This window comes from Frateuria sp. Soil773, from assembly GCF_001428405.1.
Classification (GTDB): Bacteria; Pseudomonadota; Gammaproteobacteria; order Xanthomonadales; family Rhodanobacteraceae; genus LMSL01.
In genome coordinates, this window is record NZ_LMSL01000002.1 from 538,659 (window position 1) to 584,563 (window position 45,905).

The window sequence follows — 45,905 nt, forward strand, 5'->3', positions numbered from 1 at the left end:
TGCGGCTGAAGAAAGAGATCATCACCATGCGGCAGCCGGCGATCCGCCCCGAGGGCGGCCGCGCGCCCGCGCTGGCCCCCGCCACGCTGCGGCGCTGGCTGGACCGGGGCCGCGACGACGACGGCCGCGAGGTGGTGCTGCTGGACACCCGCAACGACTACGAGACCGACGTCGGCAAGTTCCCGCAGGCGGTGGACTACCGGCTCGCCAGCTTCACCGGCTTTCCCGCCGCCATCGCCGCCGACCTCGCGCGCTACGAGGGCAAGACCGTGGTGTCGTACTGCACCGGCGGCATCCGCTGCGAAAAGGCCGCGCTGCACATGCAGGACCTCGGCATGCAGCACGTCTACCAGCTCGAAGGCGGCGTCCTGAAATACTTCGAGGACACCGGCGGTGCGCACTGGCAGGGCGACTGCTTCGTGTTCGACGGCCGCGGTTCGGTGGATAAGCAGCTCCTGCCTTCGCTCTCCCGCCTCCATGGCGAGAGGGTCGGGGCAAGCGGCCACGCTGGCGCCGAAACGCCATCGAAGCACGAACGGCTCCCACTCGCCGGCGGGGAGATCGCCGGGGCGAGCGATCACGCTGGCGATGAAGCGCATCCGGAACATGCCGGGATGGATTCCTGCGCGAGCCCCCGCCCCTCGTCCGCCCCTCGCGGGGCACCTTCTCCCCGAGCGGGAGCAGGAATCCCGGAATGACCCTGCACATCGAGACCCACGGCCACGGCCCGCTGCCGCTGGTGCTTATCCACGGCTGGGCGATGCACGGCGGCGTGTTCGCGCCGCTGGTCGAGGCGCTGGCCACGCAATGCACGATGTACGTGGTCGACCTGCCCGGCCACGGCCATTCGCGCGGTTGCGGCCTGCCGCTGGAACCGCGCGCCTGCGCGCGGGCGATCGCCGCGGCCACGCCGCCGGCGGCGTGGCTGGGCTGGTCGCTGGGCGGACTGGTCGCGCTCACCGCCGCGCTGGAGCTGCCGGCGCAGGTGCGCGCGCTGGCGATGCTGTGCGCCACGCCGAAGTTCGTGCGCACCGCCGACTGGCCGCACGGCAGCGACGCCACCCTGGTGCACCAGCTCGCCACCGACCTGGAAACCGACTACCACGCCACGCTGGAACGCTTCCTCGCGCTGGAGGCGATGGGCAGCGCCGATCCGCGCGCCGAACTGCGCCGCCTGCGCGGCGAGGTGTTCTCGCGCGGCGAGCCGGACCTGCGCGTGCTGCAGGAAGGCATCCGCGTCCTGGAAGACAGCGACCTGCGCGGCCGCCTGCCGCAACTGGCGCCGCCGAACGCCTGGCTCGCCGGCCACCGCGACCGGCTGGTGCCGCCGGCGGCGATGCAGTGGTCGGCGGAGCAGGCGCGCGGCCGCTTCGACGCCATCGCGCATGCCGGCCATGCGCCCTTCATCGGCCACGCCGACGCGCTGGCCCGGGCGCTGCAACCCCTGCTGGCGCAATGCGCCGAAGACCTCCCCGCATGAACGCCTTCCACATCGACCGGCGCCAGGTGCGCCACAACTTCGGCCGCGCCGCGGCCAGCTACGAGCGGCACGACGCACTGCAGCGCGAGGTGCAGCAGGTGCTGCTCGGCCGCCTGGACTTCTACCTGCCATCGCCCGCGCGCGTGCTCGACGTGGGCGCCGGCACCGGCCGCGGCAGCGCGCTGCTGAAGAAGCGCTGGCCGCAGGCGCAGGTGCTCGCGCTCGACCTGGCGCTGCCGATGCTGCAGGCGGCGAAGCGCCACGCGGGCTGGCTGAAGCCGTTCCAGCGCGTCTGCGCCGAGGCGACCCGGCTGCCGCTGCCGGACCACAGCGTGGACGTGCTGCACTCCAACCTGTGCTTCCAGTGGATCGACGACCTGCCGGCGCTGTTCGGCGAATGCGCGCGCGTGCTCCGGCCCGGCGGCCTGCTGGCGTTCTCCACCTTCGGCCCGGACACGCTGAAGGAACTGCGCGCCGCCTGGGCGGCCGCCGACCGGCAGCCGCACGTGGGCCGCTTCCTCGACATGCACGACGTGGGCGACGCGCTGATCAACGCCGGCCTGCGCGACCCGGTGCTGGACGTCGACCGCTACACGCTCACCTACAGCGAGCCGCGGATGCTGCTGAAGGAATTGCAGGGCCTGGGCGCCACCAACGCGGACAGCGCGCGCGAGCGCGGCCTCACCGGCAAGTCGCACTACCGCGCGATGCTGGCCGCGTACGAGGCGATGCGCGTGGACGGCCGCATCCCGGCCACCTGGGAGGTGGTCACCGCGCACGCCTGGGGGCCGCCGCCGGGACAGTCGCGCCGCATGGCGGGCGGCGGCGAGATCGCCAGCTTCTCGCTGGACAGCCTGCGCGGCTCGCGGCGGCGTTGAGCGGCTGTCTGGGATCTATCGGTTGGTTCAGCCGCCTACTCGTCATTCCCGCAAAAGCAGGAGGCGCTTCTCAACAGCCAAGGGGCTGGTCAGCTAGTGGCTGTTTCCTCGAAAACCCAACGGCACTGGATCCTAGAAACTCAATGACGCTGGATGACTAAGCCTTCGGCTGCGGTTTTCCGTGCATCCGGCCGTGAGCACGGCGACGCACACCCGCCCGTGAACGCGGCGAGTGGCAGGCCAAGACGCGAGACCAGCAAATACGTTTCGCATCCGCGCCCAAAGCGACCATCTACGCCCGCGCTTTCTGCGCCCGCCCGCAAGCACCGCGCCCGCACCCCTCGCGCCCCGCGTCAGTTCGCCAGCGGCTCGGCCAGCGGCTTGCGCACGCTCAGCGCGGTGCCTGCCGCCGCCACGATGATCGCCACGATCGCCAGCCATTGCAGCAGGCTCAGCCGCTCGCTCAGGAACACCACGCCGGCCACCGCCGCCACCGCCGGCTCGATGCTCAGCAGGGTGCTGAAGGTGCGCGCCGGCAGGCGGGTCAGCGCGATCATCTCCAGCGAATACGGCAAGGCCGAACTGAGCACCGCCACGCCCAGCGCCAGCGGCAGCAGCGACGGCGAGAACAGCGCGCCGCCGGCGTGCACGATCCCCGCCGGGATCGCCAGCAGCGCGGCGATCGAGGTGCCCAGCGTCACCGCGTCGGCGCCGTAGGCCGCGCCCGCCTTCTGCCCCAGCACGATGTACAGCGCCCAGCCCACGCCCGCGGCCAGCGCGTACGCCACGCCCAGCGGATCGAGCTCGTGCGCCTGGCCGCGCAGCGGCAGCAGCAGGAGCAGGCCGGCCACCACCAGCGCGATCCACACGAAGTCCAGCAGCCGGCGCGAGCCGAACAGGGCCAGCGCCAGCGGCCCGGTGAACTCCAGCGCCACCGCGATGCCCAGCGGGATCGTGCGCAGCGACAGGTAGAACACCAGGTTCATCATGCCCATCGCCAGCCCGTAGCCCCACAGCACGCGCCAGTCGGCGCCGGGCCGGGAGCGCCGCCACGGCCGGCGCAGCAGCAGCAGGATCAGCGCGCCCAGGCCCAGCCGGCAGGCGGTGGCACCCTGCGCGCCGATATGCGGGAACAACTGCTTGGCCAGCGCCGCGCCGCACTGGTAGGACACCATCGCGATCAGCAGCACGCCGACCGCGAGCAGCACGGGAGCGAGGCGGGAACCTGTGGACATGGGGACGGCCGGGAAATGGACGCCTATGATGCCTGCGCGCCGGGGCGAATGCCCGTCTTTTCCGCCGCCCTGCTGACAGCGCGCGGCAGCAGCCTGCCCTTTCTCCGCGCGCTACGGCGCGGCCGCCGGCAGCGTCGCCAGCGCCGGCCGGTCCGCGCGGTCGTGCCAGCGCAGGAATGGCCGCTCCACCGCGTAGTGCAGCGCCGCGCCCGCCGCCAGCACGCCCGCGGCATGGCAGGCGAACGCCGCCGCGCCGTGCAGTCCCAGCGGCTCCACCAGCCAGGTCGCCACCGCGTGCATCGCCAGCTTGTGGCTGAGGTAGAGGCTGTAGGAGAGCCGCGCCAGCCAGCCCGCGCCCGGCACGCGCCAATGGCCCGTCCCCGCCAGCGCGGCGGCGGCCACCAGCAGCGCCAGTGCGCCCGACAGCAGCGGATAGCCGATCAGCGACGGCCACAGCCCCAGCCGGTCGCGGAACAGCACCATCGCCAGGCCTGTCGCCGCCAGCCCGGCCAGTGCCAGCACACCGCTGCGCATGCGCCAGCGCGTCCACGCCTGCGGCCGCCAGGTCTCGGCCAGCGCCAGCAGCACGCCGGCCAGCAGGCCGTCCAGCCGCGCGCCGGTGGGGTAGTAGATGCCCTGCACGAAGCACAGCCCGAAGCCGCGCGGATCCGTCTCCTGCAACGGCGCCATGGCGTGCAGCCACACGTAGCCGCGCCAGGCCAGGCCGAACACCACCACGCCCGCGCACACCGCCAGCACCGTGCGTGCCGAGGGTCGCTTCGCCAGCCCTGCCGCCAGCAGCGGGAACAGCAGGTAGAAGTGTTCTTCCACGCATAGCGACCACGCATGCGAGAAGGCCGGCGCATGCGCATAGTCGATCAGCAGGTTGAGCGTGAAGCTGATGAACTGCCATGCCGGCGACAGCCCGGGCGCCTCGCGCAGCGCCGGCCAAGCCACGTACACCGCCAGCACGGCGAGGTAGGCCGGCAGGATGCGGAACGCGCGGCGGCGGTAGAACGCCGCGAAGGCGAACCGCTCGCCGCGCGCCAGCGGCGCCAGCACCTGGCGGCCGATCAGGTAGCCGCTGAGCACGAAGAACAGGTCCACGCCCATCCAGCCGTAACCCTGCAGCAGCTCGAAGCGTTCGCCCAGGCCGCCGACGATGTAGGAGTGGAACAGCATCACCCACACGACCGCGAGCGCGCGCAGCAGGTCCAGGCCGGGCATCCGGTGCATCGTCGAGCGCTCCCCTTGGGTTGTGCAGCTTGGGCGTGTGCGGCGAAGGCCGTACACGAAAGATGCGCACTGTAGGCGGGCGGACGTGGCGAAGCGATGGCCGCGGACGGCTTTTGCGGTGACGCGTGCGCGGTGCGCGGCGATCCGCTCAGGCCGGCGGCGCGCCGGCCAGCAACGCTGCGCGCAGTGCGTCCACGTAGGTGCGGCTGGCGCGCAGCGGCGTGCCGTCATGCAGCCGCAGCAGGCTGTCGCGGTTGGACAGCGCCTGCAACTCGGCGACACGGTCCAGCCGCACGATCGCCGAGCGGTGGATGCGCGCGAACTGGGCCGGGTCCAGCCGCGCGGCGAGCCGGTGCAGCGGCTCGCGCAGCAGGTGNGCCCTGCGCCTCGATCCAGTCGATCTGCGCCGCGTCCACCAGTTGCACGCGCTGGCCCAGCCGCACTTCGAAGCGGCCGGCGTAGGCCGGCGCCGCATGCCCTGCGGCCGGGTCGAGCCGGCGCAGCGCCAGCGCCTGCCGCGCGCGGTCGAGCGCGTCGGCGAAGCGTTCGTCGTCGATCGGCTTGAGCAGGTAGTCGAGCGCGCGCAGGGCGAAGGCGCGCAGGGCGAACTGCGCGTGCGCGGTGAGCAGCACTGCCAGCGGCCGTTCCTGCGGCGGCAGGCGCTCCAGCGCGTCGAGGCCGTTCAGGCCCGGCATCTGCACGTCGATGAAGACCAGGTCGGGCCGCTGCGCGCGCATCGCCGCCAGCGCCGCCTCGCCGTCGGCGCACTCGCCCACCACCGTCACGTCCGGCTGCGCCGCCAGCCGCGCGCGCACGCCGCCGCGCGCCAGCGGCTCGTCGTCCACCACCAGCACGCGCAGGCTCATGCGGGCTGCGCCGCCGCGACGGCACGGAACGGCAGCGCGATGCTCACCTCGCAGCCGCCGTCGTCCGCCAGCGCGAACTCGAAGCGGTGCGCCGCGCCGTACAGCCGCGCCAGCCGCTCGCGCACGTTGCGCAGGCCGATCGCGGCCGGGCGCGTCTCGTCCGCCGCCGCATCCCGCGCGGCCGGCACGCCGTCGTTGCGCAGCGACAGCCGCAGCAGGCCGCCGTCGCGCTCGACCTTGAGCGCCACGCGGCCGGGCTCGGTGCGCGGCGCGATGCCGTGGCGGATCGCGTTCTCCAGCAACGGTTGCAGCAGCAGCGCCGGCACCGCCGCCCGCAGCACGTCGGGGCCGATGCGCAGGTCCAGCGCCAGCCGCTCGCCGAGGCGCACCTTCTCGATGTCCAGGTAGTGCCCGGTCAGCGCCAGTTCCTCGGCCAGCGCCACCTCGTGCGCCTCGCCGCTGTCCAGCGTGGCGCGCAGCAGGTCGCCGAGCCGGGCCAGCATGCGGTTGGCCTCCGGGTTGCGGCGCTCGGCCACCAGGGTGGAGATCGCGTTGAGCGTGTTGAACAGGAAGTGCGGCTGCAACTGGTAGCGCAGCGCGCGCAGCTCGGCATCGCGCGCCTGCGCGGCGATCGCCTGCACGCGCTCGCGCTCGGCCTGCAGCGCGGCGTAGTGGTCGACCATCGCATGCAGCGCGCAGAAGGCGATCAGCGGCAGCCAGCAGCCGTCCACGCCGAACAGGCGCTGCCAGCGGAAGTCCGGCACCAGGCCCCAGTGCAGCGCCAGCCACTGGCCCAGCGCGTTGTTCGCCATCGACATCAGGTAGGCCAGCGCCAGCAGCAGCAACGCCGCCAGCGGCCAGCGCACGCCGCGGCGGCGCAACGCGCGCTGCGCGGCGGCCAGCGGCACGATCCACACCAGGTAGGCCGCCGCGTACAGCACGCGAAACGCCACCGCGCGGCCGTGCCCCAGTTCGGGCAGGGCCATCACCGCCATGCACAGCACCAGCGGCAGGCCGGCCAGCAGCGGCAGCCGGAAGGGAACGTCGGCGCCACGGCGGGCGGCGGGGATGGCGGTGTCGGTCATGGGACGGGATGGGTTTCCGGCGGTGCCGCGGCGGGTCGCGGCCCGCTACTTTAGGGCCGTTCGCCTCCGCACGCGGCCCTGGCCTGACTTCAATGCGGCGGCGGGTTGCTGGAGTACGCCATCGCGCTGATCTTCCAGCCCTCGCCGGTGTTCACCAGTTGCCAGGTTTCGCTGCCGGTGTTGGCGGCCTTGCCGCCGGCAAGGAAGACGAAATCGAAATACACCGAGGCCACCGTGCCGTCGGTCTCGATGCGCACGTTGGAGAATTTTTCCTCGATGGGCTGGCTGCTGTTGCCGACGTAGGCGGCGAAGTCGCGGTAATCGTCCGGGTGGATGCGCTTCAGCTCGGGCCGCCTGGCTTTCAGCGTGCGGTAGGGCGCCTCGCCCAGCACCTCGAACCAGGAACCGCCGGGCAGGAACAGGCCCTCCAGGGTCGCCTTGTCCCTGGCGATGATCGCGGTGCGGAAGCGTTCCACCACCTGCCCGACCTGCGCGTGCGCGTCCGGCGCCGCCGGCGCATCGGCATGCACGCCGGCAGCCAGGACGGCACACAGCGACAGGGCGGACAGCAAGGCAGGCAGCTTCTTCATGGGTATTCCTCCGGTGGTGGCCTGCATCCATTGCACAGGCGCCGGCGCACGTCGCGCCAGCGCGCTGCGGCGAGCCGTGCCCGCCGCGCGGCGAAGCGCGCGCGGCCCCATGCTCGCGGAGCGTTCACGGACCGGCGGCCTACACTCGCCAGCCGACTCGCCAACCAGGGAGAACGGCATGCGTCTGCAGGACAAGGTGGCGCTGGTGACCGGCGCGGCGCAGGGTATCGGCCGCGCGATCGCGCTGCGGCTGGCGCGCGACGGCGCCGCGGTGCTGGTGGAAGACCGCCAGGACAACGCCAGCGCGCAGGAGACCCTCGCCCTGCTGCGACAGCAGGGCGCGCAGGCCGCCCTGCTGGTCGGCGACGTCGGCCAGGTCGCCGATTGCCGCCGCGTGGTCGCCGAGGGCGTCGCGTGCATGGGCCGCATCGACGTGCTGGTGAACAACGCCGGGGTGGAGCGCCGCGCGCCCTTCTTCGACGCGGAGGAGGCCGACTACGACCTGGTGCTCGGAGTGAACCTGAAAGGCCCGTTCTTCCTGTCCCAGGCCTTTGCGCGCCACGTGCGCGAGCGCGGCGGCGGCGGCCGCATCGTCAACGTCAGCTCGGTGCACGAGGAGCTGCCGTTCCCGCACTTCGCCAGCTACTGCGCCAGCAAGGGCGGCCTGAAGATGCTGATGCGCGACCTGGCGATCGAGCTGGCGCCGCTGGGCATCAGCGTCAACAACGTCGCCCCGGGCGCGGTGAAGACCCCGATCAACGCCAAGCTGATGGCGCAGCCGGCGTTGCTCGAGGCATTGCTCGCCGACATCCCGCTGGGCCGGCTGGGCGCGCCGGAGGACGTCGCCGCCGCAGTGGCCTTCCTCGCCGGCGCCGACGCCGGCTACGTCACCGGCACCACCCTCACCGTGGACGGCGGCCTGCTGTGGAACTACAGCGAGCAGTGATGGACGAGCAAGACATCCGCGCCAACGCCGTGAAAGCCGCCAGCGTCGCCCCCGCCGACACGCTGACCCCGGCCGACCGCTACCAGGAACTGTTCACCGCGGTGCAGTTGGGCGGCGTGTTCGACGACAGCAAGACCTTCGTCGACTGCGTGCCGCGCGGCGAGCCGGAACGCATCCTGGATGCCTACCGTGCGCGGTGCGCGCAGGAGGGCTTCGACCTCGGCCGCTTCGTGCAACGGCATTTCGTGCCGCCGGTGGTGCATCGCAGCCACTACGTGTCGGTGCCCGGGCAGCCGCTGCGCGAGCACATCGACGGCCTGTGGGACGTGCTCACCCGGCACCCGCGCGAGCATCCGCCGAACAGCTCGCTGCTGCCGCTGCCGGAACGCTACGTGGTGCCCGGCGGGCGCTTCCGCGAGCTGTACTACTGGGACTCCTACTTCACCATGCTCGGCCTGGCCGAGAGCGGCCGGCGCGGCCTGCTGCGCTCGATGGCGGACAACTTCGCCTACCTCATCGACACCTACGGCCACGTGCCCAACGGCAACCGCACCTATTACCTCAGCCGCTCGCAGCCGCCGGTGTTCGCGCTGATGGTGGAGCTGTTCGAGCAGCACGGCCTGTGCGAGGCGCTCGACTACCTGCCGCAGTTGCGCCAGGAATACGCCTGGTGGATGGAGGGCGCCGACGACCTGCGCCCCGGCGAGGCACGCCGGCATTGCGTGCGGCTGGAGGACGGCAGCCTGCTCAACCGCTACTGGGACGACCGCGACACGCCGCGCGAGGAATCGCACGGCGAGGACGTGGCCACGGCGCAGCGTTCCGCGCGGCCGCCGCACGAGGTCTACCGCGAGCTGCGCGCCGGCGCCGCCTCCGGCTGGGATTTCAGCTCGCGCTGGTGCGACGGCCCGGACGACCTGTCCAGCATCCGCACCACCGCGATCCTGCCGGTGGACCTCAACGGCCTGCTGTACAAGCTGGAGCGGCAGATCGCCCTGCTCAGCCGCGCCGGCGGCGACGACGCGCAGGCGGAGCGGTTCCGGCGGCGGGCCGAGGCCCGCCACGCCGCGATCGACCGGCGGCTGTGGGACGACGAAGCCGGCCTCTATCTCGACTTCGACTGGCAGCGCGACGCGCGGCGCGACGCGTTCACCGCGGCGGCCTCGGCGCCGCTCTACGTCGGCCTGGCCAGCCGGCGGCAGGCACGGCACACCGCCCAGGCGTTGCGCGACCGGCTGCTCCGGCCCGGCGGCCTCGGCACCAGCGAATGCACCAGCGGCGAGCAATGGGACCAGCCCAACGGCTGGGCGCCGCTGCAGTGGCTGGCGATCCGCGGCCTGCGCAACTACGGCGAAACCGCCCTGGCCGACGACATCGCGCAGCGCTGGCTGCACACGGTGGGCCGCCTGTACCAGCGCGAGAGCAAGCTGGTGGAGAAATACGCGCTGCCGCGCCGGCAGGACGACGCGGCCGGCGGCGGCGGCGGCGAATACCCGCTGCAGGACGGCTTCGGCTGGACCAATGGCGTGACCCGCCGGCTACTGCACGAGGACCCGGCGCACCAGGCCAATCGCGCGCGCGCGGCGGGCGGGTAAAGTCTCCGCATCAGAGCTTGTTCAAGGTCTCCCTATCTGACTGGAATTCCCGCACGCTCCCCGCTCGTCATTCCTGCGAAGGCAGGAGGCGCTTTTCAACAGCCGAAGGGCTGGTCATCCAGCGACTTTCCCCTTCCCCAAAACCTAAAGGCACTGGATCCCAGCTTGACCGGCCCTTCGGCCGTTGAAAGCNTGGGGGATACCTGGGAGACTGGAATTTCCCATACTCCCCGCTCGCCATTCCTACGGCTCTCAACGGCCGCTGGGACGACGCTTCGTAAGGGAATACCCGGGGGACTTTGAACAGGCTCTTAGGCTGCGCCGAGCCGGCGCGCCAGGGCCTGCGCGTCGCCCGGCGCCTTCACCTTGGCGTCGTTGTCGAAATAGCAGTACACGTCGCGCGTGGCCCGCCTTGCCGGCGGCCTATCGCCGACACGCACTGCGTCCCGCGGCTGCGCGCCGCGCGCCCAGGCGCGGATGCGCCGCGCCCAGTCGTCCAGCGCGCCGTCCGAATAGCCGCTGGCGTACAGCTCCCGGTCGCCGTGCAGGCGCAGGTACATGAAGCCGGCGGTAACGTCTTCCAGGTACGGCCACTTCCCCGCCGTATCGGCGACCACCAGCGCGACCCGGTGCCGGCGCAGCAGCGCGACGAACTGCGCGCAGGCGAAGCTGGGGTGGCGGACTTCCAGCGCGTGGCGCAACGGGCGCGGGCGATCCGGGGCGAGCAGGGCGCGCGCCTTGAGGTGCGCGTCGTGGCGCCGCGCCAGCGACGCGGCCTGGCCGGTGTCGCGCGGCAGCCGCGCGAGGAAGGCGTCGAACAGCGCCTCGTCGTAGCGCAGGCTGGGCGGGCATTGCCACAGGATCGGGCCGAGTTTCTCGCGCAGCGCGAACACGCCCGAGGCGAAGAAGTTGGCCAGCGCGGTATCGACGTCGCGCAGCCGCCTGGTGTGCGTGATGAAACGCGGCGCCTTCACCGCGAAGCGGAAGCCGCGCGGCGTTTCCGCGTACCAGCGCGCGTAGCTCGACGGCCGCTGCAGGCTGTAGAACGAGCCGTTCAGCTCGATGCTGGCGACCTGGCGCGAGGCGTAGTGCAGCTCCTCGCGCTGCGGCAGGCCCCTGGGATAGAACACGCCGCGCCACGGCGCGTAGCGCCAGCCGGAGATACCGATACGCAGCTTGCCGGTGTGCCGCTTGCCCATGTCCGCCTCGCCCGGGAACGGACCGCCATGCAAGCGCGGCCGCGGTGAGACCGGGGTGACGCGCCGGTGAACGCGCCTGCGCGCGGCTAGAACCCGGCCTCGCGCCGCGCGATCGCGCCGAGCCAGCGCACGCCGCGGCCGAGCAGGCTGCGCGACTCGCCGGCGATCGCCACGCGGCCGTCCGATTCGCGCGGCAGCGCCTGCTTGCGGTCGCAGCCGTCGAAGCGCACGCGGAAGGTCGATTCCAGCGGCGCCAGCGTGCCGTCCGGGCGCCGCAGGCTGGGGATCTCGCCGCCGTAGACGCTGGCGACGCTGGCCTCGTCGAGCGCGGCCAGGTTCAGCCGGTCGATGCCGCTGACCGTGCAATGCACGTCCTGCTGTTCCGGCAGGCTGGCGAGGAAGGTGACCCGCTGGCCCGGCTGCAGCCGCGGCAGCGCCGCCTCGCCGACGAAGGCATTGCCCTTCACGCCGTCGCCGCCGACCACGCCGAGCAGCGCCTCGCCGCCCTTCAGCCACTCGCCCGGATGCAGCGTCGGGTCGAGGTCGACCACGCGGCCGGCGAATGGCGCGCGCAGGCTCAGCCGGGCCTGCTCGGCGCGATAGCCGGCGACCGTTGCGCGCGCGGTTTCCCAGCGCTTGCGCAGGGCGGGGCCGAGCGCGCGCAGCTCGTCGTCGAACGGCTGCTGCTCGACCTGCCATTGCAGCCGCGCGGCGTCTTGCTCGGCGCGCTTGAGCTGGTAGTCCAGCTCGGGCGATTCCAGTTGCGCCAGCAGCGCGCCCGCGGCGACCTGCCCGCCCTCGCGCACCGCCAGCTCGCGCAGCCGCGCCGGGCGCGGCGTGTACACGGTCTGCGCCAGCGCCTGGCCGAGCACCGCCGGTGCACGCACCGCGCCCTGCCACGGCACCAGCAGCACCAGCGCGAGCAGGCCGGCGAGGATCGCCGTGCGCACGGTCGCGCGCTGCCAGCGCAGCTCGCCGCGGCGGCGCCACCACACCGCCAGCTCGCGCGCGATCGGCAGCACCAGGAACCAGCCGATCTCCACCGCCATCAGCAACAGGCCGAGTGCGCGGAAGAAGAAATGGAACACCAGCAGGGCGATGGCGAGGAACAGCACGAAGCGGTACAGCCAGGTCGCCAGCGCGAAGCCGATCAGGAAGCGCCGGTGCCGCTCCGGCAGCGGCTCGGGCGGCGCGTCGCCGAAGCCGAACAGCCGCTCGCGCAGCCACCAGCGGCCGAGCGCGAAGGTGCGCTCGTGCAGGTTCGGTACGTTGAGCCAGTCCGACAGCAGGTAGTAGCCGTCGAAGCGGGTGAACGGGCTGGCGTTGATCGCCAGCGTCACCAGCCAGGTGCTGGTGGCGAGCATGAACACGCCGGCGCGCAGCGGGCCGTCCGGCAGGAAGTTCCACAGCAAGGTGGCGTACGCGGCCAGCATCAGCTCGGCCAGCACGCCGGCCGCGCCGATCTGCAGCCGCGCGCGGCGCGACGGCAGCTTCCACGCCTCGTTGGTGTCGGTGTACAGCACCGGCCACAGCACCAGCAGCGCGATGCCCATGGTCGGCACGCGGCAGCCGTGGCGGTAGGCGGTGAACGCGTGGCCGAGCTCGTGCAGCACCTTGGCGAAGCTCAGCGCCACGCCCAGCCCGAGCAGGCCCTGCCAACTGGTGTAGGCGCGGAAGGTGTGCGCGAAGCTGTCCCACTGGCGCGTCACCAGGTACAGCCCCAGCGCCGCCACGCCCAGCGTGAACCACCAGAAGCCGGGCCGGTAGACGAAGCCGATCCACGGCGAGGCCCGCCGCAGGAACGGCATCGGCCGTACCAGCGGCACGCGCAGGAACAGATAGTTGTTGAGCAGCCACTTCGGCAGCGACAGCCGGCGCCGCGCCGCCGCTTCGTTGAGCCGCGCCGTGTCGGCGGGCGTAGCCGCCACGGTCAGGTGGTGCTCGGCGAGGAACTGCGCCAGCGCGACCACGTCCGCCGCCTCGACGTCGAGCGTGGTCTCCTCGTTCACCACCGCCGCGATCGCCTCCGCCTCGCCCAGCGGCCAGCGCGAGAGGATCTCGAAGGCGGCCCAGCTCAACTGGTAGAAGCGGTTGGCGGCCGGGTCGTGCAGCGTCCAGTTGGGCACGCCGTCGGGCGTCGCCGGCGCGGCGTTGAGGCTCAGCTCCTGGCGCAGCGGCGGCAGCGGATGCGCCGGGGCGGACGGCGTCGATGCGGGCGCGGGCCGGTCCGGCATGCCTCAGCCCAGCCGCTGGCGCAGCGCGGCCAGCGGCCGGCGCAGCACGTAGTAGATCAGCGGCACGCGCCCGGCATACAGCCTCGCGGTGCCCATCAGGCCCAGCCAGGGGCGCGCCTCGCCGTCGGCGAAGTGCGCCTTGACCCGGTAGGCGAGGATGCCGTCGTCGGTGGGCGCGGCCTTGTACGCCACGCTGTCGACGGTGGCGCGGTAGGCGGTGAACGGCGAGGCCTTCGGATAGAAGGTGACCTCGGCGCCCGGCTTCAGCGCGATCTGGTCGCCCACCGAGAGATAGCCGGTCAGCTCGACGCGCGAGGGGTCGGCCAGCACCAGCACCTTCTCGCCCACTCCCACCGCCTTGCCGGTCCAGTCGTTGACGTCGGCGAACACCGCCACGCCGTCGCGCTCGGCCTTCACCTCGACCCGCGCGAGCTGGTCGGCGGTGTACGCCATCTCCACCGACTTCTGCTGCAGGTCGGCCAGCCGCTGCGCCATCTCCAGCTTGCCCTTGTCGTCGGTGACCGCAAGCTGGGCGCTCTGCCGGTACTCCTCCTGCGCCGCCTCGTAGGCCTTGCGCGCGCTGGCATAGCGGCTGCGCAAGGTGGTCGCGTCCAGGTCGAACAGCAGGTCGCCGGCCTTCACCGGCTGGTTCGGCACCACCTTGAGGCGGTCGATCACGCCGTCCAGCGGCGCGCGCACCACGAATGGATCGACCGGCGTGACCTCGGCCGGCGCCAACGCCGACAGCCGCACCGGGATCGCGCAGACCACCAGCAGGGCGACGATCAGCCGCCACATCACCTTGCGCGTGCGCAGCCGCGCCCACGCCTTGCGCCACAGCCGCTCGCGCGGTCGCAGCGCGTACAGCGCGTGGCCGAGCAGCGCGCCCAGCTCGCCGGCCAGCGCCAGTTCTTCCTCGCGCCAGGGCTGCTCGCGCGCCAGCAGCAGCACGCCGTGCGGGCCGAGGCCGCCGTAGCGCATGGGCAGCGCCAGCGCATGCGCCGGCAGCCAGCCGCCCCATTCCTCGGCCAGCAGCGCCGGCAGCGCGGCCGCTTCGACCGCGCGCGGCGCCGGCACCGGCCCCAGCGCGCGGAACAGCCGCCCCAACCACTGCACGTACGGCGCGGTGGGATCGACCTGCGGCACGCCGGACAGGGCGGTGACCCGGCTCACGTTGCCATCCAGCCACAGCGCGGCCTGGCGGTAGGCCAGCACCGAGCGCGTCTCGTTGACGGCGACGAAGCCCAGCTCCTGCACGGTCGATACCGCGCGGGCGCGCTGGCCGAGCTGCAGCAGGCCGAGCAGGCCCTGGACGGAGGCGTGGCTGACGTCGCTCATCGCTGGTTCGGGAAGCTGGCCCAGCCGCTCATGCCGGGCAGCAGCTCGGCCGGCGCGCCGTCGATGCGGCCGCTGAGGTTGACGGTCTGGCTGACCGGGTCGATCCGCGCGCCGATGCGCACCACCTGCGCCGGGTAGTCGCGGTCCAGGTCGTCCACATGCACGGTGAAGCGGGCGCCAGGCTTCAGCCCGGCGAGCCAGCGCGAGGGCACGATCAGCTTCACTTCGAGCGCGCCGGTGTCGAGGATCTCCAGCAGCGGCTTGCCCGCCGCCACGTACTCGAACGGCGCCGCCTCGCGCTTCGCCACGCGGCCGGCGAACGGCGCGCGGATGCTGCACTTGCCGACCGTGGTGCGCATGTAGGCGGCGTCCGCGGCAGCCTCCTTCGCGCGCGCCTCGGCCTGGGCCGCCTCCAGCTCGCCGACCGAGCGCAGCCCGGCCAGCTTGCGGGTCACCGCCAGCTCGCGCGCGGCGGCGGCGGCGGTGGCTTCCGCCTTGCGCTGCTGCGCCTGGTACAGGCCGCAGTCGAACGCCACCAGCAGGTCGCCCTTGGCGAAGGCGTCGCCCTCCTTCAGCGGCAGACGGGCGATCTTCGCCGCCACTTCGCTGGAGATCGTCACGTCGTTCTGCGCGACCAGTTGGGTGCGGATGCGGCCCGCCGCGTCGGCGCCGTCGTCGCTGTCGCCGGCGGCGGCGGCGGCCGCCATCGACAGGCTCATCAGGGTGGTTGCGATCATCAACGGCTTCACTGCTTGGATGCCTCTGCGCTTGGCACGGCGGGATTGTCCCATTGCCGGCGGGTGTCGCGGATCGCCCGCTCCAGCGCAGGCAGGTCGTGGCCGGTCACCGTCTCGGGCACCGGGTCCAGGCCCAGCGAGGCGATCATCTGGCCGTAGGCGCCCTGGTAGGCGGCGTAGCTCTGGTACAGCTTCAGCTCCGACATCAGCGCGCTGGTGGCGGCGCGGATCTCGCTGAGCTGGCCCTGCGCGCTGGCCTGCGACGCGTTGCGGGTGTGCTCGAGGATGCGCTGCTCGACCTCGCTCAACTGGCGGGTCAGCTCGAACTGCTGCTTGCGGCTGGCGTAGTCGATCCAGGCCACGTGCACCTGGGTCAGCACCGCCATGTTGAGCGCGAGCCGCTGCTCGCGCGCGAGCTGGTACTGCGCGTTCGCCGCCGCCTTGATGCGCCGGGCGTTGAGCAGGTTGAGCAGGTTCCAGCTCACCCGCAGGCCGGCATCGCGCCAGGCGTTGTTCACCAGGAAGCTGTTGCTGTCGTAGTGCGCGCCCACTTCCAGCTCGACGCCGGGCAGCAGCCGCGCCATCGCCTTGTGCGTTTCGTTGAGGCCGATGCGCTCGGTGTATTCGGCCTCGGCCAGTTCCGGCCGGTTGAGCAGGGCGACCTCTTCCATGCGCTCCGGCGCGATCGACAGCGCGGGCAGGTCGAAGCCGTCCGGCACGGCCAACTGATAGGGCTTGCCCGGCTCCAGGTTCATGATCGAGGCGAGCTTGGGCTTGGCCTGCAGCAGCTCGTCGCGGATCGTTTCCAGCTGCAGCACCAGGTCGAGCAGCTCGCGCTGGTAGGCCAGCGCCTGCAGCGGGTCCTTCAGGCGCTCGCGCTCGATCGTGCGCGAATCGCGCAGCGCCTGCTGCGCCTGCGCCAGCAACGGGTCGAACTGCGCCTGCAGCTTCTGCGCGCCGGCCGCCTGCCAGTACGCCTGGCGCGTCTGCTGCATCAGCAACTGCACCACCTTGCGGCGACGCTCGCGCGCGGCCAGCACGCGGTCGGCCTGCTGCTTGGCCCCGTAGTAGCTCACCCCGAAGTCGAGCAGGTTCCAGGAAAAGCCCAGGTCGCCGCGCAGCGCATGGCGCTCGCTGGAGGTGGACGGCACCAGCGACTGCTGCCCGGTGGTGATGTCCTGCGAGGACGCGGCCAGCACGTTGTCGCGCACGGTGTAGCCGGCGGCGGCGGTGAGCGTGGGCAGCAGGTCGACGTTGGACAGGTCGAGCTGGCGCTGCGCCATCGCCTGTTCCATCAGCTTCACGCGGCTGTCGAGGTTGTACTTGAGCGCGCGCGCCATCGCCTCGTCGAGGGTGATCGGCCCGTCCACCGGCGCCTGCCCGGCGGCCATCGCCTGGCGGTCGGCCGGCAGCATCGCGGCGCGCTGCTCGGCCGACAGCGGTCGCGGGCGCACGACGCAGCCGGCCAGCGCGGCGGCGGCCAGCGCGGCGGCGGCGATCTTCCAGGGCGCCGCCGCGAAGCAAGGCAGGCGGCGGCACGGGGTGGAACGGGGCGGCATGGCGGCGAGCGTCGGGGCCATCCCGGCATTCGGTCGCGTCAAGGGTGCACCCCGGCCGTGGCCGGCAACTGCCGCGCGACCGCCAGCCGGCGCAGCAGCAGCGCCGGGTCCTGCCCGGCCGGCTGGCGCTGCTGGCCGAACTGCGCATGCAGCGCCGGCTTCGCCGGCGGCTCCTGCGCGGCGCGCTCCTGCACGGCATGCTCCGGCGCGCGGTGCGGCCGCTCGGCATTCGTCCCGGCGCCGTCCCGCGCATGGATGACCAGCTCCAGCGGCAGCGTGCGCTGCACGCCGCTGGCGTCGCGGACCACCAGCTCCAGCGGCAGGCGGCCGTCGAAGCCGCGCGGCGCGACGCCTTCGAGCGTGCCGGCCACCGGATCGAACAGCAGCCACGCCGGCAGGGCGCGGCCGTCGGCCATGGCGACCTGCACCACGCGGGTGCCGCCGGACAGGCCGCCCGGCAGGCGCACGCTGAACGCGCGGCCGGCCTCGATCGGCGGCGGGGGCGGCGGCACGGCATGGTCCGGTGCGGGCTTCTCGACCAGGTGGGGCACGCCGTCCGGCAGCGCGCGCAACGCCGCCAGCACGCCGGCGGTATCCGCCACCGGCGGCGCGAACGCGCGCGCCGGCGCCGCGTCGCCGAAATAGATCGTGGGCAGCCGGGCCGGCTGCAGCGCGTCCAGCGTGGCGGCGGCGCCGTCGTGGGCGAACCGTGCCGCCGCGGCCATGGCCCCGGGCGCGGCGAGGATCACCGGGGTGACACCGCCGATCTGGGTGGCCGTGCCGGTGCCGCCCAGGGCGAGCGCATTGCCGGCCCGGTCGGTGACCCGCGGATTGCCGGCGAGCAGGTCCAGCCGCAGGCTGCCGGTGCCGCCCACGCCGTCGATGAACACCGCGTAGGTATGGCTGTCCAGCCGGCTCACCGAGGCGACCCGGCCATGCGCGTTGCCGGTGCTGGCCAGGGCGAAATCGTCGAGGCCGAGGCCGTCGATGGCCTCGTCGAAACGCACGGTGTAGCGCAGACCCTGCTGCCCGCTGGTGGGGCCGTCGATGCCGCTGCCGATCTCCACCACGTACGGCGCGCGGGTGTCGATGCGCACCTGCGACTCGGCGAACGCGGCGTGCGGCCGCGCTGGCTCGAGCAGGTTGCCGGCGCCGTCGCGCAGCGACGCGCCCGCCAGGCCGGCGCCGTCGCCCAGCGCGATCCCCACCGGTTCGTTGACGCCCGGCTGCACGATGTAGCGGAAGCGCAGCGCCGTACCGCCGGCGCCATCGACGTAGTCGGCATCCACCGCGCTGCCGTCGTGCAGCAGCAGGGTCAGGTGCGGCGCGCCTTCCTGCGGATCGAACCGCACCGCCTCGCTGGTGTGCACCACGAAGTCCAGCGCGGCGCCGGCGCGGTAGTCGCCGCTGGCCGGCATCTCCACCCCGGTCACGTACGGCGCCACCGCGTCGATGCGCACGCCGCCGGCGTCGAGCTTGCCCAGTTCGAGTCCGGCTGCCTGGCCGGCGGCGTCGTGCAGCCTGGCCCCGTGCGGATCGATCCGCGCGCCGACGTCGATGCCGTCGGCGTCGAGTTCGCCTTGCTGCACCACGTGGCGGAACAGCAGCACGTCGCCGCCGGAGCCGCCGGCGTAGTCGGCGTGGACGACGCGGCCGTCGTCGAGGGTGATCGCGATGCGCGGCGTGCCGCCGCGGGTATCGACCACGGTCGGCGCGCTCATGTGCACGCCGAACTCCAGCGCCTGGCCCGCCGCGTAGGTGGCGTCGGACGGCAGGTCGACGCGGGTCACCGTGGGCGCGCGGGCGGCGCTATCGGCCGCCGCCGCGGCGGCCGTGGCATGGACGGCCGGCGCCGGCTCGGCCGCCGGATGCTCGGCGACCGGGTGCGGCGCCGGCTCGGCGTGCGGCGCCTCGGCCAGGGTGGCGGCCAGCGCGCCGTCGAACATCAGGCGCGGTTCCAGCGCCATCGCCAGCGGACGACGCGCCGGCGTTCCCGGGCGCGGGAGCCTTTCTGTCTTGCGTGTCCACCATGTCATCCGAGTCGCCCTATGGTTGCAGCGGCCCCTGGCCGCACCGCCCTGATGCGCGGGTCGCGCACGCATGGCCGCCGCGGCTTCCCGCCGGCATGGCGATCATGCGTCCTGCTGGAAAACGTCCGACCGGCGTTCCGTGCGTCGTGGTGTCCTTGGCCCCGTCCCGCGGCCCGGCCTGCCGGCCGTGCGCCGCATCGCGCGCAGAGGCGCGCTATGGTGCCATAACCGCGCCCCGGGCACCCGCCGGGAAAACCCCCGCGAGGCGGCGGCCCGATCAGGCCATCTTGCGCACCTGCGCATGGCGGAAGCAGCCGACGAGGTGGTCGTTGACCATTCCGGTCGCCTGCAGCAGCGCATAGCAGATGGTGGTGCCGACGAAGCGGAAGCCGCGCTTCTTCATCGCCTTGCTCATGCGGTCGGACAACGGCGTGCTGGCCGGCACCTCGCTGCGGTCCTTCCAGCGGTTCTGCAGCGGCCGGCTGTCGACGAATGACCACAGGTAGGCGTCCAGGCTGCCGTGCTCGGCGACGACCTCCAGCACGGCGTTCGCGTTGTCGCGCGCGGCCTCGACCTTGAGCCGGTTGCGGATGATGCCCGGGTCGAGCAGCAGCTTTTCCAGCTCGCGATCCTTCATCGCGGCCACGCGGGCGATGTCGAAGCCGTGGAACAGCCGGCGGTAGTTCTCGCGCTTGGCCAGCACGGTGCGCCACGACAGCCCGGCCTGCGCGCCCTCCAGGCAGAGGAACTCGAACAGCGCGTCGTCGTCGTGCAGCGGCGTGCCCCACTCGGTGTCGTGGTAGGCGCACATCAGCGCATCGTCGGCGGCGGCCCAGTGGCAGCGTTGCATAGAGGTTCTCCGTGGAAGCGGCCAATGTAGCGCAGCCGCGCCCGGCGCGGCTTTGCGGCATCGGCGAAAGGTACACTCGCGGTTTTCCAGCGCCGACGCCGATGCCCACGCCCTCCGCCTCCGCCCGCGGCGCCCTGCTCGCGCTGCTCGCCACGATCGGCCTGTGGGCCTATAGCTGGGTGGTGATGAAGCAGGTCCTGGCCTATGCCGGGCCGTTCGATTTCGCGGCGATACGCTACCTGCTCGGCGCCGCGGTGCTGTTCGCCGCGATGCTGCTGGCGCGGCAGTCGCTGAAGCCGCCGCCGCTCGCGCCCACGATCCTGATCGGCCTGTGCCAGACCGCCGCCTTCCAGGGGCTGGAGCAATGGGCGCTGGTCAGCGGCGGCGCCGGCCACGTGGCGCTGCTGGCCTACACCATGCCGTTCTGGGCGGTGCTGCTGGCCTGGCTGGTCCTGCGCGAGCGGCCCACCCGCCGGCACTGGCTGGGGCTGGCGCTGGCGGCGCTGGGCCTGGTCTGCATCATCGAGCCGTGGCGCGGGCTGGGCAACGCGGCGAGCACCGCGCTGGCGATCGCCGGCGGCGTGGCCTGGGCCGCGGGCACGGTGCTGAGCAAGCGGCTGTTCCGCCGTCACGCGGTCTCCGCGCTGGGCCTCACCGCCTGGCAGATGCTGGCAGGCGGCGTGGCACTGGGCGCGGTCGCGCTGGCGGTGCCGCAGCGGGACATCGAGTGGAGCGGCGCCTTCGTGGCGGGCCTGGCCTACAGCGTGCTGATGGCGTCCAGCCTGGCCTGGTGGCTGTGGTCGATCGTGCTGCGCCGGCTGCCCACCACGGTCGCCAGCGTGAGCAGCCTGGGCGTGCCCATCGTCGGCGTGCTGCTGGCATGGGCGATCCTGCACGAGCGCCCGACGGCGATGGAATGGCTGGGCATCGTCTTCGTGCTGCTCGGCCTGTGCGCGGTGAGCGGCCTGCGCCTTCGGCGGCGCTGACCGGATACGGGTTCGCTGGCGGCCTGCGGCGCGATGGCGTGGCAAGCGCCACGGGCCACTGCGCCAATCGCCTCCACGACGCGGGCATCCCGGCCCCGCCTCGCCTATTGGCTGGATCGCCGGGCCATGGCGCCAACGGCGATAGGCCACGGGATCGCTGGGGAAGCGGCGGCGCCCCGGCTCAATCGCGCCAGGGCAAGGCGTCGAGGTCGACGTTGCCGCCGGTGAGCACCACGCCCACCCGCCTGCCCGCGAAACGCCGCGACTGCTTGAGGATCGCCGCCAGCACGGTGGCGCTGGACACCTCCACCACCAGCTTCAGCTCGGACCACAGCAGGCGCATCGCGGCCACGGTTTCCTCGTCGCTCACCGTGATCACGTCCACGCGATGCGCGCGCAGCGCGTCGAGGTTGGATTCGCCCACCAGCGCGCGCAGGCCGTCGCAGACCGTCTCCGGCACCACGCCGGTGACGCGCCGGCCCGCCTCCAGCGAGCGCGCCGCGTCGTCGGCGCCGGCCGGCTCGGCGGCGAACAGCGCGAGGTCCGGCCTGAGCGCATGCGCGGCGGTCGCCACGCCCGCGGCCAGCCCGCCGCCGCCCACCGGCGTGATCAGGGCGTCCAGCGCCGGCGCCTGGTGCAGCAGCTCCAGCGCGATCGTGCCCTGCCCCGCCATCACCCGCGTATCGGCATAGGGATGGACCAGGGTCGCGCCGGTCCGCGCCTGCACCTCGGCGCACATCGCCTCGCGCGCGGCCTGGTTGGGCGCGCAGCGGTGCAGGGTGGCGCCGGCGCGCGCGATGGCGTCGAGCTTGGCCTGCACCGCGCCTTCGGGCACCACCACGTGCGCCTGGATGCCGCGGGTGGCGGCGGCCAGCGCCAGCGCATTGCCGTGGTTGCCGGAGGAATGCGTGACCACGCCGCGCGCGGCCTCCCCGTCCGCAAGCGACCACACCGCATTGCAGGCGCCGCGGAACTTGAACGCGCCGCCGCGCTGCAGGTTCTCGCACTTGAAATGCAGCTCGGCGCCAGCCAGCGCGTCCAGCGCCTCGCTGCGCAGCACCGGCGTGATGCGCGCATGCGGCGCGATGCGCGCGGCGGCATCGCGGATCTGCCCGATCGTGGGCAGCGTCGTCGTAGTCATGGCAACTCGATCTCCACTCCGCAACGGAAGCGCCGTTCGACGCCGGGTTCCAGCCGGATCGCGCCGGCGCAGTCGGGCCGGTTGAACGCGTCGCTCCAGCTCTCCATCGGCTCCAGCGCCACCGAGCCGCGCGCGCCACGCTTCACCGTGTCGGCGGTGAACACGAGGGTGATGCCGGACTCCTGCCACATGGCGACCGCCAGCCCGCTGGCCGGATCGCGCAGGCGCGCGCGGCACAGGCCGTCGGCGTCGCGGCGCAGCCCGGCATAGGCCAGGTCGAGGCGGCGCGCGCCGATCGGCTGCATCGTCCGGAAGTCCAGCGCCGGCGCCTGCTCCAGCGGCACGGTCGCGGCCGCGCCCGGCAGGGGGATGGAATCGGCGTCGGTGCGGACCAGGGCGTCGGCGGGCACCTGCAGCTCCCACGCGTCCGGCGGCGTGTCGCCCACGCGGAAATACGGATGCCAGCCGAAGAAGCACGGCGCCGCCGTCGCGCCGGCGTTGCGCATGCGCACGTCGAGCGCGAGCCCGCGCGCATCCAGCACGTAGCGCACCGACAGGTCGATCGCGTGCGGATAGCCCGGATGCGCGCCGGGACGGATCGCCGAGGTCGCCAGCTCGACCCAGGCGGCGTGCTCGTCCGCGCCCACATCGACCGGCTCGAAATCCACCCCGCGCACGAAGCCGTGCCGGATCCCGCGCTGCGCCCCTTCGACGCCGGGCTGCATGTCCTGCCCGACGCCGTCGAAGACGTAGCGCGCCCCGGCGATGCGGTTGGCGAAGGGCGCCATCACGGCGAAGCGCGAGCCCGACAGGCTTTCCAGCTCGCCCGCGTCGCGGTAGCCGTCGGCAAGCTCATGGCACGTGCCGCCCAGCCGTTGTTCGATCGACAGCACGGTGGCGCCGCGGTGGGCGATGCGCACGCAGCGCCCGCGCGCGTCGTCGCGCAGCACCGCGACGGGATGCGTCCCGAAGGTGTCGCGTCCGGTACCGAAACCGCCCATGGAGCTTGCCCTGCCGGTGAAAAGCCGCATGTTAGCCTGATCCATCCCCTTTCCAGCGCCCCCATTCCACGCCATGACCGCACGCACCGAGCAAAGCCCCTCCACGATCCGGCTCGCGGATTACCGCGCCCCGGCCTGGCGGGTCGAATCCGCCGAACTGGTTTTCGACCTGGACATCGAATCCACCGAGTTGCAGGCCCGCCTGCGGCTGCGCGCCGACCCGGCGCAGCACGAGCCGCTGCGCCTGGACGGCGAGGGGCTGGAGCTGCTGGCGATCGGCCTGGACGGCCAGCCGCTGGCGCCGGACCACTACCGCTACGCCGACGGCGTGCTGCAGGTCGAGGGCGCGCGCGACGGCAGCGTGCTGGAAACCCGCGTGCGGCTGCGCCCGGCGGCGAACACCGCGCTGGAAGGGCTGTACCTGTCCGGCTCGCGCGAGGCCGGCTTCCTGCTGACCCAGTGCGAGGCGCAGGGCTTCCGCCACATCACCTTCTTCCCCGACCGCCCGGACGTGCTGTCCAACTACACGGTGACCCTGCGCGCCGACCGCGCGCGTTTCCCGGTGCTGCTGGCCGGCGGCAACCCGGACGGCGCCGGCGAGCTGCCCGACGGCCGCCACTGGGCGCGCTTCGTCGATCCGCATCCGAAGCCCAGCTACCTGTTCGCGCTGGTCGCCGGACGGCTGGAAAGGATCGAGCGCGACTACCGCACCGCCGACGGCCGCGCGGTGAAGCTGGTGATCTGGTCCGAGGCCAACGTGATCGACCGCTGCCACTACGCGATGGACGCGCTGGAACGCGCGATGCGCTGGGACGAAGAGACCTACGGCCGCAACTACGACCTCGACGTGTTCCATGTCGTCGCCACCCACGACTTCAACATGGGCGCGATGGAGAACAAGGGCCTCAACATCTTCAACGCGAAATACCTGCTGGCCGACCCGGACTCCACCACCGACGACGAGTACCGCGCGGTGGAGGCGGTGATCGCGCACGAGTATTTCCACAACTGGAGCGGCAACCGCGTCACCTGCCGCGACTGGTTCCAGTTGAGCCTGAAGGAAGGGCTCACCGTGTTCCGCGAGCAGCAGTTCTCCGCCGACATGAACTCGCCGCCGCTCAAGCGCATCGAGGACGTGGCGCTGCTGCGCCGCGCGCAGTTCCCCGAGGACGCCGGCCCGCTGGCGCACCCGGTGCGCCCCGCGCAATACAGCGAGATCAACAACTTCTACACCGCCACGGTGTACGAGAAAGGCTCCGAGCTGGTGCGCATGCTGGCCGGCCGGCTGGGCCGGGAAGGCTTCCGCCGCGGCATGGACCGCTACTTCGCGCAGAACGACGGCCGCGCCGCCACCCTGGAGGATTTCCTCGCCGCGCTGGGCGAGGCCAACGGCATCGACCTTGCGCCCTACCTGGCCTGGTACGCCCAGGCCGGCACGCCCCGCCTGCACGCCGGCGGCCACTACGATGCCGGGCAGCGCAGCTACACGCTTACGCTCCAGCAGCACACCGCGCCCGGCGCCGGCCAGCCGGACAAGCGGCCGCTGCCGATACCGGTGAAGCTGGCCCTGTTCGGGAGCGACGGCCGGATGCTTCCGCTGCATATGGACGGCCAGACGTCCGAAACCGAAGCGGTGGTGGTGCTCGACCAGGCGCGGCAGTCGTTCGTCTTCGGCCAGCTCGACCAGCCGCCGGTGCCGTCGCTGCTGCGCGGCTTCTCCGCGCCGGTGATCCTGCAGTACGACTACCGCCCGGACGAGCTGGCCCTGCTGCTGATGCACGACGCCGACGGCTTCAACCGGTGGGAAGCCGGCCAGCAATTGGCCCAGCGCGCCTACGACGCGCTGCGCGACGGCGCCGCGGACGATGCCGTGCGGGCCTGGAGCGAGGCGCTGGCAGCGCTGTTCCAGGACAGCGCGCTCGATCCCGCCCTGCTCGCCGACCTGCTCACCCCGCCCGGCGAGATCGAACTGGCCGAGCGCGAGACCGGCGTCGATCCGGCGCGCATCCATGCCCTGCGCCAGCAGTTGCAGCGCCGGCTCGCCGAACGGATCGGCGCCGCCGCGCTGCGGCAGCGCTACGAGGTGCTGGCGGCTCCCGCCGCGTTCGCGCTCGACGCCGCCAGCCAAGCACGCCGCCGGCTCAAGCGCCGAGTGCTGGAACTGCTCGCCCTGCTCGATCCGGAGGCGGCGCAGCCGCTCGCCCAGCGGCAGTACGAACAGGCCGACGGCATGACCGACCGGCTCGCCGCGCTCGGCGTGCTGGTGCGCCATGCGGCCCCCGCGGCCGCGGATGCGCTGGCGCACTACCGCGCGCGCTACGCCGACAACGCGCTGGCGCTGGACAAGTGGTTCGCCGTGCAGGCGCAGTTGCCCGGCGAGCCGGCGCTGGCGCACGTGCAGGCGCTGGAAGACGATCCGGCCTTCACGCTGAAGAATCCCAACCGCGTGCAGTCGCTGCTGGGCAGCTTCGCCCGCGGCAATCCCAGCGGCTTCCACCGCGCCGACGGCGCCGGCTACCGCTGGCTGGCGCAGCGGCTGGTCGCGCTCGATGCGCTGAACCCGCAGGTCGCGGCGCGCCTGGCCACGGCCTTCAACGGCTGGCAGCGGCTGGAACCGGCGCGGCGCGCGGCCGCCCGCGCGGCGCTGGACGCCCTGGCGGCCCAGCCGCTCTCGCGCAACCTCGCCGAGATCGTCGGCAACATGCTGAAGGATTGAAAGCCGAAGGAACCGCGGCCCGGGCGACGGCGCCTGGGCTGCCGGATCGCGGCTGTCAGGCCGGCAACCGGCCCAGCGCGTCGAGCAGGCGGCTCATGCGCGACTCCAGCCGCGGCTGCAGGCTGGCCCGCTCGCGCTCGCTGCGCTCGGCCAGGTGGTCGATGGCCAGTTCCACCCGGCCGATTTCCATCAGCAGGTCGTGATGCGGATAGACGGGTGCGAAATCGATGCCTGGATTCATGGCGTGCTCCCCTTGTCGCGGACACCGGAAGCGAGCAAACCTCGTGCCATAACGTGACGACGATCACACCTGAACCTTGCGCCAGAACAGAAAACTGACGCTACGCGTCAGCTCGTGCCGCCCCCCGGCACAAAAGGCCGTTTCAGTCACCGTTTGTTCACGCGCACGCCGCCAAGATCAACCCACGTTCCGCAGCGCCAGCGATCCAACGCATTCCGGTTTCTGGCGTCCGGCAACACGGTCATCCTGGATTCCCCCTGTTCCTGAGACCGCCGGGCGCCAGATCTAAACGAGCAAAACCCCGCCTTGGCGGGGTTTTGCTTTTTCCGGACCCACAAAAGGCGACGGCGCCCAGGGAGTCTCCTCCCGGGCGCCGCCATGCTCCCTTTCCCGGCACGCGATCGAACCCCTGTCTGTCCGATCTCGGCGCGCGTGTTCCGCGCAGCGTCTGCCCGTGAAAGTGCGTGTCTGGAAAAGCAGGAAGCATGCCACGCGCCCGCGCGCTCCCCCGCAAAGCCGCCTGGGCGCTACCATAACGCCCTGTTCGCCCGAGACTTTCCCGTGTTCCATCCCACTTCCTATGACGTGATCGTGGTCGGCGGCGGCCACGCCGGCACCGAGGCCGCGCTGGCCGCCGCGCGCACCGGCGCACGCACCCTGCTGCTCAGCCACAGCATCGAGACGATCGGCCAGATGAGCTGCAACCCGGCCATCGGCGGCATCGGCAAGGGCCACCTGGTGAAGGAGATCGACGCGCTGGGCGGCGCGATGGCGCATGCGGCCGACCTGGCCGGCATCCAGTGGCGCACGTTGAACGCCTCCAAGGGCCCGGCCGTGCGCGCCACGCGCTGCCAGGCCGACCGCGCGCTGTACAAGGCGGCGATCCGCCGCATCGTGGAAAGCCAGCCGAACCTGGAGCTGTTCCAGCAGGCGGTGGACGACCTGGTCCTGGAGGGCGGCCGCGCCGTCGGCGTGGTGACGCAGATGGGCCTTTCCTTCCGCGCAAGGTCCATCGTGCTCACCGCGGGCACCTTCCTCGCCGGCAAGATCCACATCGGCCCCGCGCAATACGCCGGCGGCCGCGCGGGCGATCCGCCGGCCGGCGCGCTGGCCGCCCGGCTGCGCGAGCTGCCGGTGGCGGCCGATCGCCTGAAGACCGGCACGCCGCCGCGGATCGACCTGCGCAGCATCGATTTCGACGGGCTCGAGGAACAGCCGGGCGACGATCCCGCACCGGTGTTCTCCTATCTCGGCACGCGCGCCGAGCATCCGCGCCAGGTGAGCTGCTGGATCACCCATACCGGCGAGCGCACGCACGAGATCATCCGCGGCGCGCTGGACCGCTCGCCGCTGTACAGCGGCCAGATCGAGGGCATCGGCCCGCGCTACTGCCCGTCGATCGAGGACAAGGTGGTGCGCTTCGCCGAGAAGGCCTCGCATCAGGTCTTCATCGAGCCGGAAGGGCTGGACACCTTCGAGATCTACCCGAACGGCATCTCCACCTCGCTGCCGTTCGACGTGCAACTGGAGCTGGTGCGCTCGATCAAGGGCTTCGAGCGCGCGCACATCACCCGGCCCGGCTATGCGATCGAGTACGACTACTTCGATCCGCGCGGGCTCGACCCGTGGCTGGAGACCAAGGCCGTTCCCGGCCTGTACTTCGCCGGCCAGATCAACGGCACCACCGGCTACGAGGAGGCCGGCGCGCAGGGCCTGGTCGCCGGCCTCAACGCCGCGCTCGCCGCGCAGGGCAAGGCGCCGTGGTATCCGCGCCGCGACGAGGCCTACATCGGCGTGCTGATCGACGACCTCACCAGCAACGGCACCATCGAGCCGTACCGCATGTTCACCTCGCGCGCCGAGTACCGCCTGCACCTGCGCGAGGACAACGCCGACCTGCGCCTCACCGAGCAGGGCCACGCGCTGGGCGTGGTGCCGCCGGCGCGCTACGACGCGCTGCGCGCCAAGCGCGAGGCGGTGGAGCGCGAGATCCAGCGCCTGGGCGCGCTGTGGGCGGCCCCGGCCAACGCGCTGGGCGCGGCCATCGAGCGCCAGCTCGGCATTGCGGTCAGCCGCGAGACCAATGCGCTGGACCTGCTGCGCCGGCCGGAACTGGACTACGCGAAACTCGCTTCGGTCGACGCGCTCGGCCCGGCCGTGGCGGACGCCGATGTCGCCGCACAGGTCGAGGTGCAGACCAAGTACGCCGGCTACCTCGAGCGCCAGCGCGAGGAGATCGCCCGCCAGCGCCGCCAGGAGCACACCGCGATACCGGCCGGCTTCGACTACGACAAGGTGCGCGGCCTGTCCGCCGAGGTGCTGCTGAAGCTCAAGCGCAGCCAGCCCGCCACGGTCGGCCAGGCGGCCCGGATCAGCGGCGTCACCCCCGCGGCGATCTCGCTGCTGCTGGTGCACCTGAAACGCCATGCCGCCTGACCGCGTGGGCCGCCATGCCCATGGCATCATGTGGACTTTGATCACCGGCAACGGGAGCGCGCAATGGAAATCTGGATCGGTCGGGACGGCGAGCGCCACGGCCCATACAAGGAAGACGACGTGCGCGAATGGCTGCGCAGCGGCCAGTTGAGCCGCGACGACCTGGCCTGGCGCGAGGGCCTGGCCGACTGGCAGCCGCTGTCCACGCTGTTCCCCGAGGCGGCCGCCGCCGTGCCGCCGCCGGCTCCGCCGGGCCCGCGCGCGTTCTCGCCGTTCACCGCGGCCGCGCTGGAGGACTACGCCGGCTTCTGGAAGCGCGTCGCCGCCTACATCCTCGACCTCATCCTGCTCTACATCCCCACCTCGCTGATCGAAAAGATGGGCGGCGGCGACGCGGCCCGCAACGCCCTGGAGCAGGCGCTGGCCGCGTCCGGCGGCAACCCGCAACTGGCGCTGGCGGCGCAGCAGCAGTTCTATGCCGTCATGTGGCCGGCCATGCTGGCCAGCGGCCTGCTCGCCTGGGCCTATTTCGCGCTCTGCGAAAGCTCGCGCTGGCAGGCCACGGTGGGCAAGCTGGCGCTGGGCATCCGGGTGACCGACCTGCAGGGCCGGCGGATCAGCCTCGGCCGCGCCATCGGCCGCTATCCGGGCAAGATCCTCAGCGCCTTCATCCTGTGCATCGGCTTCCTCATGGTGGCCTGGACCCAGCGCAAGCAGGGCCTGCACGACATGCTGGCCGGCACCCTGGTGCTGAACGGCCGCGCCGGCGAGTTCCAGGACGCCGCCCGCCCGCCCGACGGCCGCGGCGGCTCGTTCAGCGCCTGATCCCCGCCTCCCCGACTAGGGCCGGCGCCCGCCGCTTCCGGAGCCGCGACCCCGTGGCCCCGGCACGGCCGGAGCCCGGCCGGCGGCTTGTTATCATCGCCCGCTTAGGTTTCTTCCATCCGGCGCCGCGCGCCACGCCAAGGAATCCATCGTCACCCATGCTCAGCATCGAACAACGCATCGCCAACGACATCGCCGCCAAGCCCGCGCAGGTCCAGGCAGCCGTGGAACTGCTCGACGGCGGCGCCACCGTGCCGTTCATCGCGCGCTACCGCAAGGAAGCCACCGGCGGCCTGGACGACACCCAGTTGCGCCTGCTGGAAGAGCGCCTGCGCTACCTGCGCGAACTGGAGGAGCGGCGCGCCGCGATCCTCGCCAGCGTGGAAGAACAGGGCAAGCTGACCGATGCGCTGAAGGACGAACTGCTCGGCGCCGACACCAAGGCGCGGCTGGAAGACCTCTACCTGCCCTACAAGCCCAAGCGCCGCACCAAGGCGCAGATCGCGCGCGAGGCCGGCCTGGAACCGCTGGCGCAGGGCCTGCGCGACGATCCCACGCAATCGCCCGAGGCGCTGGCCGCGGCGTACGTCGATGCCGACAAGGGCGTCGCCGACGTGCGCGCGGCGCTGGACGGCGCGCGCGCGATCCTGATGGAGTCGATCGCCGAAGACGCCCACCTGATCGGCGAACTGCGCGACTGGCTGTGGGCGCAAGGCCAGATCCGCGCGAAGGTGGTGGAAGGCAAGGAGAACGAAGGCGCGAAGTTCCGCGACTACTTCGACCACGTCGAACCGATCGGCAAGATCCCCTCGCACCGCCTGCTCGCCCTGATGCGCGCGCGCAACGAAGGCATCATCGAGCTGGAGCTGAGCCCGGGCGCCGACGCCGAGCAGGGCCACCTCGAAGGCGAGGGCCGCGTCGCCGCGCGCGCCGGCATCCTCGACCGCGGCCGCCCCGCCGACGCCTGGCTGCGCGAGACGGTGCGCCTGACCTGGCGCGTGAAGCTGCACCTGCACCTCACCCTGGACCTGTTCGGCCGCGTGCGTGAAGGCGCCGAGGACGAGGCGATCCGCGTGTTCGGCGACAACCTCAAGGACCTGATGCTGGCCGCACCCGCCGGCGCGAAAACGGTGATGGGACTGGACCCGGGCATCCGCACCGGCTGCAAGGTCGCGGTGGTCGATCCCACCGGCAAGCTGCTCGCCACCGACACCATCTATCCGCACGAGCCGCGGCGGCAGTGGAACGAATCGCTGGCCTCGCTGGCCCGGCTGTGTAGGCAGCACGGCGTGGACCTGATCGCCATCGGCAACGGCACCGCCTCGCGCGAGACCGACAAGCTGGCCGGCGAGCTGATCAAGGGGCTCGCCAAGAGCCATCCGGAGCACAGGCTGTCGAAGGTCGTGGTCAGCGAGGCCGGCGCCTCGGTGTACTCCGCCTCGGAAACCGCCGCCAAGGAATTCCCCGAGCTGGACGTGAGCCTGCGCGGCGCCGTCTCCATCGCGCGGCGCCTGCAGGACCCGCTGGCCGAGCTGGTGAAGATCGAGCCGAAGGCGATCGGCGTGGGCCAGTACCAGCACGACGTGAACCAGGTGAAGCTGGCGCGCGCGCTGGACGCGAAGGTGGAGGACTGCGTGAACGCCGTCGGCGTGGACGTGAACACCGCCTCGGCCGCGCTGCTGTCGCGCGTGGCCGGCCTTTCCGCCAGCGTGGCCGAGAACGTGGTGAAGCACCGCGACGCCAACGGCCCGTTCGCCAACCGCAAGGCGCTGCTCAAGGTGCCGCGGCTGGGCGACAAGGCGTTCGAGCAGTGCGCCGGCTTCCTGCGCGTGCCCAGCGGCGACAACCCGCTGGACGCCAGCGCGGTGCATCCGGAAGCCTATCCGGTGGTCGAGCGGATCATCGCCCAGTGCGGCCGCGAGGTGAAATCCATCATCGGCGACGCCGGCTTCCTGCGCGGCCTCAAGCCCGAGCAGTTCACCGACGACACCTTCGGCGTGCCGACCGTGCGCGACATCCTCAAGGAACTGGAGAAGCCCGGCCGCGACCCGCGGCCCGAGTTCGTCGCGCCGAGCTTCGCCGAGGGCGTGGAGGACGTGAAGGACCTCAGGCCCGGCATGATCCTCGAAGGCCGCGTCACCAACGTCGCCGCGTTCGGCGCCTTCGTCGACATCGGCGTGCACCAGGACGGCCTGGTCCACGTCTCGGCGCTGTCGCACACCTTCGTGAAGGACCCGCGCGACGCGGTGAAGGCGGGCGACATCGTCAAGGTGAAGGTGATGGAGGTGGACCTGCCGCGCCAGCGCATCGGCCTGTCGATGCGGCTGGACGACGAGCCGGGCCAGGCACGCGGCGGCCGCACCGGCAACGCCGGCGATGCGCGCGGCCAGCGCGACGGCCGCGGCCAGCGCCCCGGCGCCGCGCCCAAGGCCGCCCCCGCCCCGGCCAACAGTGCCTTCGCCGATGCCCTGTCGCGCGCGATGAAGCGCTGACGCACCGGACGCATGCCGCGCTGGCTGCAGTGCAGCATGCGTCCGCGTATGGTCTTGGATTAACGTAACGCAGTCATAACAAAAACCCCGGGAGCCCTACCGCCATGCCTCGTACCCGCCATCTAGCCGGCGCGATCTGCGCCGCCCTGCTGTTCAGCACGGCCGCCGGCGCCACCGATTTCAGCAAGGTCGTCGTGATCGGCGACAGCCTCAGCGACAGCGGCAACATCTCGCTGGCCACCGCCCCGGGCGTCCAGCCGCCGCTGCGCTTCACCACCAACCCCGGCACCACCACCGCCGAGAACGTGGCCAAGGCGCTCGGCTTCACCCTGAGCCCGTCGCTCGCCGGCGGCACCGACTACGCGTTCGGCGGCGCCGGGCTGCTGCACAACGCCGCCGCCGGCCCGATCCCGACCCTGCCGCAGCAGTTGCAGATGTACCTCGGCGCGAACGGCGGCAAGGCCGACGCGAACGCCCTGTACCAGGTCTGGGGCGGCGCCAACGACATCTTCTACCTGACCGCCACCACGACCGACCCGAACGCGCTGGCCGCCGGCGCCGGCGCCGCCGCGCAGACCGAGGTGAAGCTGCTCGGCCAGCTTCAGGCCGCCGGCGCCAAGTACGTGGTCGTCTACAACCTGCCCGACATCGGCAAGACGCCGTCCGCCGCGGCCGGCGGTGCGGCCGCGCAGGCCGGCGGCACCCAGCTCTCGCTGGTCTACAACGGCATACTCGACGCCGGCGTGAACCAGCTCAGCGGCAGCGGCCTGAACGTGATCCCGGTGAACACGTTCCAGTTGCTCAACGAGGTGATCGCCAACCCGGCGGCCTACGGCTTCAGCAACGTGACCGCGCCGGCCTGCACCGGCGGCGACGGCAGCTCGGCGCATTGCGGCCCGCAGGGTTCGGGCCTGCCGGTGACCTATGCGCCGGGCACCGAGAAGACCTACCTGTTCGCCGATGGCGTGCATCCGACCACCGCCGCCCACGCCATGCTCGGCCAGTACGTGGTGTCGGTGATCCGCGCGCCGGAGCAGATCTCGATGCTCGGCGAAGCGCCGCTGGCCGCCAGCGCCGCGCAGTACCGCGCCATCCGCGACCAGATGCTGATCGACGGCCAGGGCAGCGACACGCGCCTGTTCGCCAGCGTGGACTACGGCCGCCAGCGCTTCGACCGCAGCGCCAACTCGCCGAAGACCGACAGCGACAACGTCAACCTCACGATCGGCGCCGACGTGCGCGCCAGCGAGCACGTCTCGGTGGGCGTGGCCCTCGGCCTCGGCCAGAGCAACGCCGACTTCGCCGGTGGCGGCGGCTACAAGCTGCAGGACATCTCCGGCCTCGGCTATGCCGTGTACCACAACGGCGGCGGCTATATCGGCGGCTTCGCCAGCTTCGGCCAGTCCAACTTCAAGGACATCGAGCGCACCATGATGATCGGCGCCGCCCGCCGCAGCGAAAGCGGCAAGGCGGACGGCTCGCACCTGGGCGGCGGTGCCGAGGGCGGCTGGTGGTTCGCGTTCGACAACGGCCTGCGCACCGGCCCCTTCGCCAAGGCCGAATGGCAGACCATCAAGGTCAACGGCTACAGCGAGAGCGGCAACGACAGCACCTCGATGTGGTTCGGCCGGCAGCAGCGCGACGCGCTGATCGGCACGCTCGGCTGGCGCCTGCAGGGCAACTGGCAGGCCGGCAGCACCACGCTGTCGCCGTACGTCGAGATCGCCTGGAACCACGACGACAAGGCCGACCCGCGCGAGGTCACCGCCGGCGTCAACGGCATGTCCGGCCACTTCGCGCTCACCGGCTTCACCCCGGACAAGACCTGGACCAGCGCCGACGTCGGCCTGAGCACCCGGTTCAGCTCCAACGTGACCGGCTGGCTCGCCTACAGCGGCCGCTTCAGCGACCAGAGCCAGAAGAACAACAGCGTGAACCTCGGCGTCAAGATCGGCTTCTGATCCGGCCATGACCGCCCACGAAAAAGCCGCCCTCGGGCGGCTTTTTCGTGCATCCGGCGAATGGCTCGCCGGGCTTACTTGTTCTTGCCGCCGGTAGCCATGCCGAGCATGTCGACCGCCTGCTTGTGCAGGTTCGCAGCCTCGTCGTCGCCGAGCGCATCGACCTTGCCGCCCGCCTCGGACTGCTTCACCACCAGGTTGCCGTCCTTGTCCCAGCTCGCCCGCTCGATCGAGCCGGGCTTGGCGTCCTTGCTGGACTTCTTCTGCTGCACCACCACCCACGGCTTGCCGTCCTTGTAGGCGAAATCGGTGCTGGTGAAGCCCTTGTCGCCATAGTCGGCCTGGGCGCGGATGAACTGCACGGCGCCGGCGGAACGGAACACCTGCCAGGCGCGCGACACGTCCGGCTCCAGCTTGGAGCCCTGGGTGATCTTCATGCCGCCGATCTGCTTCTGCGCGGCCTTGAACGCATCCAGCTCCTTCTCGGCCGGGGTCTGCTCGGCCACCAGCTGGATCGAGACCTGGTTCGAGGCGCCCTTGGTCAGCACCGGCGCCTGCAGCGGCATCGTGTAGTGGCGCTCACCGTCGGTCAACTGGGCCTGCACCACGTACAGGTTGGCCGGGCTGACGTCCGCCGGGTTGAACTCCAGCTCGAACGACTGCGGCAACTGCACCGGGGCCACGGTCTTGCTGGCCAGCGGCTTGCCGTCCTGGGCCGAGACGTCGACCAGGGAGATCTCCAGCTTCGCCTCCGGCGACAACTGCGCCGGGTCGCGCAGGGCGATCGTGCCGCTGACCTTGTTCGCCTGGGTGGCCGCGGCGGCGGCCGGAGCCTCGCCGTCCGTGCCCGTAGCCGTGCCCTGCGGCGAAGAACCGGAGCCATTGCACCCGGCCAGGGCCAACGCGGCTACCGACATCAACGACCAGACCATCCTGCGCATGAGGAAACCTCTATCTGCTGTGTTTGAAACGGGGCACGGTAAACAGGCGCCCGGCGCCCGGTCGTTTCCGTGGGGGAAGCGGCAAGCATAGCCCAAAAGTCCCCTTCCGGAAAAGTCAATAGAGACCGCCGCCACAGACCGGGGCCCACGTCGCAGGGCGGCAAGGCCGAATCCAGCGACTGCGCCGCATAAAAAAACCGCCGGGGAAATCCCCGGCGGTCGTATCGAGACTGCATCAACCGCCTGCAGTTTCAGTATCGCTCAAGCATCAGAAGTCGTACGAGACGCCGAAGCGGAAGTAGCGCGGAGTCTGCGAGCTGATCGGACGCCGGAAGCTGGAACTCGACTGCAGGGCGTAGATCTGCGTGGTCGTCTGCTTGTCGAACACGTTGTAGACCATGACGTTGAAGGCGAGCTTCTTGCCAGCCCACTCCGGCCGGTACTCGGCACTCAGGTCCAGACGGTACGTCCACGGATTGCGCTTGGTACCCGGCTGGAACGGCTTGCCGCTGCAGAAGTGGTAGTAGCCGCCGGTGTAGGCCAGGCCGGGGTTGGTCTGGTCAGGACCATAGAGGCCCAGGCAGGTGATCGGCGCGCCGGAAGCGATGGACATGTTGCCCGACAGCATCCATTCCGGGGTGATCTGGTAGGAGCCATAGGCCTTCAGCTGATGGCGACGGTCGTTCGACAGGTAGCCGTTGGCGTAGTCCATGACCTGGGCGTAATCCCAGTCCACCGTGGCCGACACGTCGGTCTGGCCGATGTCCGTACGCACCTGGCCTTCGCTGTTGCCGTAGCTGCGCGAGAACAGGTAGTCGACCTTGCCGAACCACTTGCCGTCGAACGGATGCTCCAGGAACAGATCCAGGCCGTAGTACTTGCGCTTCATCGTGGTGTTGAAGCCGAAGTCCTTCCTCCAGTCCATCGGCACGTCGTAGTAGCCGCCGCCGATCTTCGCGATCGAGAACACCGTGTTCTTGCCCGGGTTGATCAGGAAGCTGCCCGGAATCAGGCCCGGATCGTAGGTGGCCGGATCGATGCCCATCTTGTTCATCTTGGCGATGATCGAGGGAGAATCGCCGATATCGTCGATCGCATTGCGCAGGTTGCGGTAGGTCGCCTTGGCGCCGTACACCCACGCATCGCCCAGCTTCTTGTCGAAGCCGAGGATGTACTCGTCCTGGTACTCCGACTTCAGGTTGTGGGCGCTGCCGACCTTCGGATCGCGCGGCTGGCCGTACTCGCCGTTGGCGGAGAACGGATTGCCCGCGCCCACGCTGGCGTCGATCGGATGCAGGCCGGTCGGGATACCGTTCGAGTCGATGCCCTCGTAGGTGTAGAACTCGCGGGTGTACAGCGAGGAACCCGCCGCGCGCAGCGCCACGCTGGTGGGCAGGGCGAGGTAGTAGCGGCCGGCGTTGCCGTAGATCTTGAAGCTGGAATCGCCGTTGACGTCCCAGCTGAAGCCCACGCGCGGCGCCCACTGCGGCGAGGTCAGGCGCAGGTACGGCTTGCCGCCGGCGTTGTAGTTGGTGAACTGGTCGTTGCGCAGGCCGAGCTTGACCAGCCAGCGGTCGGTGACCTGCCAGCTGTCCTCGATGTACTGCGCACGCTGCGACACGCGGACCGACGCGTTGTCGTGATACCTGTAGCGAGCAACGTAGTAGCCAGTCTCGCCGCCCGGCTGCGACCCGGTATTCTTCACCCAGGGCCGGTTTTCCCAGCCCGCCCCAGTCTCAGGGCCACCGGCGACGTAGGTATCGGGATCACCCTGGTTGTTGTATTCCCAGGCATAACCCAGGCCGGCATCCGGGAACTTGGTGCCCGCGTCGATGTTCTTCACGTCCTGGTTATCGATACCGGCGGTGATGGTGTGGTCACCAAGCCGATAGCTCAGGTCGACGCGCAGATTGGTGCTGACCGAACGATGGCCGGGCAGGTTTTCCGTCGCGACGGTCTGGCTGTTGGTGATGGGGTTGCCGCCGTTCAGGGCCGGATTCTGGTCCTGCGCGCTGAAGAGGTACGGATAGGTCGGATCGTAGCCCGGCGTATTGCTGTACCAGGTGCCCTTCATCTTGCCGTACAGCACGCTCGCGGTCAGGTCGTCCGTGATGTAGCTGGTGAACTTGGCCGTATAGACGTCCGCGCCATTCTTGGTCTGGGTGTCGTAGCTGTTGAACGCGCCTTCCGTCTTGGTGGCGTAGTTGTAGCTGTACAGCGAACCCTCGTAGGAGGACTTGCTGGACGCACCCGTCACTTCGAGGATGTTGCTGTCGGTGATGTTCCAGTCCAGCTTGCCGTACCACTTCGGATTGTCGTAGCGGTAATGGGTGACGTACGGCGCCACGTTGGAGCCGGTGGAACGGCCCGGCTGGCGCTCGGCTTCCACCGCCGCGAACACGAACAGCTTGTCCTTGATCAGCGGGCCGCCGACGTAGGCGTCCACCGTGGTGGTCGACGACTTGTTGTCAGAACGGTACTGGCGGATCTTGCCGCGCGAGCCGTCCTTGTTGACGTAGTAGTAGTCCTTCGGATCGCTCTTGAGATCCTTGGGGGTCCACTGGACCTGGCCGCCGAAGTGCCACTCGTTGGTGCCGCGCTTGCCGACCTGGCTGATCACGCCGCCGTCGGAACGGCCGTACGCCGCGCCGTAGCCGCCGCTCAGGATTTCCTGCTGGTCGATCGCGCCGTACGGCAGGGTGATGCCGCCGAAGTTGCTGAGCGGGTCGGTGGTGTTGAAACCGTTGAGGTAGTACGCGTTCTCGGTCACCGAAGCGCCGCCGAACGACACCACCGAACCACCGGTGGCATTGGTGAAGTACGTGCTACCGGCAACCACGCCCGGCGCCAGCAGGGCGATGGCTTCGGCGCTGCGGGCCAGCGGCAGCTTGGCCAGCTGCTCGGAGGTGATGACGGTGCGCGAGTCGACGCCCGTCACGTCGATCGACGGCAGGGCATTGGCCGTCACGGTCAGGCCGCTCAGGTTCTGGGCGTTTTCGGCATTGGCCGAGGCGCCGAAGGACACGTCGGTGCTCGAACCCACGCGCAGGGTCACGTTGGAGCGCGAATCGACGACCTGGCCGTTGCGCTGCAGCGAAACGGTGTAGGTGCCCAGCGGCAACTGGCTGGCCGAGTAGGCCCCGTTGGCATCCACAGCGACCGTGCGGCTCACGCCCGACGAGCTCTTGATGACGACGCTGTCGCCACTGCCGGCTGCCACTACGCCATTGATGCCACCCGTAGTGGCCTGGCCGAAGGCCACTCCTGCCATGCTCAGGCCGATGGCGAAAGCCAAGGCGGTACGACGTGGCTGCATGCCACGGCTCTTGTTCATGCTCATCACTAAAGATCTCCCCAGATCGGCTCGGCTCGCCGAGCAAAAATTTCAATCACCCAGTTGCAAGCAGCTGTCCCGCGTATCGGAGCGCGCGTTTCCTGCGCCTGAAATCCCGTTTGCATGTAACCGACAGCTGCGTAAAAGCGACCGTAGTACCCTGCGCAACATTCTGTCAACGATTTTTTATCATCGACGTCGCCTTTTACTTACGGCGCGGAAACCTTACGGCCGCCCACCTGACCGCGCCCGCCCCGTCAACCCGCTGGAGGCAAGGTGTGCCGCACGTCCCAGGAGCGCATCGTGGGCCCCGATGGGCTGGTGTATTCCTGTTCGGTCGGTCGTAAAGTATTGCGTCGCCAGGGCAAGAAGGTGCAATAACTTGCTACGATGGCCGCGCTCGAGAAAGCTTGAAGCAAGCCAGTTCCGTCATCATTCGCGTTGATCCGTCGCGGCCGAGTCCTCCCGACGGTCTTCAACCCCACATTCCATCGCCGAATGACCGTGGCCATACTCATGCGTACGCAACCACCCGCTTCCACCGAATCCAGCGAAACCTTCGCCGAACGCATCAAGCTGCTGATCCAGCGCGTAGGCAGCGCAACGGAAATCGCCCGCATGTGCGGCTTTTCCGAAGGCGTGGTGCGAAGCTGGCGCGACGGCAACACCGACCCTTCGCGCGCGCGCTGCGTCAAGCTGGCCCGCACGCTCGGCATCTCGCTGGTGTGGCTGGTGGCCGGCGAGGGCTCGATCCAGCCCGACCCGACGCTGACGCGCGCCGAGGAACAGACGTCCAGCGAGACCTCGTATCCGTCGCGGCACCGCACGCACCTGTCCGCCGACATCGCCGGCCTACCGGCCACCGGTGTCGACAGTGCCCGCCTGAACACGGCGATGAAGATGCTGCAGTCGGAACTCGACCTGGCCGGCAGCCCGCTGGCCCTGGCCGACCACGCCGACCTACTCGCCGACCTGTACGCCGCGCTCGGCCCCGGCGGGGTCAATGTGGACGCCGGCGCGATGCTGGCCTTCAACCGCCGCCTGTCCGAGCGGATCCGGCATAACCGCGCCAGCGCCTGAATTCGCCTCGGCGCGGCCTTCCTGCCGCGCCTACAGCCTGGCGATATCGGCGATCGCGGTGAACTGCGCGCTCAGCTGGCCGAGCAGGGCCAGGCGGTTGGCCCGCACCGCGGGCGCCTCCGCGTTCACCAGCACGCTGTCGAAGAAGGCGTCGACCGGCGCCTGGAGCCGGGCCAGCCGGGTCAGCACGGCGGCATAGTCGCCCTGGCGCAGCGGCGCGGCGCAGTCTTCCCGGGCCGCGGCCAGCGCACTGGCCAGCGCGTGCTCCTCCGGCGCCTCGAAATGCGCGGGGTCGACCGCCTTGCCGATGCTTTCCGCACCGGATTCCTCGGCCTGCTTGCGCAGGATGTTGGCCACCCGCTTGTTCGCCGCGGCGAGGCTGCCCGCCTCCGGCCGGCGGCCGAACTCGGCGACCGCGTGCAGCCGGCGGTCGAAGTCGTACAGGCTCGAAGGCGCCACGGCCAGCACCGCCTCGAACTGCTCGTTGCCGAATCCCAGCTCGGCGTAGTAGCCGCGCAGGCGTTCCAGCACGAAATCGCGCAGCTCGCCGGCCAGGGCGGCACGCCGGGCCGCCGCGTCGAACACGGCCGGCTTGCCATCTTTGCCCGGCTTGATCCCGGCGGCCAGGGCCGCGTCGGGCAGCAGCTCCAGTGCTTCGACCAGGCTGCCGCCGAGATCGAGGTCGAGCTTGCCTTCGACCAGGGTACGGGCCAGCCCCAGCGCCGCGCGGCGCAGGGCGAACGGGTCCTTGTTGCCGCTGGGCTTCATGCCGACGGCGAAGATGCCGGCCAGCGTGTCCAGCCGCTCGGCCACGGCGAGCACCTGGCCGAGCTTGCCGGCGGCGATCGCGTCGCCGGCGAAGCGCGGCTGGTAGTAGCTGTCCAGCGCCTCGGCCACGGCCTCCGGCTCGCCATGGTGGCGGGCGTAGTAGCGGCCCATCACGCCTTGCAGCTCCGGGAACTCGCCGACCATGCGGGTCAGCAGGTCGCACTTGCTCAGGCTGGCCGCGCGGGTCGCCGCGCCGGCGTCCACGCCGACCCGGTTGGCGATGACGCGGGCCAGTTCGGCGACGCGCACGCTCTTGTCCCACAGGCTGCCGAGCGCCTGCTGGTAGGTGACCTGCTTGAGCTGCGCCTGGTAGTCGGCCAGCGGCGTCTTCAGGTCCTCGTCCCAGAAGAACTTGGCGTCCGCGAAGCGGGGGCGGATCACGCGCTCGTAGCCTTTGCGGATCTCGGCCGGGTCCTTGCTCTCGATGTTGGCGACGCCGATGAAGTGCTCGGTGAGCTTGCCATGGGCATCGAACACCGGCACGAATTTCTGGTTGGCCTCCATCGTGGTGACCAGGGCTTCCGGCGGGACCGCGAGGAAGTCGCGCTCGAACGCGCATCCGATCGCCGCCGGCCATTCGGTCAGGTTGGCGATCTCGTCGAGCAGGGCCTCGTCCAGCCGCGGTACGCCGCTGGTGCGCACGGCCGCGCGGGCGACCTCGTCGCGGATGCGCTGGCGGCGCTCGGCCGGATCGGCCAGCACCTTGGCCGCGCGCAGCGCGTCGAGCCAGCCGTCGGCGTCGGCCACATGCACGGGGTTGGGATGCATGAAACGGTGCCCGCGCGACTTGCGGCCGCTCTTGAGGCCCAGCAGTTCGCCTTCGACGATCGCGTCGCCATGCAGCATCACCAGCCAGTGCGCCGGGCGCACGAAGCTGTAGTCGTGGTCGGCCCAGCGCATCGGCCGCGGGATCGGCAGACCCTTGAGCGCCTCCTCGACGATCTGCGGCAGCAGCTCGGCCACCGGCAGGCCCGGCTTCACCGCGCGGAACACGAACCAGGCGCCCTTGTCGGTCTCCAGCTTTTCCAGCTGTTCGACGCCGACGCCGCAGGACTGCGCGAAGCCGAGCAGGGCCTTGCCCGGCTGGCCCTCGGCGTCCAGCGCAGCGTTGACCGCCGGGCCGCGGCGCTCGATCACCTGCTCGGGCTGGGTCTTCGCCACCGCCGGCACGTACGCGGCCAGCCGGCGCGGCGTGCAGTAGGCGCGTGCCTGGTCCAGCGCCGCCTCGATGCCGCGCCTGGCGAGCCCGTCGCAGATGCCGCGCAGGAACGCGGCGGACAGCTCGTCCAGCGCCTTCGGCGGCAGTTCCTCGGTGCCCAGTTCGATCAGCAGCGACTTGGCGGCGCTCATGCGGCCTGCTCCTTGTTCTTCAGGCCCGGATAGCCGAGCTTCTCGCGTTGCGCCACATAGGTCTCGGCCACGCTGCGCGACAGCGTGCGCACGCGCAGGATGTAGCGCTGGCGTTCGGTGACGCTGATCGCGCGGCGCGCGTCGAGCAGGTTGAAGGTATGGCTGGCCTTCATCACCTGCTCGTAGGCAGGCAGCGGCAGGTTGGCGGCGATCAATTGGTTGGCGGTGGCTTCGCACACGTCGAACCAGCGCAGCAGCTCGGCTACGTTGGCGTGCTCGAAGTTGTAGGTGCTCTGCTCCACCTCGTTCTGGTGGAACACGTCGCCGTAGGTCACCGTGCCGTGCGGGCCTTCGGTCCAGATCAAGTCATAGACGTTGTCCACGTTCTGCAGGTACATCGCCAGGCGCTCGAGGCCGTAGGTGATCTCGCCGGTCACCGGGCGGCACTCCAGGCCGCCGGCCTGCTGGAAATAGGTGAACTGGGTGACTTCCATGCCGTTCAGCCACACCTCCCAGCCCAGGCCCCAGGCGCCCAGCGTGGGCGATTCCCAGTTGTCCTCGACGAAGCGCAGGTCGTGCACCAGCGGGTCCAGCCCCAGTTCCTTCAGCGAGCCGATGTACAGCTCCAGGATGTTCTCCGGGTTCGGCTTCATCACCACCTGGTACTGGTAGTAGTGCTGCAGGCGGTTGGGGTTGTCGCCGTAGCGGCCGTCGGTGGGCCGGCGCGAAGGCTGCACGTAGGCGGCCGCCCAGGGCTCCGGACCGAGCGCGCGCAGGAAGGTGGCCGGGTGGAAGGTGCCGGCGCCGACCTCGGTATCGAGCGGCTGCAACAGCACGCAACCCTGGCTGCCCCAATAGCGGTTGAGCGTCTGGATGACGTCCTGGAAGGTACGCGCGGACATGGCTTTCCGTGACCGGTGGATAAAGCGCGCTAGTATAGCCGCAGCTTGCTTGCGCGCCGGCCCTGCGGCCGGCGCACCTCGTTCCGGGAGACCCCTTCGGCATGGCCGCATCGCCCCAATCCAAGCCGCTGCTCGGCCGGCGCGGCCGGCTGGAGCTCGACGAGCTGCTGGCCGCCCTGGTGGTCGACGGCTACGTCTCGGCCGAGGACGCCAGGCACGTGCGGATGGGCTCGCGCGCCGGACGCAGCGTGGTGGAGCTGAACCCGCTGGTGCTGGTCGCCAACGCCAAGCTGACCAACCGGCGCGATCCCGGCCGGCCGATCAGCCTCGAAGGGCTCACCGAATGGCTGGCCGGGCAGGCGGGCCTGCCCTACCTCAAGATCGACCCGATGAAGATCAACGTCGCCTCGGTCACCCAGGTGGTCAGCCACGCCTATGCGCAGCGCCACCGCATCCTGCCGGTGGCCGCGGCGGCGGGCGAGGTCACCTTCGCCACCGCCGAACCGTTCGACGACGGCTGGGCCAGCGACCTGGCGCACATGCTGCGGCGCGACGTGCACCGGGTCGTGGCCAGCCCGATCGACATCAACCGCTACCTGCAGGAGTTCTACGGCGTCCAGCGCTCGATCCAGCTGGCGCAGGACGCCAAGGCCGGCGGCTACGACACCTCCGCCATCCTCAACTTCGAGCAGCTGGTCGAGCTGGGCAAGGCCGGCGAGGTGGGCGCGGACGACCGCCACGTCGTGCACATCGTCGACTGGCTGCTGCAGTACGCCTTCGAGCAGCGCGCCTCGGACATCCACCTGGAGCCGCGACGCGACGCCGGCCTGATCCGCTTCCGCATCGACGGCGTCATGCAGAAGGTGTTCGAGCTGCCGCCGCCGGTGATGACGGCCGTCACCGCGCGCATCAAGATCCTCTCGCGCATGGACGTGGCCGAGAAGCGCCGGCCGCAGGACGGCCGCATCAAGACGCGCTCGGCCGCCGGGCGCGAGGTGGAGCTGCGCATCTCCACCATGCCCACGGCCTTCGGCGAGAAGGTGGTGATGCGCATCTTCGACCCGGACATCGTCGCCAAGGACTTCTCCCAACTGGGCTTTTCCGACGGCGAGGACGCCACCTGGCGCAGCCTGGTGGAGCGGCCGCACGGCATCGTGCTGGTGACCGGCCCGACCGGCTCGGGCAAGACCACCACGCTGTACTCCACGCTCAAGCACCTGGCGCGCCCCGAGATCAACGTGTGCACGGTGGAAGACCCGATCGAGATGGTCTCGCCCGAGTTCAACCAGATGCAGGTGCAGGCGTCGATCGAGCTGGATTTCGCCGCCGGCGTGCGCACCCTGCTGCGGCAGGACCCGGACATCATCATGGTCGGCGAGATCCGCGACCTGGAAACCGCCCAGATGGCCGTGCAGGCCTCGCTCACCGGCCACCTGGTGCTGTCCACCCTGCACACCAACGACGCGCCCAGCGCGGTGACCCGCCTGCTCGACCTGGGCGTGCCGCACTACCTGATCCAGTCCACCCTTACCGGCGTGGTCGCCCAGCGCCTGGTGCGCACGCTCTGCCCGCACTGCAAGCAGGAGTCCACGCAGGATCCGGACGAATGGACCGCGCTCACGCACGGCTGGACCCTGCCGCTGCCTGGACGCGTCTTCAAGCCCGTCGGCTGCCTGGAATGCCGCAACACCGGCTTCTTGGGGCGCACCGGCATCTACGAGATGATGCGGCTGAGCCCGCGCCTGCGCGGCCTGCTCTCCGCCGACCTGGACCTCGGCCGCTTCGGCGCCGCCGCGCTGGCCGAAGGGCTGCAGCCGCTGCGCATCTCGGCGGCGGCGCAGGTGGCGCGTGGCGTGACCACGGTGCAGGAAGTGCTGACCGTGCTGCCGCCGATCGAGCACGAACCCATCGACCCGCCGTAACAACGTCATATCGACCGTGATCGAACCAGCATGAAACCCGTTCTCGTCATCCGCACGGGCCGCGCGCCCGATCCCATCCGCGGTCGCCACGGCGATTTCCCGCACTGGTTCCGGCTCGCCGCGGGATTGCGCCCGTCGCAGCTCCGCGTGGTCGACGTCGAGGCCGGCGAAAGCCTGCCGGCCGTCGCCGAAGTCTCCGGTGCCCTGATCACCGGCTCGGCGGCGATGGTCACCGAGCGGGCGGCGTGGAGCGAGCGCACCGCCGGCTGGATCCGCCACGCGATGGATGCGGAACTGCCGATGTTCGGCGTCTGCTACGGCCACCAGTTGATGGCGCACGCCCTCGGCGGCCGCGTCGATTACCTGCCGGGCGGCCGCGAGATCGGGACGCTGCCGATCGAGCTGCTGCCGCCGGCGGCGCACGATCCGCTGGTCGGCGCCATGCCGTCGCAGTTCCGCGCCCACACCACCCACGAACAGAGCGTGCTCGAAGCGCCGCCGGGCGCGGTCGTGCTGGCCCGCTCCGCCCGCGATCCGCACCATCTCCTGCGCTACGGGCCGCAGGCGCTGAGCGTGCAGTTCCATCCGGAGTTCAACGCCGAGGTCATGCGCGCGTATATCCGGCGAAAGCAGCAGGCGATGCGCAGCGAAGGCAGCGATCCGCACCATGTGTTCCGGCAGGTCGGGGCGACGCCGATCGCCCGCCGGCTGCTGAGAATGTTCGCCCGCCACCACGGCATGCACCATGGGGCACGGCACGCCTGAGTCAGCGCGGCTTCGGCGGCATCGGAAACGGCGTGACCTTCTGGCCGTCGGCGGCGTCGCGGATCACCAGCGTGCTCTTGCGCTCGACTTCCTCGATGCGCACCACCGACTGCATCGGCAAGTGCAGCACGCGCGTGTCGCGGAACTCCTCGCGCAGCCGCTCCTCGGTAGGATCGACCAGCAGCCCCGAACCAGCCGGCTCGAACACCAGCTCGGCGACCTCGGTGAAGCCCCAGAGGCTGCTCGAAGTCACCTGGCGGGCATACAACTCGTAGCATTTCCCGAGATGCAGGAAGGTAACCTTGTAGAGTTTCTTGGTGCGCATCGGTGAAGTTTAGCCGCGCAGGCGGCGCACGATCGCATCGCGCGAGAACAGCGCGAACACCACGCCGAACAGGAAGCCGGTGATGTGCGTCCACCACACCACCGCCCCGTAGCTCGGCCCGGCATAGCTGAAGAGCAATTGCAGCAGCACCCAGATGCCGATCAGCAGATAGGCAGGCACCCGCACGAATTCGAGATAGAGGCCCAGCGGCAGCACCAGCCCCAGCCGGGCCCGCGGGAACAGCGCCAGGTAGGTGCCCAGCACCGCCGACACCGCGCCGCTGCAGCCGATGATCGGCCGCCCGACGCCCGCCAGCGAGATGGCGCCGACCAGGTTGGCGACGATGCCGCCGATCAGGAACAGCAGCAGGAAGCGGATCGAGCCGAGGCTCCGCTCGGCGGCCAACCCGAAGATCACCAGGAACAACAGGTTGCCCAGCAGGTGCAGCCATTCCACGTGGATGAACAGCGCCGTGCCCAGCCGCAGCAGGGCCGGGTCCAGCAGTTGCGGCCAGAACGGCTGCTTCGCGTCGAAGATGCTGGTGGGGATCGTGCCCCACTCCAGCAGGATCGATATCCGTTCGGGCGAGGGCGTCAGCGCCAGTCCCACGAAACACACCACGCACAACGTCACCAGCAGCAGGGTGGCCCACTGCAGCCGTGTGCGTCGTTTGGTTTCGACATGGACGAACAAGCCAGGCTCCCCGATGGATACGCTGTTGCGTAGTCACTCGCGCAAGGCCGGCGACTGCGGACGGATGATGCCACGTCAGGAGGGGAGGAACGGACAGGCAACCCACCT

The 45,905-nt window shown here is 71.1% G+C and carries 35 protein-coding genes and 1 pseudogene (1 of these 36 only partly in view); 14 read left to right on the forward strand and 22 right to left on the reverse strand.

Going from position 1 to position 45,905, the window contains the following annotated elements:
* The 3 genes in view from ASG87_RS02280 to bioC are tightly spaced (each overlapping or abutting the next) and all read left to right on the forward strand, a layout consistent with a single transcriptional unit that may run on beyond the window.
* Positions 1 to 698 carry the 3' portion of a sulfurtransferase gene (locus ASG87_RS02280; RefSeq protein ID WP_056000092.1) on the forward strand. It extends 262 nt beyond the left edge of the window, so only the last 698 of its 960 coding nucleotides appear in the window; the start codon falls outside the window, past its left edge; it ends in the stop codon at positions 696 to 698.
* Positions 695 to 1,480, forward strand: coding sequence for a pimeloyl-ACP methyl ester esterase BioH (bioH, locus tag ASG87_RS02285; RefSeq protein ID WP_056000095.1), 786 nt, complete (start codon positions 695 to 697; stop codon positions 1,478 to 1,480). Before ASG87_RS02280 ends, bioH begins: the two co-directional genes overlap by 4 nt.
* Complete coding sequence (gene bioC / locus ASG87_RS02290) at positions 1,477 to 2,358, forward strand: malonyl-ACP O-methyltransferase BioC (protein ID WP_056000097.1); 882 nt, start codon at positions 1,477 to 1,479, stop codon at positions 2,356 to 2,358. Before bioH ends, bioC begins: the two co-directional genes overlap by 4 nt.
* A gap of 353 nt (positions 2,359 to 2,711) precedes the next feature.
* Here the strand turns inward: bioC and rhtA are convergent, their stop codons facing one another.
* The 6 genes and pseudogenes from rhtA to ASG87_RS02315 form a co-directional block, all read right to left on the reverse strand.
* Positions 2,712 to 3,593: a threonine/homoserine exporter RhtA gene (gene rhtA / locus ASG87_RS02295; RefSeq protein ID WP_056000099.1), complete on the reverse strand. Its 882-nt coding sequence runs from the start codon at positions 3,591 to 3,593 to the stop codon at positions 2,712 to 2,714.
* A 111-nt stretch (positions 3,594 to 3,704) separates the two neighbouring features.
* A complete protein-coding gene (locus ASG87_RS02300) occupies positions 3,705 to 4,829 on the reverse strand; it encodes an acyltransferase (RefSeq protein ID WP_056000102.1) in 1,125 nt (374 codons plus the stop codon).
* A gap of 148 nt (positions 4,830 to 4,977) precedes the next feature.
* Positions 4,978 to 5,205 (reverse strand): LytTR family DNA-binding domain-containing protein (locus ASG87_RS20755; RefSeq protein WP_235499545.1); only part of this gene is annotated, 228 nt, incomplete at its 5' end.
* Position 5,206: 1 nt separating this feature from the next.
* Positions 5,207 to 5,695 (reverse strand): annotated as a pseudogene (locus tag ASG87_RS02305) (response regulator); the annotation flags it as partial.
* Complete coding sequence (locus ASG87_RS02310) at positions 5,692 to 6,780, reverse strand: histidine kinase (RefSeq protein ID WP_157510847.1); 1,089 nt, start codon at positions 6,778 to 6,780, stop codon at positions 5,692 to 5,694. The gene ASG87_RS02310 and the pseudogene ASG87_RS02305, both read right to left, overlap by 4 nt.
* Positions 6,781 to 6,869: 89 nt before the next feature.
* Positions 6,870 to 7,370 (reverse strand): nuclear transport factor 2 family protein, encoded by a 501-nt coding sequence (locus tag ASG87_RS02315; RefSeq protein WP_056000105.1) that lies wholly within the window; start codon positions 7,368 to 7,370, stop codon positions 6,870 to 6,872.
* Between the two features lie 178 nt (positions 7,371 to 7,548).
* Here ASG87_RS02315 and ASG87_RS02320 point away from each other — a divergent pair, with 178 nt between their 5' ends.
* Both ASG87_RS02320 and treF read left to right on the forward strand, forming a co-directional pair.
* A complete protein-coding gene (locus tag ASG87_RS02320; protein WP_056000108.1) occupies positions 7,549 to 8,316 on the forward strand; it encodes a glucose 1-dehydrogenase in 768 nt (255 codons plus the stop codon).
* Positions 8,316 to 9,911 carry an alpha,alpha-trehalase TreF gene (treF, locus tag ASG87_RS02325; protein ID WP_056000111.1) on the forward strand — a complete coding sequence of 532 codons (1,596 nt, stop codon included), beginning with the start codon at positions 8,316 to 8,318 and terminating at the stop codon, positions 9,909 to 9,911. Before ASG87_RS02320 ends, treF begins: the two co-directional genes overlap by 1 nt.
* 311 nt (positions 9,912 to 10,222) lie before the next feature.
* On the opposite strand, the gene ASG87_RS02330 is transcribed toward treF, so the two are convergent.
* The 7 genes from ASG87_RS02330 to ASG87_RS02360 all read right to left on the reverse strand — a co-directional run bounded on the left by ASG87_RS02330 (position 10,223) and on the right by ASG87_RS02360 (position 19,858).
* On the reverse strand, positions 10,223 to 11,110 hold the full coding sequence (locus ASG87_RS02330; RefSeq protein WP_056000114.1) for a DUF72 domain-containing protein: 888 nt from the start codon (positions 11,108 to 11,110) through the stop codon (positions 10,223 to 10,225).
* A gap of 86 nt (positions 11,111 to 11,196) precedes the next feature.
* Positions 11,197 to 13,344, reverse strand: coding sequence for an HlyD family efflux transporter periplasmic adaptor subunit (locus ASG87_RS02335; RefSeq protein WP_082582696.1), 2,148 nt, complete (start codon positions 13,342 to 13,344; stop codon positions 11,197 to 11,199).
* A gap of 3 nt (positions 13,345 to 13,347) precedes the next feature.
* Positions 13,348 to 14,682, reverse strand: a complete 1,335-nt coding sequence (locus tag ASG87_RS02340) for an HlyD family efflux transporter periplasmic adaptor subunit (protein WP_056000117.1) — start codon at positions 14,680 to 14,682, stop codon at positions 13,348 to 13,350.
* Positions 14,679 to 15,419, reverse strand: coding sequence for an efflux RND transporter periplasmic adaptor subunit (locus ASG87_RS02345; RefSeq protein ID WP_056000120.1), 741 nt, complete (start codon positions 15,417 to 15,419; stop codon positions 14,679 to 14,681). Before ASG87_RS02345 ends, ASG87_RS02340 begins: the two co-directional genes overlap by 4 nt.
* 8 nt (positions 15,420 to 15,427) lie before the next feature.
* Complete coding sequence (locus tag ASG87_RS02350; RefSeq protein WP_200948970.1) at positions 15,428 to 16,999, reverse strand: TolC family protein; 1,572 nt, start codon at positions 16,997 to 16,999, stop codon at positions 15,428 to 15,430.
* Positions 17,000 to 17,016: 17 nt separating this feature from the next.
* Positions 17,017 to 18,945, reverse strand: a complete 1,929-nt coding sequence (locus ASG87_RS02355) for a putative Ig domain-containing protein (protein WP_056000123.1) — start codon at positions 18,943 to 18,945, stop codon at positions 17,017 to 17,019.
* A gap of 340 nt (positions 18,946 to 19,285) precedes the next feature.
* The gene (locus tag ASG87_RS02360) at positions 19,286 to 19,858 is read right to left on the reverse strand and encodes a DNA-3-methyladenine glycosylase I (protein ID WP_056000126.1); all 573 of its coding nucleotides are present in this window, start codon (positions 19,856 to 19,858) and stop codon (positions 19,286 to 19,288) included.
* 101 nt (positions 19,859 to 19,959) lie between these two features.
* On the opposite strand from ASG87_RS02360, the gene ASG87_RS02365 reads away from it, so the two are divergent.
* Positions 19,960 to 20,844, forward strand: a complete 885-nt coding sequence (locus ASG87_RS02365; protein WP_056000129.1) for a DMT family transporter — start codon at positions 19,960 to 19,962, stop codon at positions 20,842 to 20,844.
* 181 nt (positions 20,845 to 21,025) lie between these two features.
* On the opposite strand, the gene ASG87_RS02370 is transcribed toward ASG87_RS02365, so the two are convergent.
* A complete protein-coding gene (locus tag ASG87_RS02370) occupies positions 21,026 to 21,985 on the reverse strand; it encodes a pyridoxal-phosphate dependent enzyme (protein ID WP_056000132.1) in 960 nt (319 codons plus the stop codon).
* Entirely contained in the window at positions 21,982 to 22,986 is a 1,005-nt protein-coding gene (locus ASG87_RS02375; protein ID WP_056000136.1) for an aldose epimerase, read from the reverse strand. The genes ASG87_RS02370 and ASG87_RS02375 overlap by 4 nt, the downstream gene beginning before the upstream one ends.
* Positions 22,987 to 23,059: 73 nt before the next feature.
* On the opposite strand from ASG87_RS02375, the gene pepN reads away from it, so the two are divergent.
* Entirely contained in the window at positions 23,060 to 25,702 is a 2,643-nt protein-coding gene (gene pepN / locus ASG87_RS02380) for an aminopeptidase N (RefSeq protein WP_056000139.1), read from the forward strand.
* 55 nt (positions 25,703 to 25,757) lie between these two features.
* Here the strand turns inward: pepN and ASG87_RS02385 are convergent, their stop codons facing one another.
* Positions 25,758 to 25,943 carry a hypothetical protein gene (locus ASG87_RS02385; protein ID WP_056000142.1) on the reverse strand — a complete coding sequence of 62 codons (186 nt, stop codon included), beginning with the start codon at positions 25,941 to 25,943 and terminating at the stop codon, positions 25,758 to 25,760.
* A 561-nt stretch (positions 25,944 to 26,504) separates the two neighbouring features.
* Here ASG87_RS02385 and mnmG point away from each other — a divergent pair.
* The 4 genes from mnmG to ASG87_RS02405 all read left to right on the forward strand — a co-directional run bounded on the left by mnmG (position 26,505) and on the right by ASG87_RS02405 (position 33,657).
* Positions 26,505 to 28,379 carry a tRNA uridine-5-carboxymethylaminomethyl(34) synthesis enzyme MnmG gene (gene mnmG / locus ASG87_RS02390; protein WP_056000145.1) on the forward strand — a complete coding sequence of 625 codons (1,875 nt, stop codon included), beginning with the start codon at positions 26,505 to 26,507 and terminating at the stop codon, positions 28,377 to 28,379.
* A 63-nt stretch (positions 28,380 to 28,442) separates the two neighbouring features.
* Positions 28,443 to 29,204 carry an RDD family protein gene (locus ASG87_RS02395; protein WP_056000148.1) on the forward strand — a complete coding sequence of 254 codons (762 nt, stop codon included), beginning with the start codon at positions 28,443 to 28,445 and terminating at the stop codon, positions 29,202 to 29,204.
* Positions 29,205 to 29,362: 158 nt separating this feature from the next.
* Entirely contained in the window at positions 29,363 to 31,696 is a 2,334-nt protein-coding gene (locus ASG87_RS02400) for a Tex family protein (RefSeq protein ID WP_056000151.1), read from the forward strand.
* A gap of 104 nt (positions 31,697 to 31,800) precedes the next feature.
* A complete protein-coding gene (locus tag ASG87_RS02405) occupies positions 31,801 to 33,657 on the forward strand; it encodes an autotransporter domain-containing protein (RefSeq protein WP_056000154.1) in 1,857 nt (618 codons plus the stop codon).
* Positions 33,658 to 33,731: 74 nt separating this feature from the next.
* Here ASG87_RS02405 and ASG87_RS02410 read toward each other — a convergent pair whose 3' ends face one another.
* Both ASG87_RS02410 and ASG87_RS02415 read right to left on the reverse strand, forming a co-directional pair.
* Positions 33,732 to 34,598, reverse strand: a complete 867-nt coding sequence (locus tag ASG87_RS02410) for a YbaY family lipoprotein (protein ID WP_056000157.1) — start codon at positions 34,596 to 34,598, stop codon at positions 33,732 to 33,734.
* Between the two features lie 268 nt (positions 34,599 to 34,866).
* Positions 34,867 to 37,914, reverse strand: coding sequence for a TonB-dependent receptor (locus tag ASG87_RS02415; protein ID WP_235499546.1), 3,048 nt, complete (start codon positions 37,912 to 37,914; stop codon positions 34,867 to 34,869).
* Positions 37,915 to 38,448: 534 nt separating this feature from the next.
* On the opposite strand from ASG87_RS02415, the gene ASG87_RS02420 reads away from it, so the two are divergent.
* Positions 38,449 to 39,012: a helix-turn-helix transcriptional regulator gene (locus ASG87_RS02420; RefSeq protein WP_056000317.1), complete on the forward strand. Its 564-nt coding sequence runs from the start codon at positions 38,449 to 38,451 to the stop codon at positions 39,010 to 39,012.
* A gap of 30 nt (positions 39,013 to 39,042) precedes the next feature.
* On the opposite strand, the gene glyS is transcribed toward ASG87_RS02420, so the two are convergent.
* Together glyS and glyQ are read right to left on the reverse strand one after the other, a co-directional pair.
* A complete protein-coding gene (glyS, locus tag ASG87_RS02425) occupies positions 39,043 to 41,190 on the reverse strand; it encodes a glycine--tRNA ligase subunit beta (RefSeq protein WP_056000160.1) in 2,148 nt (715 codons plus the stop codon).
* Entirely contained in the window at positions 41,187 to 42,092 is a 906-nt protein-coding gene (gene glyQ / locus ASG87_RS02430; RefSeq protein WP_056000163.1) for a glycine--tRNA ligase subunit alpha, read from the reverse strand. Before glyQ ends, glyS begins: the two co-directional genes overlap by 4 nt.
* Positions 42,093 to 42,193: 101 nt before the next feature.
* On the opposite strand from glyQ, the gene ASG87_RS02435 reads away from it, so the two are divergent.
* Positions 42,194 to 44,014 carry a GspE/PulE family protein gene (locus tag ASG87_RS02435; RefSeq protein ID WP_056000166.1) on the forward strand — a complete coding sequence of 607 codons (1,821 nt, stop codon included), beginning with the start codon at positions 42,194 to 42,196 and terminating at the stop codon, positions 44,012 to 44,014.
* A 30-nt stretch (positions 44,015 to 44,044) separates the two neighbouring features.
* Positions 44,045 to 44,779, forward strand: coding sequence for a glutamine amidotransferase (locus tag ASG87_RS02440; protein WP_056000169.1), 735 nt, complete (start codon positions 44,045 to 44,047; stop codon positions 44,777 to 44,779).
* 1 nt (position 44,780) lies between these two features.
* Here the strand turns inward: ASG87_RS02440 and ASG87_RS02445 are convergent, their stop codons facing one another.
* Entirely contained in the window at positions 44,781 to 45,104 is a 324-nt protein-coding gene (locus ASG87_RS02445) for a DUF1820 family protein (protein ID WP_056000171.1), read from the reverse strand.
* Positions 45,105 to 45,113: 9 nt separating this feature from the next.
* Positions 45,114 to 45,797 (reverse strand): rhomboid family intramembrane serine protease, encoded by a 684-nt coding sequence (locus ASG87_RS02450; RefSeq protein WP_056000174.1) that lies wholly within the window; start codon positions 45,795 to 45,797, stop codon positions 45,114 to 45,116.
* Positions 45,798 to 45,905 lie beyond the last annotated feature (108 nt).

Bases quoted from the DNA above. Each gene is read 5' to 3' on its own strand.
- ASG87_RS02350 (WP_200948970.1), bottom strand. From the start codon at position 16,999: ATGGCCCCGACGCTCGCCGCCATGCCGCCCCGTTCCACCCCGTGCCGC.
- ASG87_RS02365 (WP_056000129.1), top strand. From the start codon at position 19,960: ATGCCCACGCCCTCCGCCTCCGCCCGCGGCGCCCTGCTCGCGCTGCTC.
- rhtA (WP_056000099.1), bottom strand. From the start codon at position 3,593: ATGTCCACAGGTTCCCGCCTCGCTCCCGTGCTGCTCGCGGTCGGCGTG.
- ASG87_RS02355 (WP_056000123.1), bottom strand. From the start codon at position 18,945: ATGGCGCTGGAACCGCGCCTGATGTTCGACGGCGCGCTGGCCGCCACC.
- treF (WP_056000111.1), top strand. From the start codon at position 8,316: ATGGACGAGCAAGACATCCGCGCCAACGCCGTGAAAGCCGCCAGCGTC.
- pepN (WP_056000139.1), top strand. From the start codon at position 23,060: ATGACCGCACGCACCGAGCAAAGCCCCTCCACGATCCGGCTCGCGGAT.
- glyS (WP_056000160.1), bottom strand. From the start codon at position 41,190: ATGAGCGCCGCCAAGTCGCTGCTGATCGAACTGGGCACCGAGGAACTG.
- ASG87_RS02330 (WP_056000114.1), bottom strand. From the start codon at position 11,110: ATGGGCAAGCGGCACACCGGCAAGCTGCGTATCGGTATCTCCGGCTGG.
- ASG87_RS02310 (WP_157510847.1), bottom strand. From the start codon at position 6,780: ATGACCGACACCGCCATCCCCGCCGCCCGCCGTGGCGCCGACGTTCCC.
- ASG87_RS02405 (WP_056000154.1), top strand. From the start codon at position 31,801: ATGCCTCGTACCCGCCATCTAGCCGGCGCGATCTGCGCCGCCCTGCTG.
- ASG87_RS02315 (WP_056000105.1), bottom strand. From the start codon at position 7,370: ATGAAGAAGCTGCCTGCCTTGCTGTCCGCCCTGTCGCTGTGTGCCGTC.
- ASG87_RS02410 (WP_056000157.1), bottom strand. From the start codon at position 34,598: ATGCGCAGGATGGTCTGGTCGTTGATGTCGGTAGCCGCGTTGGCCCTG.
- ASG87_RS02340 (WP_056000117.1), bottom strand. From the start codon at position 14,682: ATGAGCGACGTCAGCCACGCCTCCGTCCAGGGCCTGCTCGGCCTGCTG.
- ASG87_RS02415 (WP_235499546.1), bottom strand. From the start codon at position 37,914: ATGCAGCCACGTCGTACCGCCTTGGCTTTCGCCATCGGCCTGAGCATG.
- ASG87_RS02345 (WP_056000120.1), bottom strand. From the start codon at position 15,419: ATGATCGCAACCACCCTGATGAGCCTGTCGATGGCGGCCGCCGCCGCC.
- ASG87_RS02335 (WP_082582696.1), bottom strand. From the start codon at position 13,344: ATGCCGGACCGGCCCGCGCCCGCATCGACGCCGTCCGCCCCGGCGCAT.
- ASG87_RS02420 (WP_056000317.1), top strand. From the start codon at position 38,449: ATGCGTACGCAACCACCCGCTTCCACCGAATCCAGCGAAACCTTCGCC.
- ASG87_RS02360 (WP_056000126.1), bottom strand. From the start codon at position 19,858: ATGCAACGCTGCCACTGGGCCGCCGCCGACGATGCGCTGATGTGCGCC.
- ASG87_RS02370 (WP_056000132.1), bottom strand. From the start codon at position 21,985: ATGACTACGACGACGCTGCCCACGATCGGGCAGATCCGCGATGCCGCC.
- ASG87_RS02320 (WP_056000108.1), top strand. From the start codon at position 7,549: ATGCGTCTGCAGGACAAGGTGGCGCTGGTGACCGGCGCGGCGCAGGGT.
- ASG87_RS02440 (WP_056000169.1), top strand. From the start codon at position 44,045: ATGAAACCCGTTCTCGTCATCCGCACGGGCCGCGCGCCCGATCCCATC.
- ASG87_RS02375 (WP_056000136.1), bottom strand. From the start codon at position 22,986: ATGGGCGGTTTCGGTACCGGACGCGACACCTTCGGGACGCATCCCGTC.
- glyQ (WP_056000163.1), bottom strand. From the start codon at position 42,092: ATGTCCGCGCGTACCTTCCAGGACGTCATCCAGACGCTCAACCGCTAT.
- ASG87_RS02400 (WP_056000151.1), top strand. From the start codon at position 29,363: ATGCTCAGCATCGAACAACGCATCGCCAACGACATCGCCGCCAAGCCC.
- ASG87_RS02300 (WP_056000102.1), bottom strand. From the start codon at position 4,829: ATGCACCGGATGCCCGGCCTGGACCTGCTGCGCGCGCTCGCGGTCGTG.
- ASG87_RS02435 (WP_056000166.1), top strand. From the start codon at position 42,194: ATGGCCGCATCGCCCCAATCCAAGCCGCTGCTCGGCCGGCGCGGCCGG.
- ASG87_RS02385 (WP_056000142.1), bottom strand. From the start codon at position 25,943: ATGAATCCAGGCATCGATTTCGCACCCGTCTATCCGCATCACGACCTG.
- ASG87_RS02445 (WP_056000171.1), bottom strand. From the start codon at position 45,104: ATGCGCACCAAGAAACTCTACAAGGTTACCTTCCTGCATCTCGGGAAA.
- ASG87_RS02395 (WP_056000148.1), top strand. From the start codon at position 28,443: ATGGAAATCTGGATCGGTCGGGACGGCGAGCGCCACGGCCCATACAAG.
- bioH (WP_056000095.1), top strand. From the start codon at position 695: ATGACCCTGCACATCGAGACCCACGGCCACGGCCCGCTGCCGCTGGTG.
- bioC (WP_056000097.1), top strand. From the start codon at position 1,477: ATGAACGCCTTCCACATCGACCGGCGCCAGGTGCGCCACAACTTCGGC.